This window comes from Burkholderia lata (assembly GCF_902499335.1).
Lineage (GTDB): Bacteria > Pseudomonadota > Gammaproteobacteria > Burkholderiales > Burkholderiaceae > Burkholderia > Burkholderia lata_B.
Genome location: NZ_CABVQK010000008.1, coordinates 230,687 through 288,357 on the forward strand (window position 1 = coordinate 230,687; position 57,671 = coordinate 288,357).

At 66.4% G+C, this 57,671-nt stretch carries 48 protein-coding genes (1 of these 48 cut by a window edge); 26 read left to right on the forward strand and 22 right to left on the reverse strand.

The annotated features are described in order from the left end of the window. Window positions 1–13 precede the first annotated feature (13 nt). The gene (locus BCO18175_RS21205; protein WP_174983738.1) at window positions 14–511 is read left to right on the forward strand and encodes a DUF2938 domain-containing protein; all 498 of its coding nucleotides are present in this window, start codon (window positions 14–16) and stop codon (window positions 509–511) included. 268 nt (window positions 512–779) lie between these two features. Here BCO18175_RS21205 and BCO18175_RS21210 read toward each other — a convergent pair whose 3' ends face one another. Further along, complete coding sequence (locus BCO18175_RS21210; protein WP_174983740.1) at window positions 780–1,220, reverse strand: MarR family winged helix-turn-helix transcriptional regulator; 441 nt, start codon at window positions 1,218–1,220, stop codon at window positions 780–782. 135 nt (window positions 1,221–1,355) lie between these two features. Here BCO18175_RS21210 and BCO18175_RS21215 point away from each other — a divergent pair, with 135 nt between their 5' ends. After that, window positions 1,356–2,885 carry a DHA2 family efflux MFS transporter permease subunit gene (locus tag BCO18175_RS21215; RefSeq protein ID WP_174983742.1) on the forward strand — a complete coding sequence of 510 codons (1,530 nt, stop codon included), beginning with the start codon at window positions 1,356–1,358 and terminating at the stop codon, window positions 2,883–2,885. A 37-nt stretch (window positions 2,886–2,922) separates the two neighbouring features. Here BCO18175_RS21215 and BCO18175_RS21220 read toward each other — a convergent pair whose 3' ends face one another. Next, window positions 2,923–4,437 (reverse strand): acetyl-CoA hydrolase/transferase family protein, encoded by a 1,515-nt coding sequence (locus BCO18175_RS21220; protein WP_174910690.1) that lies wholly within the window; start codon window positions 4,435–4,437, stop codon window positions 2,923–2,925. Between the two features lie 653 nt (window positions 4,438–5,090). On the opposite strand from BCO18175_RS21220, the gene BCO18175_RS21225 reads away from it, so the two are divergent. The 8 genes from BCO18175_RS21225 (at window position 5,091) to BCO18175_RS21260 (ending at window position 12,950) form a co-directional block, all read left to right on the forward strand. After that, a complete protein-coding gene (locus tag BCO18175_RS21225) occupies window positions 5,091–5,771 on the forward strand; it encodes a CDP-alcohol phosphatidyltransferase family protein (RefSeq protein WP_174910694.1) in 681 nt (226 codons plus the stop codon). Next, a complete protein-coding gene (locus BCO18175_RS21230) occupies window positions 5,768–6,574 on the forward strand; it encodes a HalD/BesD family halogenase (protein ID WP_174983744.1) in 807 nt (268 codons plus the stop codon). Before BCO18175_RS21225 ends, BCO18175_RS21230 begins: the two co-directional genes overlap by 4 nt. After that, on the forward strand, window positions 6,571–7,572 hold the full coding sequence (locus tag BCO18175_RS21235) for an HpnL family protein (RefSeq protein ID WP_174983746.1): 1,002 nt from the start codon (window positions 6,571–6,573) through the stop codon (window positions 7,570–7,572). The genes BCO18175_RS21230 and BCO18175_RS21235 overlap by 4 nt, the downstream gene beginning before the upstream one ends. A 36-nt stretch (window positions 7,573–7,608) precedes the next feature. Then, window positions 7,609–8,376 carry an NTP transferase domain-containing protein gene (locus tag BCO18175_RS21240; RefSeq protein WP_174910700.1) on the forward strand — a complete coding sequence of 256 codons (768 nt, stop codon included), beginning with the start codon at window positions 7,609–7,611 and terminating at the stop codon, window positions 8,374–8,376. After that, window positions 8,373–10,058, forward strand: coding sequence for a phosphoenolpyruvate mutase (aepX, locus tag BCO18175_RS21245; RefSeq protein WP_174983748.1), 1,686 nt, complete (start codon window positions 8,373–8,375; stop codon window positions 10,056–10,058). Before BCO18175_RS21240 ends, aepX begins: the two co-directional genes overlap by 4 nt. After that, entirely contained in the window at window positions 10,055–11,236 is a 1,182-nt protein-coding gene (aepY, locus tag BCO18175_RS21250) for a phosphonopyruvate decarboxylase (protein WP_174983750.1), read from the forward strand. The genes aepX and aepY overlap by 4 nt, the downstream gene beginning before the upstream one ends. Continuing rightward, on the forward strand, window positions 11,236–12,300 hold the full coding sequence (locus BCO18175_RS21255; RefSeq protein ID WP_174983752.1) for a 2-aminoethylphosphonate aminotransferase: 1,065 nt from the start codon (window positions 11,236–11,238) through the stop codon (window positions 12,298–12,300). Before aepY ends, BCO18175_RS21255 begins: the two co-directional genes overlap by 1 nt. Before the next feature lie 179 nt (window positions 12,301–12,479). Beyond that, window positions 12,480–12,950, forward strand: a complete 471-nt coding sequence (locus BCO18175_RS21260; RefSeq protein ID WP_174983754.1) for a hypothetical protein — start codon at window positions 12,480–12,482, stop codon at window positions 12,948–12,950. Window positions 12,951–13,214: 264 nt separating this feature from the next. Here the strand turns inward: BCO18175_RS21260 and BCO18175_RS21265 are convergent, their stop codons facing one another. After that, window positions 13,215–13,601 carry a hypothetical protein gene (locus BCO18175_RS21265; protein WP_174983756.1) on the reverse strand — a complete coding sequence of 129 codons (387 nt, stop codon included), beginning with the start codon at window positions 13,599–13,601 and terminating at the stop codon, window positions 13,215–13,217. A gap of 428 nt (window positions 13,602–14,029) precedes the next feature. On the opposite strand from BCO18175_RS21265, the gene BCO18175_RS21270 reads away from it, so the two are divergent. Further along, on the forward strand, window positions 14,030–14,848 hold the full coding sequence (locus BCO18175_RS21270) for a multidrug ABC transporter ATPase (protein ID WP_174984015.1): 819 nt from the start codon (window positions 14,030–14,032) through the stop codon (window positions 14,846–14,848). Between the two features lie 28 nt (window positions 14,849–14,876). Here BCO18175_RS21270 and BCO18175_RS21275 read toward each other — a convergent pair whose 3' ends face one another. Next, window positions 14,877–16,028: an acyltransferase family protein gene (locus tag BCO18175_RS21275; RefSeq protein ID WP_174983757.1), complete on the reverse strand. Its 1,152-nt coding sequence runs from the start codon at window positions 16,026–16,028 to the stop codon at window positions 14,877–14,879. A gap of 320 nt (window positions 16,029–16,348) precedes the next feature. On the opposite strand from BCO18175_RS21275, the gene pip reads away from it, so the two are divergent. Beyond that, window positions 16,349–17,281: a prolyl aminopeptidase gene (gene pip, locus BCO18175_RS21280; protein ID WP_174983759.1), complete on the forward strand. Its 933-nt coding sequence runs from the start codon at window positions 16,349–16,351 to the stop codon at window positions 17,279–17,281. Between the two features lie 67 nt (window positions 17,282–17,348). Here pip and BCO18175_RS21285 read toward each other — a convergent pair whose 3' ends face one another. The 8 genes from BCO18175_RS21285 to BCO18175_RS21320 form a co-directional block, all read right to left on the reverse strand. Then, the gene (locus BCO18175_RS21285; RefSeq protein WP_174983761.1) at window positions 17,349–17,621 is read right to left on the reverse strand and encodes a hypothetical protein; all 273 of its coding nucleotides are present in this window, start codon (window positions 17,619–17,621) and stop codon (window positions 17,349–17,351) included. A 223-nt stretch (window positions 17,622–17,844) separates the two neighbouring features. Continuing rightward, window positions 17,845–18,579 carry a hypothetical protein gene (locus BCO18175_RS21290; protein WP_254608141.1) on the reverse strand — a complete coding sequence of 245 codons (735 nt, stop codon included), beginning with the start codon at window positions 18,577–18,579 and terminating at the stop codon, window positions 17,845–17,847. A gap of 45 nt (window positions 18,580–18,624) precedes the next feature. Continuing rightward, the gene (locus BCO18175_RS21295) at window positions 18,625–19,680 is read right to left on the reverse strand and encodes a transglutaminase family protein (RefSeq protein WP_174983763.1); all 1,056 of its coding nucleotides are present in this window, start codon (window positions 19,678–19,680) and stop codon (window positions 18,625–18,627) included. Beyond that, window positions 19,674–22,280: a circularly permuted type 2 ATP-grasp protein gene (locus tag BCO18175_RS21300; RefSeq protein WP_174984019.1), complete on the reverse strand. Its 2,607-nt coding sequence runs from the start codon at window positions 22,278–22,280 to the stop codon at window positions 19,674–19,676. Before BCO18175_RS21300 ends, BCO18175_RS21295 begins: the two co-directional genes overlap by 7 nt. A 214-nt stretch (window positions 22,281–22,494) precedes the next feature. Further along, on the reverse strand, window positions 22,495–25,908 hold the full coding sequence (locus BCO18175_RS21305; RefSeq protein WP_174983765.1) for a DUF2126 domain-containing protein: 3,414 nt from the start codon (window positions 25,906–25,908) through the stop codon (window positions 22,495–22,497). A 96-nt stretch (window positions 25,909–26,004) separates the two neighbouring features. Next, window positions 26,005–26,982: a transglutaminase family protein gene (locus BCO18175_RS21310; RefSeq protein WP_174983767.1), complete on the reverse strand. Its 978-nt coding sequence runs from the start codon at window positions 26,980–26,982 to the stop codon at window positions 26,005–26,007. Between the two features lie 8 nt (window positions 26,983–26,990). Further along, window positions 26,991–27,932 (reverse strand): alpha-E domain-containing protein, encoded by a 942-nt coding sequence (locus BCO18175_RS21315; protein ID WP_174983769.1) that lies wholly within the window; start codon window positions 27,930–27,932, stop codon window positions 26,991–26,993. 64 nt (window positions 27,933–27,996) lie between these two features. Beyond that, window positions 27,997–29,412 (reverse strand): circularly permuted type 2 ATP-grasp protein, encoded by a 1,416-nt coding sequence (locus BCO18175_RS21320; RefSeq protein ID WP_164462829.1) that lies wholly within the window; start codon window positions 29,410–29,412, stop codon window positions 27,997–27,999. Window positions 29,413–30,012: 600 nt separating this feature from the next. On the opposite strand from BCO18175_RS21320, the gene BCO18175_RS21325 reads away from it, so the two are divergent. The 11 genes from BCO18175_RS21325 (at window position 30,013) to BCO18175_RS21375 (ending at window position 44,464) form a co-directional block, all read left to right on the forward strand. Then, complete coding sequence (locus tag BCO18175_RS21325; RefSeq protein ID WP_174983771.1) at window positions 30,013–31,014, forward strand: LysR substrate-binding domain-containing protein; 1,002 nt, start codon at window positions 30,013–30,015, stop codon at window positions 31,012–31,014. Between the two features lie 730 nt (window positions 31,015–31,744). Further along, complete coding sequence (locus BCO18175_RS21330) at window positions 31,745–32,155, forward strand: hypothetical protein (RefSeq protein WP_174983773.1); 411 nt, start codon at window positions 31,745–31,747, stop codon at window positions 32,153–32,155. A 62-nt stretch (window positions 32,156–32,217) separates the two neighbouring features. Continuing rightward, the gene (locus BCO18175_RS21335; RefSeq protein ID WP_174983775.1) at window positions 32,218–33,003 is read left to right on the forward strand and encodes a hypothetical protein; all 786 of its coding nucleotides are present in this window, start codon (window positions 32,218–32,220) and stop codon (window positions 33,001–33,003) included. 112 nt (window positions 33,004–33,115) lie between these two features. After that, window positions 33,116–35,806 carry a poly-beta-1,6 N-acetyl-D-glucosamine export porin PgaA gene (pgaA, locus tag BCO18175_RS21340; RefSeq protein ID WP_174983777.1) on the forward strand — a complete coding sequence of 897 codons (2,691 nt, stop codon included), beginning with the start codon at window positions 33,116–33,118 and terminating at the stop codon, window positions 35,804–35,806. A 14-nt stretch (window positions 35,807–35,820) separates the two neighbouring features. Next, window positions 35,821–37,914, forward strand: coding sequence for a poly-beta-1,6-N-acetyl-D-glucosamine N-deacetylase PgaB (gene pgaB, locus BCO18175_RS21345; RefSeq protein WP_174983778.1), 2,094 nt, complete (start codon window positions 35,821–35,823; stop codon window positions 37,912–37,914). Continuing rightward, window positions 37,911–39,182, forward strand: coding sequence for a poly-beta-1,6-N-acetyl-D-glucosamine synthase (pgaC, locus tag BCO18175_RS21350; RefSeq protein ID WP_174969330.1), 1,272 nt, complete (start codon window positions 37,911–37,913; stop codon window positions 39,180–39,182). The genes pgaB and pgaC overlap by 4 nt, the downstream gene beginning before the upstream one ends. Next, complete coding sequence (locus BCO18175_RS21355; protein WP_174983780.1) at window positions 39,160–39,648, forward strand: Biofilm PGA synthesis auxiliary protein PgaD; 489 nt, start codon at window positions 39,160–39,162, stop codon at window positions 39,646–39,648. Before pgaC ends, BCO18175_RS21355 begins: the two co-directional genes overlap by 23 nt. 117 nt (window positions 39,649–39,765) lie before the next feature. Continuing rightward, on the forward strand, window positions 39,766–41,595 hold the full coding sequence (gene glmS / locus BCO18175_RS21360; RefSeq protein ID WP_174983782.1) for a glutamine--fructose-6-phosphate transaminase (isomerizing): 1,830 nt from the start codon (window positions 39,766–39,768) through the stop codon (window positions 41,593–41,595). Window positions 41,596–41,603: 8 nt separating this feature from the next. Next, a complete protein-coding gene (locus tag BCO18175_RS21365; protein WP_174984021.1) occupies window positions 41,604–42,860 on the forward strand; it encodes a hypothetical protein in 1,257 nt (418 codons plus the stop codon). A gap of 254 nt (window positions 42,861–43,114) precedes the next feature. Next, window positions 43,115–43,951, forward strand: a complete 837-nt coding sequence (locus tag BCO18175_RS21370) for a cytochrome c (RefSeq protein WP_174983784.1) — start codon at window positions 43,115–43,117, stop codon at window positions 43,949–43,951. A gap of 33 nt (window positions 43,952–43,984) precedes the next feature. Next, entirely contained in the window at window positions 43,985–44,464 is a 480-nt protein-coding gene (locus BCO18175_RS21375; protein ID WP_174983786.1) for a GNAT family N-acetyltransferase, read from the forward strand. Between the two features lie 87 nt (window positions 44,465–44,551). Here BCO18175_RS21375 and BCO18175_RS21380 read toward each other — a convergent pair whose 3' ends face one another. From BCO18175_RS21380 to BCO18175_RS21390, 3 genes are read right to left on the reverse strand one after another with little or no spacing between them, the layout of a single operon-like run. Continuing rightward, on the reverse strand, window positions 44,552–45,817 hold the full coding sequence (locus BCO18175_RS21380; RefSeq protein WP_174983788.1) for a Zn-dependent hydrolase: 1,266 nt from the start codon (window positions 45,815–45,817) through the stop codon (window positions 44,552–44,554). Further along, complete coding sequence (locus BCO18175_RS21385) at window positions 45,810–46,334, reverse strand: L-2-amino-thiazoline-4-carboxylic acid hydrolase (protein WP_174969325.1); 525 nt, start codon at window positions 46,332–46,334, stop codon at window positions 45,810–45,812. The genes BCO18175_RS21380 and BCO18175_RS21385 overlap by 8 nt, the downstream gene beginning before the upstream one ends. A 34-nt stretch (window positions 46,335–46,368) precedes the next feature. Beyond that, a complete protein-coding gene (locus BCO18175_RS21390) occupies window positions 46,369–47,535 on the reverse strand; it encodes a branched-chain amino acid ABC transporter substrate-binding protein (RefSeq protein ID WP_174983790.1) in 1,167 nt (388 codons plus the stop codon). A 177-nt stretch (window positions 47,536–47,712) separates the two neighbouring features. Between BCO18175_RS21390 and BCO18175_RS21395 the strand changes: the two genes are divergently transcribed. The 3 genes from BCO18175_RS21395 (at window position 47,713) to ahpF (ending at window position 51,514) form a co-directional block, all read left to right on the forward strand. After that, window positions 47,713–48,609: a LysR substrate-binding domain-containing protein gene (locus tag BCO18175_RS21395; RefSeq protein ID WP_174983792.1), complete on the forward strand. Its 897-nt coding sequence runs from the start codon at window positions 47,713–47,715 to the stop codon at window positions 48,607–48,609. Between the two features lie 614 nt (window positions 48,610–49,223). After that, the gene (gene ahpC, locus BCO18175_RS21400) at window positions 49,224–49,787 is read left to right on the forward strand and encodes an alkyl hydroperoxide reductase subunit C (RefSeq protein WP_128842101.1); all 564 of its coding nucleotides are present in this window, start codon (window positions 49,224–49,226) and stop codon (window positions 49,785–49,787) included. 128 nt (window positions 49,788–49,915) lie between these two features. Beyond that, window positions 49,916–51,514 (forward strand): alkyl hydroperoxide reductase subunit F, encoded by a 1,599-nt coding sequence (gene ahpF, locus BCO18175_RS21405; protein WP_174983794.1) that lies wholly within the window; start codon window positions 49,916–49,918, stop codon window positions 51,512–51,514. 95 nt (window positions 51,515–51,609) lie between these two features. On the opposite strand, the gene BCO18175_RS21410 is transcribed toward ahpF, so the two are convergent. The 7 genes from BCO18175_RS21410 to glnH all read right to left on the reverse strand — a co-directional run. After that, on the reverse strand, window positions 51,610–52,371 hold the full coding sequence (locus BCO18175_RS21410) for an extensin (protein ID WP_174983796.1): 762 nt from the start codon (window positions 52,369–52,371) through the stop codon (window positions 51,610–51,612). Window positions 52,372–52,532: 161 nt separating this feature from the next. Then, the gene (locus BCO18175_RS21415; RefSeq protein ID WP_174956526.1) at window positions 52,533–53,087 is read right to left on the reverse strand and encodes a carboxymuconolactone decarboxylase family protein; all 555 of its coding nucleotides are present in this window, start codon (window positions 53,085–53,087) and stop codon (window positions 52,533–52,535) included. Window positions 53,088–53,119: 32 nt separating this feature from the next. Further along, the gene (locus BCO18175_RS21420; protein WP_174969318.1) at window positions 53,120–54,454 is read right to left on the reverse strand and encodes an aspartate aminotransferase family protein; all 1,335 of its coding nucleotides are present in this window, start codon (window positions 54,452–54,454) and stop codon (window positions 53,120–53,122) included. A 15-nt stretch (window positions 54,455–54,469) separates the two neighbouring features. After that, entirely contained in the window at window positions 54,470–55,519 is a 1,050-nt protein-coding gene (locus BCO18175_RS21425) for a C45 family autoproteolytic acyltransferase/hydolase (protein ID WP_174983797.1), read from the reverse strand. A 20-nt stretch (window positions 55,520–55,539) separates the two neighbouring features. Further along, entirely contained in the window at window positions 55,540–56,268 is a 729-nt protein-coding gene (gene glnQ / locus BCO18175_RS21430; protein WP_011355556.1) for a glutamine ABC transporter ATP-binding protein GlnQ, read from the reverse strand. Beyond that, window positions 56,265–56,921 carry a glutamine ABC transporter permease GlnP gene (glnP, locus tag BCO18175_RS21435; protein ID WP_011355557.1) on the reverse strand — a complete coding sequence of 219 codons (657 nt, stop codon included), beginning with the start codon at window positions 56,919–56,921 and terminating at the stop codon, window positions 56,265–56,267. Before glnP ends, glnQ begins: the two co-directional genes overlap by 4 nt. A gap of 66 nt (window positions 56,922–56,987) precedes the next feature. Next, on the reverse strand, window positions 56,988–57,671 hold the 3' portion of the coding sequence (glnH, locus tag BCO18175_RS21440) for a glutamine ABC transporter substrate-binding protein GlnH (RefSeq protein WP_174983799.1). Its footprint extends 69 nt past the window's final position; only the last 684 of its 753 coding nucleotides appear in the window; its start codon lies beyond the right edge, outside the window; it ends in the stop codon at window positions 56,988–56,990.

The following is a 57,671-nucleotide window of genomic DNA, read 5'->3' on the forward strand; positions in this document are numbered from 1 at the left end:
GCGGAGGGTCGCGATGAGCCTGCCCGACCTCCTCCTCAACCTGTTGCTGATCGGCACGGGCGCCACGCTCGTGATGGACCTGTGGACGCTGTTCCGGCGGCGTGCATTCGGCATTCCGTCGCTGGACTATGCGCTGGTCGGCCGCTGGATCGGTCACATGCTGCAAGGCCGGTTCCGGCACGTGTCGATCGGCGCCGCGGCGCCCGTGCCGGGCGAGCGAGCGCTCGGCTGGATCGCGCATTACGCGATCGGCATCACGTTCGCGACACTGCCGGTCGTGGTTGCAGGCCCGGAATGGATCATCACGCCGACGCTGCTCCCTGCAATCATCGCCGGCCTCGCCAGCGTGGCCGCGCCATTTTTGGTGATGCAACCCGCGTTCGGCTTCGGCATCGCGGCGTCGCGTACGCCGCACCCGCGCGTTGCGCGCCGGCGCAGCATCGTCGCGCATCTGTCGTACGGCATGGGGCTCTATCTGTCGGCGTTCGCGCTCGCAGCGCTGGCCCGTTGAGCACACGGCTTCGCCAAAAAAGCCGTAAGAGGTAGCGTCGGCTCAACCGAGCAGACGTCGACGCCCACGCAAGCGCATCGTCGACCGTCGTGACAGGCACATCGCCCTGCGCGAGCCGGACCAAGGCCGCGCCGGGCATCAACACCGGCGCATCGACGATGAAGATGCCCATTCCGGTATGCGGGCAAATGCGGCGTGCTTGCGCGCCACCTCCCAGTGTTTCCGCTGTTTTCAAACCGCTCATCCGCGCGCCCGATGGCGGCGCACATCACTCCCCGCCGCAGTCGATCAGGTTGTGCCGCATGCGCCCGAGCAGCCGCACCAGCGTATCGTGCTCGTCGGGCGTGAAGCCGCGCAGCCCGTCGTCGGAGACGGTGTCGCCCACTTCGAGCATCTGCGGAAAGATCTCGCGCGACTTGTCGGTCAGCCGGATCACGAACGCGCGGCGGTCGTCGTCGTTCGCGATGCGCTCGATCCAGCCATAGCTTTCCATCCGGTCGAGCAACCGCGTCAGCGAGATCGGCGTGATCTCGAGCCATTCGGCGAGCCGCGCCTGATTCATCTCGCCCTTCCACGTCAGGTACGCGAGCACGCGGCTTTGTGCCCGTGTCAGCCCGATGCGCTTCGCGCGCCGGTCGAACAGGCGTCCGTTCAGGCGGGCGACGTCGGCAATCAGATAGCCGATCCGGTTCTCGTAAGTCTTGTCCATCCGCGGATTATAGGGTCAAGCCTGGAACGGCCCGCGGCCCGTGGCCTGGCAATAAGCGGATATATAATAAGCGTGCTTACAATTACCGCCACGCAGGATCGCCGCCCACGGCGACCGCCCCACGGAGACACCCGCTTGAGCCCCGCCGCCGACGCCCCCGCCTCGCCCGCCCTGAACCGGCCGATGCTGACCCTGTCGATCATGCTTGCCACGCTGATCCAGACCCTCGACAGCACGATCGCGAACGTCGCGCTGCCACACATGCAGGGCACGCTGTCCGCGTCGCAGGACGAGATCACGTGGGTGCTGACCTCCTATATCGTCGCTGCGGCGATCGCGACGCCGCTCACCGGCTGGCTGTCCGACCGGCTCAGCGTGAAGCGGCTGCTGATCGTGTCGATCGCGGGCTTCACGGTCGCGTCGGCGCTGTGCGGGCTGTCCGAGACACTCGTGCAGATCGTCGGCGCGCGCCTGCTGCAGGGCGTGTTCGGCGCCGCGCTGGTGCCGCTGTCGCAGTCGATCCTGCTCGACATCAACCCGCGCGAGAAACAGGGCCAGGCGATGGCGATCTGGGGGATGGGCGTGATGGTCGGCCCGATCCTCGGCCCGACGCTCGGCGGCTGGCTCACCGACAGCTACAACTGGCGCTGGGTGTTCTTCATCAACGTGCCGATCGGCGCGTTCGCGCTCGCTGGCGTGATGACCTTCCTGCCCGCGCGCGCGCCGCGCCCGCATGTGAAATTCGACGCGTTCGGCTTCGCGACGCTGGCGCTCGCGATCGGCGCGTTCCAGGCGATGCTCGACCGCGGCGAACAGCTCGACTGGTTCGGCTCGTACGAGATCCGCATCGAGGCGATCGTCGCGGTGCTCAGCTTCGCGTTCTTCCTCGTGCATACGGCGACCGTCGGCAAGGCGTCGTTCTTCAAGTCGGAACTGCTGCGCGACCCGAACTTCGCGACGGGCACGCTGTTCATCTTCGTGGTCGGCGCGGTGCTGTACGCAACGCGCGCGCTGCTGCCGCCGATGCTGCAGAACCTGATGGGCTACCCGGTCGCGACGACGGGCCTCGTCACCGCGCCAAGCGGCGCCGGCACGATGATCGCGATGCTGTTCGTCGGAAGGCTGCTGAAATACGTGGATGCGCGGATGCTGCTGCTCGCGGGGCTGTCGATTTCCGCGCTCGCGCTATGGCAGATGATGCAGTACACGGTCGTGCTGTCCGAAGCGGACATCGTGTGGCCGGGCGTGGTGCAGGGCTTCGGGCTGGGGCTCGTGTTCGTGCCGTTGAGCGCGCTGTCGTTCTCGACGCTGCCGCCCGACCTGCGCGCGGACGGCACGGCCACCTACAGCCTGATGCGCAATATCGGCAGCAGTATCGGCATCTCGATCGTGCAGACGCTGATGACGCGCAACACGCAGGTCGCGCATGCCGACCTCGCGACCCACATCACGCCGTTCAACCCGGCCGTGCAGGCGATGGCCGGCAGTCGCCTCGACATCGCGCTGCTCGACCGCACGATCAACCAGCAGGCGTCGATGATCGCGTACCTGAACGACTTCAAGCTGATGTTCGTCGCGACGCTGCTGATGATTCCGCTGCTGCTGCTGATCCGGCCGCCGCAGAAAGCAGCGAGCGTGGAGATCGCGCACGCGGCGATGGATTAACGGGCGCACGCGCGGCGCACGCCCGCTTCGCCCCGCGTCAGGCCTTCATCGTGCCCGTGCGCACGTAGCGCTCGTGCCACGACAGCGCCTCGGCGAGCAGGTGCGGCGTGTGCTTGCCGAAGCTTTCGCGCGACGCACGCTCGAAGTAATCCTCGAGCATCGGCCGGTAGTCGGGATGCGCGCAGGTCGCGATGACCTTGCGTGCACGCTGCTTCGGCGACAGGCCGCGCAGGTCCGCGAGGCCCTGCTCGGTGACGACCACCGCGACGTCGTGCTCGGTATGGTCGACGTGGCTCGCCATCGGCACGATTCGCGAGATCGCGCCGCCCTTCGCGGTACTCGCCGACATGAAGCACGACAGGTAGCCGTTACGCGCGAAGTCGCCCGAACCGCCGATGCCGTTCTGGATCTTCGTGCCCATCACATGCGTCGAGTTCACGTTGCCGTAGATGTCGGCCTCGATCATCCCGTTCATCGCGATGCAGCCGAGACGGCGCACGAGCTCCGGATGGTTGCTGATCTCCTGCGGGCGCAGCACGATCTTCTCGCGGAACGTCGCGATTTCGTCGGCGAAGCGCTGCACGGCGGCCGGGCTCAGCGACAGCGCGGTGGCCGACGCGAAGTCCAGCGTGCCGTCCTGGAGCAGGTCGAGCATGCCGTCCTGGATCACTTCGGTGTACGCGGTCAGGTGCGAGAAGCCGGCCGAGCTGAGCTCCGCGAGCACCGCGTTCGTGATGTTGCCGACGCCCGACTGCAGCGGCAGCAGGTTTTCCGGCAGGCGGCCACGCTTCACTTCGTGACGCAGGAAGTCGATCAGTTGATGCGCGATCTGCTTGGACGTCTCGTCCGGCGCGGAGAACGCGTTGCTGCGATCCGGCGCGTCGGTTTCGACGATCGCGACGATCTTGTCGGCCGGGCAGCGCAGGTACGGCTCGCCGATCCGGTCGTCGCTCTTCGTCAGCGGAATCGGCTTGCGGTGCGGCGGCAGCGCGGTGCCGTAGTAGACGTCGTGCATTCCGTCGAGGCCGAGCGGCTGGCGCGAGTTGACCTCGAGGATCACGTGCTTCGCGCGTTCGAGCCAGGTCTTGTTGTTGCCGATCGACGCGGACGGAATCAGCAGCCCGTCCTCGCGGATGCCCGCGACTTCGACGATCGCGACATCGAGATCGCCGTACAGCCCGAACCATGCGTACTGTGCGACGTGGCTCAGGTGGACGTCCTGGTAGTCGACTTCGCCGCCGTTGATCTTGTCGCGCAACGTCGGGTCGGACTGGTACGGCAGGCGCATCGAGATGCCGTTGGTGCGGGCGAGCGCGCCGTCGAGTTCCGGCGCGGTCGACGCGCCCGTCAGCACGTTGATCCGGAAGTCCTCGCCGCGCGTGTGCGCCGCGTCGATGTGGGCGGCAAGCGCGGCCGGTACGGCCTTCGGATAGCCCGACCCCGTGAAGCCGCTCATGGCGACGGTCATGCCGGGGCGGATCAGCGCGGCGGCTTCGTCGGCGGTGCGGACGAGCGAACGCAGGGCGGGAGCGAGGATGCGTGATGAAGACATGGCTGGTTTCTGACGCTTTGGTCTGTCGTTGACGTCGCTGGGGGTGTCTCCTGAGCGACATGAAGCCCTTGGGGCCGCGAGGGGCGGCCGGCACCACAGGCACGGTCGGAGTATCGCAGAGGCGATCACCGCGAAATGTCCGCTAAATGCAAAAGATCCTTGCCGGATTTGCCGGGTATCGAACGGCCGTTCTGTGACAGACGCTCCGTTTAAATCGGATGCACACGAAAGGTGCATGAAAGCATCGGGCAGAAAGACCGGTCGACGATCGCCAACTCATGCGTGTCAATCGACGGATTTCCACCGCAATTTATCGCCAGCCAATCGGCAATGACCGACATCCGTCCGGCGCGGCCAATTGTCACCCGATGCGGCGTATCCCGGCCTGACGCACGTCAAGTTCGCACGCGCCGCGCGACGCTCACCGGGAAGCGCGAAAAGCACCGTCGCACCGGCCTGTGAGGCCCGTCCGTCCTTGACAGCCGCGTGGCGCGAACCACACTGGAATACGGATCCCGCAACCCTGTCTGACCGCCCTTTCGCGCCCGCGCTTTTTGGCTGGCCGATCGACGCAAGACGCGGTAACACTCCCTCATGTCAGGACATTGATCGAATAAAAAGCAACAAATTACAATTCCGTATATATTTCGCCGATGGACCAAAGAAAAACCGCCACACGTTCCGAACCGCCCCTGCCTCGCACCTGGGATGCGCGGCTCGCGCGCTCGCTTGTCCGACCGCTCGTCGACACGCCCGTCACCCCGAATCACCTCACCACAGTTCGTCTGCTGATCGGCCTCGCCGGCGCCTGGTGCCTCGCGCACGGCGGCTTCGGCTGGAGCAATGCAGGCGCGTTCCTGATCGTGCTGTCGAACTTCGTCGACCACACCGATGGCGAGCTCGCACGCATCAGCGGCAAGTCGAGCAAGATCGGTCATTTTTACGACCTCGCGGCAGACGCGCTCGTCACGGTCGCGCTGTTCGTCAGCATGGGGGTCGGTATCGTCGCCCAGGGCGGCCAGATGGCCGCGTCGCCGGTGCTGCTCGGCGCGGTGGCCGGCGCGGCCGTCGCGCTGATCTTCTTCCTGCGCATGCGGATCGAATCGTTCGCCGGCAAGGCCGGCACCAAGCAGGCATTCGCCGGCGGCTTCGAAACCGAAGACGTGCTCTACCTGCTGCCGCTCGTGACGCTGTTCGACGGCGTCGAGCCGTTCCTGCTCGCGGCGTCGATCGGCGCCCCGCTGTTCGCCGCCTGGGTCGTGATCGACTGGTGGCGCATCGTCCGGCGCGGCAACGTTGCTCAGAATCCCACCGAAATCCAGGCTTCCAAATGAATAGCACGCGCGACGACTCCGTGCTGAGCCCGGCACGCCCCGCGCCCGTGCGCGCGGCCGCGGCCGATCCCGATCGCACCGTGGCCGACTGCGTCGGCCCGCTCGACCTCGACCGCCTGCGCGGCGACTACACGCGCCAGGGCTCGTTCCTGTACCTCGACGCATTCCTGCCGGCCGACGCGCACGCGAAGCTGGCGGACGCCGCCCGTGCGATGCAGGCCGGCCTGAACCGCAATTACCTGCCCGGCCACAAGCAGGGCGGCAGCGTGAGCCGCCATACGATCGACGAGCAGGCGCCGTACATCGCCGAACTGTATCGCTCGAAGGCGCTCCTCTCCTTCCTCGAGAAAGTCACGGGCGACAAGCTGATGCTGTCGCCGGACGACGATCCGCACGCATACGCGCTGTATTACTACACGAAGCCCGGCGACCACATCGGCTGGCACTACGACACGTCGTACTACGACGGCCGCCGCTACACGCTGCTGATCGGCGTGATCGACGAATCGTCGTGCCGGCTCGACTACGAGCTGCACACGCGCAATCCGGACGTCGCCGACGAACCGGGCTCCGTCCAGATCGCCGACGGCGGCATCGTGCTGTTCGACGGCGACAAGCTGCGCCACCGCATCACGCCGCTCGGCCAGAACGAGATGCGCGTGTCGCTCACCTTCGAATACGTGACGAACCCCGGCATGCGGCCGTGGAAGCGCTTCATCTCGAACATGAAGGACGCGATCGCGTATTTCGGTTTCCGCCAGGTGTTCAAGCAACTGGCGACGCGACGCACGACCGGGTCATGACACGCGCCGGCCTCATCCTGCTGTCCCTCGGGACCGCACTCTTCGTCGCACTCCTTGCATGGCAGGGCGTTGGCGCGGTCGCGTCCACGTTCCTCGCGGCCGGCTGGGGGCTTGCGCTCGTCGCGGCGTTCCACGTCGTGCCGCTCGTGATCGACGCGATCGCGATCTCCGTGATGTTCCGCCCCGGCCAGCCGGGCGCCGAGCTCGGAAACGCGCTGCGCGCGCGCTGGGTCGGCGAATCGGTGAACAGCCTGCTGCCCGCCGGGCAGATCGGCGGCCCCGTGCTGATGGTGCGCCACCTCGCGCAGCGCGGCACGCGGATGGCCGACGCGGCGGCGGCCGTCACCGTCAGCACGACGATGCAGGCGCTCGCGCAGATGGCATTCGCGCTGATCGGCATCGCCGCATTCAGCCTGTACGCGACGCACGAATCGGTCGCGCACCTGCGCACGCCCGCGCTGATCGCCACCGGCGTGCTCGGCGCCCTCGCCGCGCTGTTCTACATGGCGCAGCGGCGCGGGCTGTTCGGCCGCGGCCTGCGCCTCGCGTCGAAGCTGCTCGGCCCGCGCGACTGGTCGTCGCTGGCCACCCGCGCCGACGCGATCGATGACGCGGTCGGCGCGCTGTACCGCGATCGTGCGAAGGTCGCGAAGACGTTCGCACTGAGTCTCGTCGGCTGGATCGTCGGTACCGCGGAAGTGTGGCTCGCGCTGCACTTCCTCGGGCACCCGGTGAGCTGGCTCGACGCGCTGCTGCTCGAGAGCGTCGGCCAGGCCATTCGTGGCGCGGCCTTCGCGATCCCGGGCTCGCTCGGCGCGCAGGAAGGCGGTTACCTGCTCCTCGCGCCGCTGGTCGGACTGCCGCCCGACGCGGCGCTCGCGCTGTCGCTTGCGAAACGCGCACGCGAACTCGCGCTCGGCCTGCCCGGCCTGCTCTATCTGCATTTCAGTGAAAGAAACTGGCAGCGGCGCCGTGCGCCGCAGCCGCTCGCCGACTGATCGTTCAGATCCGCCGGCTTTTTGGTTGGAGAACCCATGCGAGCCATCATTCTTGCGGCAGGCCTCGGCTTGCGCCTGCAACAACCGCCCGAGGCGCAGTTCCCGAAGTGCCTGCTGCGCTTCGACGACGTTTCGCTGCTCGAGCGCCATCTGCGCGTACTCGATGCCGCGGGCGTCGACGAGATCGTGCTCGGGCTGGGCTTCCAGTCCGAGAAGGTCGAGCAGGAATTGAAGCGCCTCGGCCGCCAGGCCGAGATCGTGATCAACGACCGCTACGACCTCGGCAGCGTGCTGACCGTGCATACCGTCGCCGATGCGATGACGCGCGGCGGCGACGTGCTGCTGATGGACGCCGACGTGCTGTATGACGAGAACATCCTGCACGCGCTGGTGGCCGATGCCGACAAGGCGGTCGATCGCCTGCTGATCGATCGCGACTTCGAGGCCGGCGACGAACCGGTCAAGCTGTGCCTGAAAAACGGCGTGCCGGTCGAGCTGCGCAAGCAGCTCGCGGTCGACCTCGAGTACGACACGATCGGCGAATCGGTCGGCTTCTTCCGCTTCACCGAAGGCACCGCGCGCCGTCTTGCGACGATCGTCGCGGGCTACGTCGACAGCGGCCGCGCGAACATGCCGCACGAGGAAGCCGTGCGCGACCTGCTGCTCGAAGGCGGTCATTCGTTCGACGTCGCCGACGTCACCGGCTCGCCGTGGATCGAGATCGACTTCCCGAACGACGTCAACCGCGCCACGCAAGAAATCCTCCCCCTGATTCAACGCACCACCGCAGGAGTCGCACGATGAACGCACGCGAACCCAACTTCACCGAATCGCGCAGCGCACGCCTGCGCCGCATGCTCGTCAGCAGCGACCTCGAATTCCTGATGGAAGCGCACAACGGCCTGTCCGCGCGGATCGTCCGCGAAGCCGGCTTCAAGGGCATCTGGGCATCTGGCCTCGCGATCTCCGCGCAGTTCGGCGTGCGCGACAACAACGAAGCGAGCTGGACCCAGGTCGTCGACGTGCTCGAATTCATGGCAGACGCGAGCGACCTGCCGATCCTGCTCGACGGCGACACCGGCTACGGCAACTTCAACAACGTCCGCCGCCTCGTGAAGAAGCTCGAGCAGCGCGGCATCGCCGGCGTCTGTATCGAGGACAAGCAGTTCCCGAAGACCAACAGCTTCATCGGCGGCGAGCGCCAGCCGCTCGCGGAAATCGACGAGTTCTGCGGCAAGATCAAGGCCGGCAAGGATTCGCAGACCGATCCCGACTTCTCGATCGTCGCGCGCGTCGAGGCGCTGATCGCGGGCTGGGGGATGGATGAGGCGCTGCGCCGCGCGAACGCGTATGCGGAAGCCGGCGCCGACGCGATCCTGATCCACAGCAAGCTGTCGCGCCCGGACGAGATCCTGCAGTTCGCGCGTGAATGGAGCGGCAAGGCGCCGCTCGTGATCGTGCCGACCAAGTACTACAGCACGCCGACCGACGTGTTCCGCCAGGCCGGCATCAGCACCGTGATCTGGGCGAACCACCTGATCCGCGCATCGGCATCCGCGATGCAGGCAACCGCGCGCGAGATCTACGAGAGCGAAACACTGATCAACGTCGAGGACCGCGTTGCATCGGTCAACGAGATCTTCCGCCTGCAGGACGCCGACGAATACTCGGCTGCCGAGCGCATCTACCTGTCGTCGTCGTCGCTCGCGTCGAACGCGGCGATCGTGCTCGCCGCGAGCCGCGGCAAGGGCCTCGAAGCCGTGACCGAAGACAAGCCGAAGGTCATGCTGCCGGTCGCCGGCAAGCCGCTGCTGCGCTGGCTCGTCGACGGCTTCAAGACGCACGGCGTGAACGACATCACCGTGGTCGGCGGTTATCGCGCCGACGCGATCGACACGTCGGGCATCAAGCTCGTCGTCAACGAGCGCCATGCGCAGACGGGCGAACTCGCATCGCTCGCGTGCGCGGCCGAACGCCTGACCGGCGACACCGTGATCTCGTACGGCGACCTGCTGTTCCGCAGCTACATCGTGCGTGACCTCGCGGAGAGCGAGGCCGAGTTCAGCGTGGTGGTCGATTCGTCGCTCACGGAGACCAACCAGAGCGTGCGCGATTTCGCGCTCTGCTCGGCTGAAGACGATCGCGGCCTGTTCGGCCAGAAGACGTATCTGCAGCGTGTATCGAGCGACGTCGCCGCAGGCACGCCGCACGGCCGCTGGATCGGCCTGCTGAACGTGCGCGGCGCCGGTGTCGACCGACTGAAGGCGACGCTCGCGACGCTGCAGGCGCGCGACGATTTCGACACGCTCGACATCCCGTCGCTGCTCAACGAGCTGATCGCCGCCGGCGAGAAGATCGAGGTGCAGTACGTGCACGGCCACTGGCGCGGCGTCAACGATCTCGAAGACTTCCGCCGCGCGGGCGACTTCGCGCACGGCCAGACGCCGCTGTCCGAACCGGGCGCCGGCAACGGGGGCGCGCAATGATCGAAGCGGCCCAGTTCGTCGAGGCCGCGCGCGAGCGCGGTTTCGACTGGTACGCGGGCGTGCCCTGCTCGTACCTGACGCCGTTCATCAATTACGTGCTGCAGGACCCGACGCTGAATTACGTGTCGGCCGCGAACGAAGGCGACGCGGTCGCGCTGATCGCAGGCGCGACGCTCGGCGGCAAGCGCGGCATTGCGATGATGCAGAACTCGGGGCTCGGCAACGCGGTGAGCCCGCTCACGTCGCTCACGTGGACGTTCCGCCTGCCGCAGTTGCTGATCGTCACGTGGCGCGGCCAGCCGGGCGTGGCCGACGAGCCGCAGCACGCGCTGATGGGCCCGATCACGCCCGCGATGCTCGACACGATGGAGATCCCGTGGGAGACGTTCCCGACCGACCCCGAACAGGTCGGCCCGGCACTCGACCGCGCGATCGCGCACATGGACGCGACGGGCCGCCCGTACGCGCTCGTGATGCAGAAAGGCAGCGTCGCGCCGTATGAACTGAAAGCGAACCCGGCCGCGAAGCCGCGCGCGCATGTCGCCGCGCAATCGTCGTCGCGCGCCGCATCGGCCGAAGCATGGCCGACCCGCCAGGACGCGCTGCAGCGCGTGATCGCGCACACGCCGGTCGATTCGACCGTCGTGCTCGCGTCGACCGGCTTCTGCGGTCGCGAACTCTACGCGATCGACGATCGCCCGAACCAGCTGTACATGGTCGGCTCGATGGGCTGCGTGACGCCGATGGCGCTCGGCCTCGCGCTCGCGCGCCCCGACCTGCGTGTCGTTGCGGTCGACGGCGACGGCGCCGCGCTGATGCGCATGGGCGTGTTCGCGACGCTCGGCACCTACGGCCCGGCGAACCTCACGCACGTGCTGCTCGACAACGGCGCGCACGAATCGACGGGCGGCCAGGCCACCGTGTCGCAACATGTTTCGTTCGCGGGTGTTGCCGCCGCGTGCGGGTATGCGTCGGCGGTCGAAGGCGACACGCTCGACGTGCTCGATGCGGCGCTTGCCGGGTCGCACGACGGTACGCAGTTCGTGCGGCTGGCGATCCGCACCGGCGTGCCCGACGGCCTGCCCCGCCCGACCGTTACGCCGGTCGAGGTCAAGACCCGTCTGATGCGGCACATCGGCGCCGCGCAGACCGAAGCCCACGTTGAAGGAGCCCTTTGATGCTGCTGCTGAACCCCGGCCCGGTCACGCTCACCGAACGCGTGCGCCGCAGCCTGCTGCAACCCGACCTGTGCCATCGCGAAAGCGAATTCTTCGATCTGCAGGATGAGGCGCGTGCGCGTCTCGTCGCCGCGTATGAGCTTGATCCGGCCGAGTGGACGGCGGTGCTGATGACGGGGTCGGGCACGGCCGCTGTCGAAAGCATGATCGCGGCGCTCGTGCCGAAGGACGGCAAGCTGCTCGTGATCGAGAACGGTGTGTATGGCGAGCGGATTACGCAAATCGCGACGCAGTATGGCATCGCGCATGATGTGCTCAAGCATGAGTGGATGCAGGCGCCTGATCTCGCGCAGATCGGCGCGCGGCTCGATGCGGGTGGGTACTCGCATGTTGCCGTGATTCATCATGAAACGACGACGGGTCGGCTGAATGATCTCCGTGCGATTGCCGAGGTGTGCCGTTCGCGCGGCGTGAAGATGCTCGTTGATGGTGTGAGCAGCTTTGGTGCTGAAGCGATCGATTTTGCCGGCGGTGATATCGATGCTGTTGCCGCGACCGCGAACAAGTGCCTGCATGGTGTGCCGGGCGCGGCGTTCGTGATCGTGCGCCGTAGCGCGCTCGTGAAAGCTGCGAGCCGGACTTATTACCTCGATCTCGGTCGTCTCGCGAAGCTGCAGGATCAGCGGAATACGCCGTTTACGCCGTCCGTGCATGCGTACTACGCACTTGTCGAGGCGCTGCGTGAGTTTGACGAAGCTGGCGGCTGGCGTGCACGGCATGCGCATTACAAGGCGCTGGCTGATCAGGCCCAAGCCGGGCTTGCTGCGCGCGGGATGCCGCTGGTGCTGCCGGAAGGTGAATCGTCGGTTGTGTTGCGTGCGTATCGGTTGCCGCAGGGTGTCACGTACGAAACGCTGCACGACGGGCTGAAGGCGCGTGGCTTCGTGATCTATGCGGGGCAAGGTGGCTTGTCGAAGGAACTGTTCCGGATTTCGACGATGGGCGCGATTCAAGCGGCTGATGTTGAGCGGTTGCTGGAGGGGTTTACGGCGCTGACGCGGTAAGCGCTGCCCTCACCTTCGTCTACGAAAGGCCCGCAAGGGCCTTTTTTATTGTTCGCTCATTGCTCGGAGACGCAGGGGGCACTGTCGGCGTTCGGCCACTATGAGCCGTTCGACCGCATGGCTGAAATCGCCGACAATTGGTGCCAGGAAAACTCTTATAGTGGAAATCCTGCGCCCCTATGTACTCCATCGCTCTCGGACTGCTCACGCTCGATTTCGACACCGCCCTGATCATGGTATCGAACAATGGCGACTATGACTGGATGAACGAGGAATGGCGCGATATACGGCAGGAAATTGTAATCCTTCAAGGTGAAACTTCGGCCAAAGTCATTGGGGTGACGGGCCGGTTTGCCGAGAAAGGCCCACATACGGTCGAGATCATTTCGCCGCACATCTTTATTGAAAGCGAAGTCGTTGAACACCTCTTGACGAAACCCGATACGGCTGGCCTTAGCGAGACCAACGTGTGGGGAGCTGTGCGCACCAAGCGCTTCTCATGGGGAAAACTGATCTCGCTGAACTGGAGGGAGTTGGGCTACGCACCGGGTGGTATGGAATATTGCATTCTCCCAACGGATGGTCCTGCGATCTCGATGGGTTTCCTTCGTCTGGATTGGAACGGCCTTCGCATTCGCCCTTCATCTTGAAGCACCGTGGGTAGGGTGACTATCGACTGGGCTATTGTGCTCTAGGTGTATGTCCGCTTCCGGTAATGTCGAGCGACCCTTGTGGGTCGCTTCCTGACATTCACATCACATCAGTTGTGAATGTCAGGTTCACCGCAAGCGTATGTGTGCTTCCGACCCTGAACCGGAGCTTGGTGCTTCGAAACCCCATCATCACGTAGTGGCATGACTCAAACCAAACAGCCTTTGGCGAACCAGGGGCGGCTCATGGTCACAAGCCATCTTTTACTTCTGTTTAATGAATTTCACATTTCCAAAAGAAAATACCTGACGATCCCCCGCATTGGTTGTATAAGAGCGGGAGCCACTCATTAGTAGCGCCCCTGCATTGTTGAGCGAACCAGCCCAGGAATCAACAAGAACAAACCTCGCGTCACTAGGCCTTTCAGCCACCATAAAACCTATACCCGCAAAATCATTGCTTGCATTCTTCAATGTGTAATACCATCTGGCAGCATCGCCGTTAACGATCTTATAGCTGACCTCGCCTTCCGGAGTGTTTTTTGCAGTAAAAATACCGGCAAACTGTCCATTTGACGGTGTGGACTCTGTAACTTTCAGCGTATGTTGACCGTCTTCGCTTACATAGGTACCAACAAGTTGAATGGTCACGATTGTTTTCCTCAGATTTGCAAGTGTCAGATTTTGGAAAATGACAGCATATTTTCAGGCGAACATCACGAGACAGCGCCAGAACAAACGCCGACAAATGAGAATGTCGACGATGCAAACCATATATGCATGAGAAATTATTTTCAAATAATTTCTACACTTCAAATGGCGCGGACAATAGTTTCTCCATCTCCACACCGTCACACGAAAGATCAAAAATTCCGAAAAGGTTATCTTCTGCTTTTGACAAACCGAAACACTTCACCCACTTGGCCGGCTTTAGTAAATTAATTTACTTTCCATTCACAAATTCAAATAAATACCCGCCCCCTGCGCACGCAGCTTCCGTCCCGTTACGTAGAATGGCTGTTGTGAGTCGTAAACGGCATTCAAGAGAATCCATGAAAATCCTTTTCTCCATCGTGACCATGAAAGTCACTCGCTTCGCCCCACTGCTGGCGCTCATCGCCGCCCCCGCCGTTCAGGCTGCCGACAACCAGGTTTGCGGCGACGATACCGTCACGGCCGTCGCCCGCTGGGCCGGCATTGCCAGCGCCCGCATTGCCACGCGCGACGCGAACCGACTCGTCATCGCGTCGGCGTGCAAGGTCATGCCGAATGCACCCGAAACGACGATCGCGGCCGTCGCATTCGATTCGCTGCCCAAGAGCAAGAACCCGGACGAAAGCAACAAGCTGCAGGTCATCGCGCTCGTCGAAGGTGGCAAGGTCGTGGCGGCCGAAAAGTCGGTGGTCGAAGAGGATGCGGCGACGGAGATCGGCGAGAACAGCTATCGCATCGATACGGCGCCGTACCGGCTGTCGCCCGATGTGCGGGCATTCGGCGTCGTATTCACGAGCAGCGCGCGCGGGGCGAGCTGTCCTGATGCCGACGCGAGCGAGGAACTGACGCTGTGGGTACGGGAAGGCAACCGCATCCGTCCGGTGTTCGGCACCAACCTCTACGGGTGGGTCAGCGTTGAAGGCGAAGCCTGCGGCCCGGGCGTCGGCGACGCGAGCAGCGAAGAGGCACGCATGACGATCGCCGTCGAGAAAGCGTCGAGCCACGGCTTCGCGGACTTGTCGATCACGGCACACATCACCAAGACGCAGCGTAAGGACGGAAATTACTCGGATACAGGCAAGCGCACCGCGCGCACGATCGTCCACTACGACGGAAAAACGTATGGGATCGATATGTTCCGAAACTTCTGGTATTCGCCTGCCGCAATGAAGCGCTTCAAGTAAGGCCGAGGCGGGGCACCACCCCACCCGTCTACTCTGCCACCTTCGCCCCGATCGCCTCACCCGACGTCGGTATCCGCCGCGCGTCGTCACGCACACGTCGCGCCTCGCGCGCCGTATAGCGATCCTTCAGCCGCAGGAACGGCTTCTCGACGAGAAAGTAGCTAGCCGTCGCGGCCATCAGCGCCCACACGATTCCAAGCGGAAACGCATGCGGAACCTGTAAATCCGGATTAGCAAACGGCTGCTGCCAAAGATAAAGACTGAACGAGATCGTGCCGACGAACACGACCGGCCGAGCACGCAACCATCGCGCACACCAGAACTCGTTACGGAAATTCAGCACGACGATCACGATCGCGATCAGCGCGGCTTCGACCGTCACGCCGTACGTCGCATTCCAGAACCCGCCGAGCCGGTGTTCGGCGAGCGGCATGCCGATCAGCACGACAACGATGATCGCCGTCACGATCTGCGCCTCGCCACGCCACGTCCGAATCCACGCTTCGAGCCGTTCGCGGTTGAGCGACGCATAGCATCCGATCAGGATCGAATCGACGCCCGTGTGCAGCATCATCCCGAGTTGCCCGCGCAGCGCGGGCGCAGCGAAATACGTAACAGCGCGCACCAGCGGCACGATCAGGATCAACGCAGCCAGCCAGCGCGTACCGCCGCGGCGCATCCCGTACACGAACAGCAGCGGCCAGAACCAGTAGAACTGTTCCTCGAGCGCGAGCGACCAGAAATGGCCGAGATACCACGCGCCGTCCGGATGCAGCGTGTTGTCGCCGGTCAGCCCGAACCACGCCGAGTAATTCCACAGGTGAAGCGCCGCATACAGCCACTGCCGGCGGTCGACGTCGAACCAGCCGGTGAAGGCCACGATCGCGACCGCCGCGAGATACACGTAACAGGCCGGCCAGATCCGCAACGCGCGGCGCACGTAGAACGACGTCAGCGCGATGCCGCCCGTGCGCGCGAACTCGGCGCGCAACACGTTGGTGATCAGGAAGCCGCTGAGGACGAAGAAGATCAGCACGCCGAGCCGGCCGTCGGCGATCAGCCGCAACGGCGCGTACCAGCCCGTATAGCCGCCGGGCAGCACGTGCTCCGCGTGTCCGACCACAACCATCGCGACCGCGACGGCGCGCAACCCGGTCAACTGCGTGACGCGATGGTTCATCGGCTGGTTTCCGTTGGCACGGTGGATGGGCAGCAGACCGGCGCCCCGCTTCGGCACACCGATATGCCGCCGGGATTTTGTATGAAAAATATCGGAATGAAATTGCTTCAAAAATCACCGGGCCGGCACCGGCGGTCGCGCACGCCGCAACGAGCCGACGTCCGGCGTGGCGAATGGGCATAATGACAAGCCTTGTCCGGCGGCGGCCGGTCCGATGCCAACACAACGATTTTTGCGGCGGCGCAATATCCGTAGTCCCCCGCCCGCACACCGGCCCGCGCCTCGTCCGCCTCCTGCCGACCCTTACCCGGAGCCTGCCTGTGTACCCACCGATCGAACCCTACGCCCACGGCCACCTCGACACCGGCGACGGCCATCGCATCTACTGGGAGCGCTGCGGCAACCCGGCCGGCAAGCCCGCCGTGTTCCTGCACGGCGGCCCCGGTGCCGGCTGCAGCCCCGACCATCGCCGCCTGTTCGATCCCGAGCGCTACGACATCCTGCTGTTCGACCAGCGCGGCTGCGGGCGCTCGACGCCGCATGCAAGCCTCGAGAACAACACGACCTGGCATCTGGTCGCCGACATCGAGCGCCTGCGCGAGATGGTCGGCGCGGAAAAGTGGCTCGTGTTTGGCGGCTCGTGGGGCAGCGCGCTGTCGATCGCGTACGCGGAAACGCACCCCGAGCGCGTGAGCGCACTGGTCGTGCGCGGCATCTTCACGATGCGTCGCGCGGAACTGCTGTGGTACTACCAGGAAGGCGCGTCGTGGCTGTTCCCCGACCTGTGGGAAGCCTTCGTCGCACCGATTCCGGAAGCCGAGCGCGGCGACCTGATGGCCGCCTACCATCGCCGGCTGACCGGCAACGACGAAGCCGCGAAGCTCGAGGCCGCGCGCGCATGGAGCATCTGGGAAGGCCGCACGATCACGCTGCTGCCCGACCCCAAACTCGCCGCGTACTTCGCGGACGGTCACTACGCACTCGCGTTCGCGCGGATCGAGAATCACTACTTCGTGAACAAGGGCTTCGTCGAGGAAGGCCAGCTGCTGCGCGACGCGCATCGCCTCGCCGGCATCCCGGGCGTGATCGTGCAGGGTCGCTATGACATCGCGACGCCTGCACGCACTGCGTGGGAGTTGTCCAAGGCATGGCCGGATGCGACGTTCGAGATCGTGCCCGGCGCCGGGCATGCGTACAACGAGCCGGGGATCCTGGAAGCGCTGATCGCGGCAACGGACCGGTTCGCCGCGTAGTCCGCACAAACGCAACACAACGCGGCGCGTGCTGCCGTGCCTGCCGGCACGCGCACGCGCCGCCCGATCAGAGCGCGGTTTCGACGATCGTCCTGCCGCTGATCGCCCGCTCGACGAGCTGTTCGTCACCGACCTTGCGGATCGCATCGTCGAGCAGCCCCTCCGGTTCTTCCGTCGCCACTTTCAGCAAGCCCGACAGCCCGCGCGCGTCGAGCACCACCAGCGTCTCCATCGAATCCGCGCGGCTCACAAGCACGCGGCGGAATGCCGGCCCCGCGCCGAAGCTCGCGCAGAGTGCAATCGTCTCGCTGCCAAGCGTGTAGTCGAAATTTTTGATCATGATCTGCCGCCGTTGCAGAGAAATGGCGCGGTGCCGTGACGTCGGTACGCTCGCGCGTGCCGCCGAAAGGACGGACGGGGTCCAAACCGTTCGCCGACAACACCATGCTAGGCGTACAGTATTAATGAAGACTTAAGGCGCCGACGGCGGCAGCGAAACCTCTCGCTTGTCCGCCGTCGACCTTTGATGCACGGTTAACCGATTACGCCGATGCGGCGTGAGCCTACCGCGGGCTGATCGAGAACAGCAGGCCGTCGGTATCGTTCGAGACCGCGGAGTAACGCAGCTTTCCGACGCTACGCTCGATCATTTTGGATTCCTTGCGACCTTCCATGGCGAGCTGGATCACGTTCACGACGGTTTTCGTATCGTCATGTTCCGCAGTAGCGGCCGGATTGACCGCTGCCGCGATCGTGACAAGGGTAGCGACGGACTTCAGCATCACCCCCGGCTCATCAACGCCGATGTGGATCACGAGTTCGCGAAGCGTTCCGTCGGACTTGTTGACGACACCGGCCAACGTGAGGTTGCGGCCGACCGACTGCTGAAAACCGTCATAAACGGTATCGTGAACGAGTTCGATTTCCGCGAGCGCGTCCTTGCCGCCCGCCGCGGAAACCCGGCGATTGTAGTTGCTGCGAAACTGCTGCGGTGTCAGGTCAAGCGACAGGCGCGGTGCGGCTGCGGTGCCCGGGCTCGACGCTGCGTCGACGGCGACATCATCTGCATGGTGGCCGGCGGCCTTGCCCGCGTCGTCCTGCCCCGGGTGGACTAGAGCGGCCACGATCACCGTCAATATCGCCGCCAATATGCCGCCGAAGAACAGTGACGCGCGCTTTGGCACTGCGCCCGTCTTGTTTCTGAAGAAGGACGGCCAGATCAAACCGATCATGGCCACGACAATGAACAGTAGGCTGACGCAACCCAACACCCCGGAAACAATACGCATTTTATTCATGCCCTTTTTTTGAATCGAGCATGATAACAAAACCCACACAACGCCTTACACGCTCCTTTCCGACTCCAGCGGCTCCACCGTCACACCGACCTTCAGCTCCTGATCCGCGCCACCGCCGCGAATCACGCCGCGCAGCGGCGTCACGTCCGCATAGTCGCGGCCGATCGACAGCATCACGTAGTCGTCGCCCGGCGCGCGATCGTTGGTCGGATCGAGCTGCAGCCAGCCGTTGTCCTCGGGCCACGCCGGGTCGTACACCTCGACCCACGCATGCGATGCATCGGCGCCGATCAGCCGCGGCTGCCCGGGCGGCGGCTGCGTGAGCAGGTAGCCGCTCACGTAACGCGCGGCCAGCCCGAGCGAGCGCAGTGCGCCGATCATCACGTGCGCGAAATCCTGGCACACGCCCTTGCGCAACCGCAACGCATCGAGCGCCGACGTCGTGATGTCGGTGCTGTTCGGCGTATACGCAAAATCGGCATGCACGCGCCGCATCAGATCCCACGCGGCCTGCACGAGCGGCCGTTGCGGCGTGAAGCTCGCGGCCGCATACGCGGCGAGTTCGGGATCGCACGCGACATGCGGCGACGTGAACACGAATTCGCTCGCCGCGTCGTAGGGCTGCCCCGCGCGGAACCGCAAGCGGTCGCGCACGGCTTCCCACGCAGTCGCCTGTTTCGCGTCGGGTTTCGCGATGGCGGGCGGCGGCTCGCCGCGCGCACCGCGCGACCACACGGGCGGCGTCACGCGTACCGTGCTGCGGCTGCGCACGAGCAGCGCGTCGTGCGGCTGGTTCAATGCAAACGACGCGCGCGCGTTGCCGAATGCATCGATCTCGGTACCGACCGATTCCGGCGCGGGATCGATGTCGAGCGCGAACGACAGCACCTGCTGGCGCGGCGTGACGAGCGGCTGCAGGCGTGCCTGGTGCTGCGCCGATTCGACGCGCGCCGCGTAACGGTATTCGGTGTCGTGCGTGACGCGCAGCAACCGGCCGGGCGCAACAGCGGCCGGTGCGGCCGGCGCCGATGCCGGTGCCGATGCGTTCCGCGCATTGCCGGAACCGGGTGGCGCTTTCGCCGCGCCTTTCGTCGTCACCATAACGTCCTGCCCGCCTCGCGCACGTGGCTGAAATAGCGCTCGCCGATCCGGTTCGACAATTCCCAGACCGCCTTCACCGTCGTGTCGAGCGCATCGAGCAGCTTGTCGTGCCGGCCGCCGTCGGCGGTCTCGCACAGCTCATGCAGCGACCACGTGGGGACGTCGGGAATCGTCTCGGCCAGCTCGGACAGCGCATAGCCTTCACTGCGCTCGACCTTCGTCAGTCGGCCGCGCAGCGCCTGCACGACCCAGCCGAGCGAGCGCGGGTTGTCGGTATCGAGCACGACGAGCGACAGCAGCGGCGCGACGTCGAAGCCGCGCTGGAACCGCGAACGGAACGTGATCGTACTGTCGAACAGTTCCAGCACGAGCTCGAAGCCATCCTGCCGGTGCACCGCGCCCTCGTCGAACGCAGCCTTCAGCACGCTGCACAGGAAATCCAGCCGGTCGATCTGCCGGCCGATCGACAACAGCCGCCAGCCGTCGTCGCGCGTCATGTTGTCGGTCTGCGCGCCCGTGATCGCGCCGAGCAGCAGGCCGAGGCGCTCCAGCAACTGCAGCGCCTCGTTGCCGATCTGCTCCTCGGCTTCCGGCAGGCCCGCGCTGTCCGCGAACAGCTGGGTCGCGTCGTCGATCAGCCGCCACTGATCGCTCGACAGCCGTTCGCGGATCGCGGCGGCCGCGCCGCGCATCCCGAACAGGCACGACGCGATGCCCGACGTGCGATCCGCGCCGCGCGTCAGCGACGTTGCGAGCGTGTGCTGGAACGCACGCGGCGCATCGACGGCGTTCGGTGCATCGGCCGCGATCAGGCCCGTGTCGCGGCACAGCGTGTCGAGCAGTTCCAGGTGCGCGGGGCTGTCGACATCGTCCTCGCCGCGCAGCCGTTCGAGCGCCGCACGCGCGAGGCGCATCAGGTTGGTCGCGCGCTCGGTGTAGCGACCGAGCCAGAACAGGTTCTCGGCCGCGCGGCTCGCGATCGCGCGCGGGCGTTCGACGAGGTCGTCGGGGCCGAGGTGCGTCTGCAGCAGCGTCGTCGAATCGACGATGCCTTCGGTCATCACCCATGTATCGACGGTGCTGCCGCCGCGCGGCATCGGCGCGTTGAACAGCGTGTCGCGCGTGCCGACCCGCGACAGCCCGCCCGGCAGGAGCCGCCAGCGCTGCGCGCCGTCGGCGAGCGCGAAGACGCGCAGCAGCACCGGCTTCGGCACGATGCGCGCGCCGCCATTGCTGTCGGGCGCGTCGTGGCGCGGCCAGGTCGGCGCCTGCGACAGCGGCAGGTCGGCCTGCACCGTGTAGTGTTCGGGCCGCGCGAGGATCCGCGCGCGCCACTCGGCCAGCTGCGCCTGCGTAAGCCGCGCGCCGATCACCGGCTCGAACGGGCCGCCGACCTGCACGTCGGGTGGATAGGATGCCTTCACGATGCTGCGCGCGAGATGCGGCATCGCGTCGTCGCACGCGGCCGCCTCACCGCACCACCATGAATGCACGGCCGGCAGCGTCAGCGTTTCGCCGAGCAGCCCTTCCGCGAGACGCGGCATGAAACCGAGCATCGCCGGCGATTCGAGGAAGCTCGAGCCCGGCGCGTTCGCGAGCAGCACGTTGCCCGCGCGCACGGCCTGCAGCAGCCCCGGCACGCCGAGCATCGAATCGGGCCGCAGTTCGAGCGGATCGAGCCACGCATCGTCGACGCGCCGCAGGATGCCGTGCACGGGTTCGAGCCCGGCCAGCGTCTTCAGGAAGACGCGGTTATCGCGCGCGGTCAGGTCGCCGCCTTCGACGAGCGTGAGGCCGAGGTAGCGCGCGAGATACGCGTGCTCGAAATACGTCGCGCTGTGCGGCCCCGGTGTGAGCAACACGATCCGCGAATTCTTGCGGGCCGGGCTGAGCGCCTGCATGCTCTGCAGCAGCGCGCGGTATGCGGATGCGAGCCGCTGCACGCGCAGCCCGCGAAACCCGCGCGGAAAGAGCCGCGACACGATCAGCCGGTTTTCGAGGAGGTAGCCGAGGCCGGCCGCGCCCTGCGTGTGCTGCGCGACGATCCGCCACTGCCCGTCCGGGCCGCGCGCGAGATCGAACGCGACGACGTGCAGCCAGGTATCGCCCGGCACGCGCGCGCCGCGCATCGCGCGCAGGTAGCCGGGATGCCCGGTGACGAGCGCGGGCGGCAGCAGCCCGCGCTCGAGAATCGTCTGCGGCCCGTACAGGTCGGCCAGCGTCGCGTTGAGCAGCCGCACGCGCTGCAGCACGCCGCGCTCGATCGCGACCCAGTCCTCGGGCGTGACGATCAGCGGCAGCAGGTCGAGCGACCACGGGCCGGCCGCGCCGTCGCCGGCGCGCTGCTCGTGCAGTTGATAGAACAGGCCGTTCTCGCGCATGCGCCGGTGCAGCGCGTCGGCGCGGCGATCGAGGTCGGCCACGCCGTCGCTGCCGATCGACGTGAAGAAGCTGCGCCACGCGGGTGCGAGCGCAGGCGCGTTCAGGCCCGCCGCGCTGCCGCGCAGTTCGTCGTAGCGGCCGGCGGCGGCCGGCGCCGAGAGCGCGGCGGCCAGTTCGGCGGCATCGGGCTGCGCGCCGGTATCAAAAAGCGTGGGCATCGCGTCGGGGGCGGCGAGATGATCGGTGTCAATGGGCGGCACGGTGTCGTTCCGTCGTCAGGGCGCGGCCGCGCACGCGCGCCGCCCACCGGGCGGCGGGCCGCGGCGCGCGGCCGCAATCTGCCCGCATCCTAGCATTCCGGCAGGGCCGCCAGCGACCGGAACCGCCGGGTATCGCGAACCGCGCATTGTCGTCCGTCCTGTCATCGTCCGGTCACGGCCGCCGCAGGTCGAGCGTGAACGGGAATTCGCGGCTCGGCGCGGCAGCCGCGACATCCATCCGCCCCGGCGTATGCCCCATCTCGACGAAGCGCGCGAGCCGGCGGCTCTCGGCTTCGTATGCATTGACCGGGAACGTCGCGTAGTTGCGTCCGCCCGGATGCGCGACGTGATAGCGGCAGCCGCCGAGCGAACGCTGCAGCCACGTATCGACGATGTCGAACGTAAGCGGCGCGTGCACGCCGAGGGTCGGATGCAGCGCCGACGGCGGCGACCACGCCTTGTAGCGCACGCCCGCGATGTATTCGCCGACAGTGCCGGTCGGCTGCAGCGGCAGCGCGCGGCCGTTGACCGTCACGACGTGCCGGTTGTCGTTCAGCCCCGTCACGCGTACCTCGAGCCGTTCGACCGACGAATCGACGTAGCGCACGTTGCCGCCGGGCGCGCCCTCCTCGCCCATCACGTGCCACGGTTCCAGCGCGCCGCGCAGCGACAGTTGCATCCCGTTCACCGCAATCTGCCCGAACAGCGGGAAGCGGAATTCGAAGTGCGGCGCGAACCACGCCGGATCGAACGCAAAGCCGGCATCGCGCAGTTCGGTCAGCACATCGCCGAAATCCATCTGAAGAAACTCGGGCAGCATGAAGCGGTCATGCAGCGCGGTGCCCCAGCGCGTAAGCGGCGTGGTGTATGGCGCGGCCCAGAAACGGGCGACCAGCGCGCGCAGCAGCAATTGCTGCACGATGCTCATCCGCGCATGCGGCGGCATTTCGAACGCGCGCAGTTCGAGCAGGCCGAGCCGGCCGGTCGACGAGTCGGGCGAATACAGCTTGTCGATGCAGAACTCGCTGCGGTGCGTGTTGCCGGTCACGTCGATCAGCAGGTTGCGCAGCACGCGGTCGACGAGCCACGGCGGCATGTCCTGCCCGAACAGCAGCTTGTTGCGCTGGATCTCCGCGAACGCGATGTCGAGTTCGTAGAGCTGATCGTTGCGCGCCTCGTCGACGCGTGGCGCCTGGCTCGTCGGCCCGATGAAGAGCCCGGAGAACAGGTACGACAGCGACGGATGGTTGTGCCAGTACGCGATCAGGCTCGCAAGCAGGTCCGGGCGGCGCAGGAACGGGCTGTCGGCCGGCGTCGCGCCGCCGAGCACGAAGTGGTTGCCGCCGCCCGTGCCGACGTGACGGCCGTCGACCATGAACTTCTCGCTGCACAGCCGCGACTGCCACGCGGCGTCGTACAGGAATTCGGTGTGATCGACCAGTTCGTCGAAGCTCCTGGCTGGATGGATGTTCACCTCGATCACGCCGGGGTCGGGCGTCACCTGCAGCAGCTTCAGCCGCGCGTCGCGCGGCGGCGGATAGCCTTCGAGCACGAGCTTCACGCCGAGCGAATGTGCGGTCAGCTCGATTGCACCGAGCAACTCCAGATAATCCTCGAGCGCGGCGAGCGGCGGCATGAACAGGTACAGGATGCCGTTGCGCACTTCAACGCACAGCGCGGTGCGCGTGATCCACGCGGCCGATTCGAAGCGCTCGGGCTGACGACTCGAGTCGCGCGTGGCAGGTCGGCCGTTCGCGGCCGTGCCGTCGTTGCGCCACTGCATCACGGTCTGCGCGGACGCCTCGCGATGCACGCCGGACAGGTAGCGCGGCGCATCGGCCGGGCCCGCATAGCGCGCACGAATGGCGGCCGCTGCCGGCAGCGCGTCGCGCGGCGCGAACGGATCGCGTTCGACCAGGTACGGATGGTCGGCGCGGCTGGCCCACGGCAGCGAATCGAGCGGCAGCCGATAGCCCATCGGCGAATCGCCGGGCACGAGGTACATCCGCTCGTCGCGGAAGAACCACGGGCCGGTTTCCCAGCGCGGACCGTCGAGGCCTGGCGCTTCATCGGCACGCTTGACCGGCAGCACGTAGCCGACCACGCTGTCGAGCTGCTGCTCGAACACCTTGCGCAGCCGCGCGCGTTCGAGTTCATCGTCGAGGCGAGAGTCGAACGGGTCCACGTTGACCGGCAGCCGGCGTTCGCGCCACAGGTAGTACCAGACATCCTCGTAGCCGGGCCGGATGAATTCGCCGGTCAGGTTCAGCCGCGCGGCGAGCGCGTCGATGAAACGCTTCGCGTCGTCGGTCGTATAGGCGGACGGTTCGCGCTCGTCGGCGAACAGCGACGGATCGTGCCACACCGGCTGGCCGTCCGCACGCCAGAAGATCGACAGCGCCCAGCGCGGCAGTTGCTCGCCCGGATACCACTTGCCCTGCCCGAAATGCAGGAAGCCGCCATCGCCGTATTCGGCGCGCAGCCGCTGCACGAGCTCGGTCGCGTAGCCGCGCTTGGTCGGGCCGAGCGCGTCGGTGTTCCACTCGGCGCCGTCGCGATCGTCGATCGACACGAAGGTCGGCTCACCGCCCTGCGTGAGCCGCACGTCGCCGGCCGCGAGCGCGCCGTCGACCTGCGTGCCCAGCGCCAGCACGCTGTCCCATTGCGATTCCGTATACGGCTTCGTCACGCGCGGCGATTCGTACACGCGCGTCACGCTCATCTCGTGCTCGAACGACACCTCGCACTCGTCGATCAGCCCCTCGACCGGCGCGGCGCTCGTCGGCTGCGGCGTGCAGGCCAGCGGAATGTGGCCTTCGCCGGCGAGCAGGCCCGATGTCGGGTCGAAGCCGATCCAGCCGGCGCCGGGCAGGTAGACCTCGCACCACGCATGCAGGTCGGTGAAGTCGACCGACGTGCCGCTCGGGCCGTCGAGCGACTTCACGTCGGGCGTGAGCTGGATCAGGTAGCCCGACACGAAACGCGCGGCAATGCCGAGGTGGCGGCACAGCTGCACGAGCAGCCATGCGCTGTCGCGGCACGAGCCCGACGCGAGTTCGAGCGTCTGCACGGGCGTCTGCACGCCCGGCTCCATCCGCACGAGATAGCCGATGTCGTGCTGCAGCTGCTGGTTCAGCGCAACGAGGAAGTTCACAGTGCCGGCCGGCGTGCGGTCGACGCCGTCGACATACGCGCGGAACAGCGGCGCCGCGCTCGTCTGCGGGTCGCACGCGAGATACGGCGCGAGTTCGGTCTTCAGCGCGTCGTCATAGCTGAACGGATATTGCTCCGCGCTGGCTTCGAGGAAGAAGTCGAACGGGTTGTACACCGACATCTCGGCGACGAGATCGATCGTGATCTCGAAGTGCTCGGTGCGCTCCGGGAACACGAGCCGCGCGAGATAGTTCGAGAACGGGTCCTGCTGCCAGTTGATGAAGTGCTGCGCGGGCTCGACCGTCATCGAATACGCGAGGATCGGCGTCCGGCAGTGCGGCGCGGGACGCAGGCGAACGACCTGCGGGCCGAGGTTGACGAGCCGGTCGTACCGATAGCGGGTGGTGTGATGCAGCGCGACGTGGATGGACATGGGAGCTCGGTTCGGGTTGGGCCGGCCGCGCGCCGCGTCGCGCTCGATGCGACGCGGCGGCCCGGCCTGGCGGATTCGGCGAAAGCGTGCGTCGGGTCAGACGAGTTCCGGCGTCTGCACGACGCTGATCTCGACGCCGACGGCCGTCGCGCCGAGCCCCGTCACCGGCTGCGCGTCGCGATAGTCGAGGCCGACCGCGATGCGCACGTAGCGCTCGTCCGGGCAGCGGTTCATGAACGGATCGAACCCGACCCAGCCGAGCCCTTCGACATAGGCTTCGGCCCATGCATGGCCGGCCGGCTGCTGCATCAGCCCGGCCGCTTGCGGCTGCGCGCCGAGCGCCGGCTGCGGCAGCCCCTGCGACTGCGCGGCATGCGACGCGCCGAGCACCTGCTGCATGCCCTCGCCGCTCTGCAGCGCAAGCGCCTCTTCCTCCTCGACGTCGCCCGCGTTCTGCTTTGCGTCGGCGATGCGCTGCATCGCGCTGTCCGCCAGCACGTAGCCCGAGATATAGCGCGCGGGAATCTTCAGCACGCGCGCGGCCGCGATGAACGCATGCGCATGGTCGCGGCTCGTGCCCTCGCCGCTTTGCAGCGCGGTCTCCGCATCGACCGGCGCGTCGGCGGCCAGGTTCGGCGCATACGCGATGCGATCGTGCACTTCCGTCATCAGCCAGTGCAGCGCGTCGAGGCTGTGCGGCTCGATCGGCAGCGCTTCGGTGAGCGCACGCACGGTGTCGCCCGCCTTCGTGAGCGCGGTTTCGCGCTCGAAGATCCACGGCGGCGCGTAGCCTTCAGGATTACCGATAATGCCCGAGCGGTCCTGCGTTTCGACGACGCCGGCCGCGATGACGACGATCTCGGCCTTCGCGCCGCGGTCGTGCCGCACGAGGTCGATCCGGTTGCCAAGCCCGTCGGAATAAGACAGCGTCGGCTCGACGCCGTCGATCGTGACCTGCCACGCGCGCACCGTCTGCCCGGGGCCCGACTGCGGGCGCAACCGCAGCCGTTGCAGCGCATGGGTGGCTTGATCGTCGAACTGATAACGCGAGATGTGTCGGATGGCGAGTCGCATGGCAAGTCTCAGTCGAAGTTGTAGGCCTGGGCGATTTCGAGCCCGAGGCTGTTGTTGCGGCCGATGAAGTCGGTCAGGAACTCGTGCAGGCCGCTCTTGAAGATCCGCTCGACCGAGGTATCGGACAGCATTTGCAGGATCTTCGTGGCCGTGTCGTGACACGGGTGTGTCACACCGTAATCCTTCGCGAGCAGGTTCAGGCTCGACACGACGCGCCCGTAGCAATAGCGCAGCGAACGCGGCATGCGGCCGTTCAGGATCAGGTAGTCGGCGATGTTCATCGGCTTGTACTGCACGTCGTACACCCAGCGGTACGAACGGTGCGCGGCCACGCAGCGCAGGATCGTCTCCCACTGGTAGTTGTCGAGGATCGTGCCGACGTGCGACACCGACGGCAGCAGCAGGTGGTATTTCACGTCGATGATCCGCGCGGTGTTGTCCGCGCGCTCGACGAACGCGCCGATCTGCGCGAAATCGAAGATCTCGTTGCGCAGCATCGTGCTGTAGAAGCTGCCGAGGATCAGCGCGGTTTCGCGCTTCACCTGGTCGAGCACGGCCGGCAGTTCGCTCTCCGGCACCGGCTGCGCGAGCGCGCGGCGCAGCGCGAGCCACGCGCCGTTCACGCTCTCCCACGCTTCGCGCGTGAGCGCCGTGCGCACCATCCGCGCATTCGAGCGCGCGGCCTCGATGCACGCCAGCACGCTCGACGGGTTGTCACGGTCGCGCAGCAGGTAGTCGGTCACGGTATCGGCCGCATACGCGTCGTATTTCTGCCGGTAGCCGTCGTCCGTGCCCGAGCTGACGAGCACCGACGACCATTCGGCCGGCGCGTCGGACGTGCGCGTGAGCGCCATCCGCAGCCCGGCATCGACGATGCGCGCGATGTTCTCCGCGCGCTCGATATAGCGGTACATCCAGTAGAGACCGCTTGCAGTACGTCCCAGAAGCATCTCGTGTCCACTCCGTCTTCGTTCGGTTGGCACCCCGGTCGCGGGGCGCGCGGTCGCGTCCGGCTCAGTCGGCCAGCACCCAGGTGTCCTTGGTGCCGCCGCCCTGGCTCGAGTTGACGACGAGCGATCCCTCCTTCAGCGCGACGCGCGTGAGCCCGCCCGGCGTGATGCGGATCCGGTCCGACACCAGCACGAACGGCCGCAGGTCGACGTGGCGCGGCGCGAGGCCGGCTTCGGTCAGGATCGGCGTCGTGGACAGCGCGAGCGTCGGCTGCGCGATGTAGTTCGCGGGGCGCGCGCGCAGTTTCGCGGAAAACGCCTCGAGCTCGGCCTTCGACGCGCACGGCCCGACCAGCATCCCGTAGCCGCCCGAGCCGTGCACTTCCTTCACGACCAGTTCGTCGAGATGCTCGAGCACGTACTTCAGGCTGTCGGCCTCGCCGCAGCGCCAGGTCGGCACGTTCTCCAGCAGCGCTTTGCGGCCCGTGTAGAACTCGACGATCTCCGGCATGTACGAGTAGATCGCCTTGTCGTCGGCGATGCCCGTGCCGGGCGCGTTCGCGATCGTGATGTTGCCCGCGCGATAGACGTCCATGATCCCCGCGACGCCGAGCACCGAATCGGGGCGGAACGTGAGCGGGTCGAGGAACGCATCGTCGACGCGGCGGTACAGCACGTCGATCGGACGGAATCCCTCGGTCGTGCGCATCGCGACGCGGCCGTCGACCACCTGCAGGTCGCTGCCCTCGACGAGATGCACGCCCATCTGGTCGGCGAGGAACGAATGTTCGTAGTACGCGGAATTGTGGATACCGGGCGTCAGCACGGCGATGGTCGGATTGTCGGCGTTGCCGCCCGGCGGGCACACGGCCGCGAGCGATTGGCGCAGCATCTGCGGATAGGTCTCGACCGGGCGCACCTTCACCTGCTGGAACAGCTCCGGGAAGAGCTGCATCATCGTCTCGCGGTTTTCCAGCATGTACGACACGCCGGACGGCGTGCGCGCGTTGTCCTCCAGCACGTAGAACTCGTTCTCGCCGGTGCGCACGATGTCGACGCCGATGATGTGCGTGTAAACGTTCCCGGGCGGCCGGAAGTCGATCATCTCCGGAACGAACGCTTCGTTGTGCGCGATCAGGTGCTTCGGCACGATGCCCGCGCGCACGATTTCCTGGCGGTGATAGATATCGTCGAGAAAGGCGTTGAGCGCCATCACGCGCTGCTCGATGCCGAGTGACAGCCGGCTCCATTCGGCACCCGAAATGATGCGCGGGACGATGTCGAACGGAATCAGCCGCTCGGCGGCCTCCGCGTCGCCGTAGACGGCGAACGTGATGCCCGTCTTGCGGAACACGCCTTCCGCGTCGTGGGCTTTCTGGGCGAGGCTCGCGGGATTCTGCGTGTCGAGCCACTGCTTCAGGCGCGCGTAGGGCGCCCTTACCATGTCGCCGGATTGCAGCATTTCATCGAATGGCTTCATCGATCTTTTCTCCATCGATCGTTTTCCCCGGCATTGCGCATGCCGGACCGGCGTAATGAATGCTTCGCAAGGAACGTGCCTTGTGCGATCCCCTCGATATCCCCCCGTTTTTACGCCGCGCCAGGCACGCCCGCGCGGCATTGCGCACCACAACGGTGCAACCCCTGACGCGACGTGCGACCGCGGTGCGCCGCGAACGCGCACGGCCGATGCTGCGCCGCGTCTTTTGAACATAGTTCCCCCGCGTGTCACGAATGTGCAATCTGCACTGCACAAAAAACGGCCTGCCCGGGCACCGGGCCACCGGAACGACGGGATGGGAAGGCGGGCCGGTACGCACACGGCGCAACCGGCCCTGGGGGAAGTACCGTCTGCGGCGGCACCGGCAGTTCGACGCGATGAACTGTCCGGTTAGCCGGGTCCGGCACCTCAACGCTATGCAGCCGTAATCCCGCCGACAACGCTCATGCATATTTCGACTGACACCGATCGAAAAAAAACATCGGGCCGACGCGTGCGAGGCGCGGTACGCTAGAAAATTAGTGCAGCAAACGGTGCCGCCGCCTTTCAGGCGCCCGACTATAAAAAGCGAAGATCGAAATGGAAGCAAAGTGGCTGGAAGATTTCCTGAGCCTTGCGGATACCAAGAGCTTTTCCCGGGCCGCGCGTAACCGGCACCTCACGCAGTCGGCATTCAGCAGACGAATAGCCGCACTCGAATCCTGGATGGACGCGAAGCTGGTGGACCGCAGCATCAATCCGATCACGCTGACGCCGGCCGGCCAGATGTTCCGCGGGCTCGCCGCGGACATCCTGCGCAGCATGTATGCGGCGCGCAATCTCGTGAACGGCTACGACCAGTTCGCGGCCAGCGACCAGGTCGTGCGCTTCGCGGTCGCCCATACACTCGTCTTCACCCTGTTTCCCGAATGGCTCAAGCAGCTCAACGGCGAGGTCGGCCACGTGACCGCGCGCGTCAACGCGGTGAACGTGCCGGAAGGCGTGCAGCAGCTCGTCGAAGGTGAATGCGACCTGCTGCTCGGCTATCACCATCCGCAGTTGCCGATCGTGCTCGATCCGAACCACTTTCCGTTCGTCAACCTCGGCGTCGAACGGATCCTGCCCGTGTCGACGCCCGACGCGCACGGCAAGCCCGTGTTCCAGCTGCCGGGCACGCCCGACGCACCGCTGCCGCTGCTCGCGTATTCGTCGGGGGCGTTTCTCGGCAACATCGTCGAGATGCTGCTGCTGAATGCCACCGAGCCGTACGTGCTGCACCGGTGCTTCGAGACGCACATGTCCGAGGCGTTGAAGGGCATGGTCGTGGCCGGGCACGGGATCGGCTGGCTGCCGGAAAGCTGCGTCGCGAAGGAGCTCGCGGAAGGCACGCTCGTGTGCGCGGGTTCCGGCGACTGGATCACCGAGCTCGAAATCCGCCTGTACCGGTCGGCCCGCAAGCGCGGGCTCGCGGCCGAGCAACTGTGGACGTACATCATGAACCGGCCGCGCGTGGCGGTCGACGGTGTTGCGGTCGGTGCGGCCGAACCCGCGGCCGCGCCGGCGATGCGCATCGCGCGGCGCAGCGCGAGCGGCAGCCGCTGATCTCCGCGTTCGTGTCGTGCCGGTTCACGACACGAGCGCGGTCGCGGCGCGATCGTCATGCCCGCCGATCGCATACCCCTCCTACAGCCGCGTTGCGCCGCCTCGTGGCGAACGCGACCGCCCTTTCAACGGCAATCAATCGACAATCCCCGTAAAGCCCGAAAATTACTGCACCAGACCCGCAATCGATATTCAACGACATCGCAAACGTTTGCACTTCGATGTCTAATTTTTACTCTCGTCGTTTCACAATCCGGATATTCCATCTGATTTTCCGGTCAGAAATACTCTGTTACACAACAAATTAAAAGTTTCGATTTATCCGCGGCAATCGCGAATATCAAAAACGTCGCACCCTCATTTCTAATCGTGCGACCTGTATCCCGGCCGTCATCGATTCGCACCGAACACAGCCGCAAAAATTCCTTTTATCAGTCGTTACTTTTCGGCACGAACGTCGATACCTCCGACATGATTCAAAGCGTGCTCGATCATCGCTACCGAAGAGCAATATTCATATCTGGCAATATCGACTTTCTTCAGCGGCAAGCAAGCCAGACAAATCCGTCGTTATCCTATTTAAATAGGACATTTCACCTCCGTGCCTTTCAGGCCACACGCGGTTGTTGGTTCAAAAACCGTCGTGTATCAATAGCGTGTCGCAAAAAGAACGCTGGCAAATCTGACTCGGAATTAATGGGTTTCCATTGACTCCGGACGGGAGGTAGCAATGTCTTCCTCGTTTCGACAGCATGCTTGCCCTTTCCTGTGCGTTGTCATCTCCGCGCTCTGCATGAATGCCATGGCGCAGGCACCCGCGCTGGGGCCGGGCACCGGCCGCTACGTGATTTCGTATATCTGCGGCGATGCCCGGATCGACGGTACCGCACCGCTCCCCCCCGACGGCCGTCCGTACAACCTGGGTGTGTCGTTCGCGTCGGCCCGGACCGGGCAACCGCTTTCCAACGTGCAGGTGCGCCTGCGCCGGCATGGCCGCGTGCTGGTCGAGTTCAACGCATCGGGGTCGCGCTGCCTGTTCAGCGTGCCGGATGCGAGCTACCGGGTTGAAGGCACCTACCAGGGGGCCATGCAGTTCGCGATCGTCGAAACGGGCGACCTCGCCACGCAATTGCGCTGGTGAACGCTGCCGCCCCCGCTCGGATCGCTTCATTCGCCACCGCGTATCGAATCGAGGAGCATTGAATGACTCCTGCAGAACGAACGGACCGCTCACCCGCCTCCCAGCCGAAACCCTCCTGGGGCCCGGGAAAGAACGCAGCACTCAGCTTCGTCGCGTTTGCCACGATCTTCGGCATCTTCGCGTATGCCGAACGGGACACGACGGTCGGCCACGCGAGCGTGACGCACGACGTCTCCGGCGTGATTCGGACCGCGGTCGGGAAGTACCGCAAGACGATCGTGACCATGGCCTCTCGCGCAACCGGCGCATCCGGAACATCCGTCGCGCGCGAGCCGGCTTCGACCAACGCGCAGGCCACGCTGCCCGCGCAGCCGCTGCGAGCTGCGTCGGCTTCGGTTGCCCGCGAAGTATCGACCGTGCCGCCCGGCACGCTCGCGGTCGAGCCGGAGGCCGCGCCGCGTGCCGTCGCGAAACACCGGCAGCCGCAGCATGCACCGCCCGTGATGCTCGCGGCCGGTACGCAGGCGATATCGGCCTACGATCGCGCCGCCACGCGGCACGGTGCCGCGCATCGTGCGCCGCGCACCGAAACGCTGGCCGGCACGAGCAGGCGCATGGACTTCGCACCTAAGCCCCGGCGCTATGGCACCGGCACCGTGCACATGCAGACGGCAAGCATCACGCACGCCGAACTGGAAAGCGCGCGTGCGCTGGCAAAGGCCCGCTCTTGCGCGGTGATCGACGAATGGAACTGTGTGGAGCACAACGCGAGCCGGGCGCTCGCGATCGACCCGACGAACAGCGAATCGCGTGCCTTGCTCGGTCAGGCGATCCGCAACCGGCTGTAAGCCGGGTCCGCGTCGCCGGGCACTCGTGGCCCGGCCGCGCGACGCGCAACGCGCAACGACGTGCGTCGTCAGGCGTGCAACCGATGGGATCGTTTCGAAAGGAGGACACCTCGTGGCCAACAATCGTCAACAACCCTGCACGACCGTCGCTCCGTCCAACCGGCGGATCCTCCTGCATGCGCCGCTGGTGGTGCTGCTCGTCGCGTCCGGCCCCTGCTTCTCCGCCGACGGCGACACGGAGGCGGGCCGCGTCAACGAAATCGCCGGGACCAACGGCACGCCGGACGCGGCGCCGCGCGACAGGCAGCCAACGGTCGTGTCGATCCAGATTGCCCAAGTTGAAGACGACCCGCCCTCTCATGCGCCGACGCCGATCGCGCAGGCGTCGGATGCGTCGATGCGGATCACGCAGGCGTCGAACCCGCAGCCGCCGGCCATGCCGACCACGGTCGTGGTGGAACCGGAGGCGCCGCAATCGAGCGACCCGGTGCCGGGCGCGCGAGCGCCGGATACGCCCGCACCGGTCGCGCACGCAACGGACGCACCGATGCTGCTTGCGCAGGCCGAGAACGCCCGGCCGCCCGATGCGCCGACGCTTCTCGCCTCGACGATGTCCGACACGTCGGCATCCCCTTCACCGGCACCGGTCGCACCGGCTTCGGATACCCCGCCGAAGATCGCACAGGCCGCGCCCACCGCGCCGTCGATTGCGCCGACGCAAACCGCGCAGGCATCCGGCACCCCGATGCCGGACTCGCCCTCGCCCGTTCCGCCGATGCCCGGCTCGCCACCGCCGTCGTCCCCGGCGCCGAACTCGCAGACGCCCGGCGCCCAGCTGCCCGACGAACCGACACGACGATCGCAAGGACCTGACGTCGAAACACCGAATCCCCAGGCGCCGAATCTCCGTACCGCCGACGTCGAGACCGTGCGCAACGATGTGTTCGGCCTCGCGGCGAGCGGCGGCGCAATCAAGGCGCTCGACGAAGCGAAGGCACGGCCCGATGCGTTCTCCGCCGTCGACATCGCGCAACTTGAAGAACTGTCGATTCGCCAGCAGGTGCGCGGCGGGCGCGACAAGTCGCGCGCGATGACGAGTGCCGACCGCTTCGACGGGATCGACAGCGCGCTGCGCGCGGCCGACGATCTCGACAAGCGGATGCCGCCCACACCCGAGTACACGCCGGTCAGGACGGCGCTCGCAGGCGACCGCACGGTCGCCTATGCGGCGCGCGGCGACATGAAGACGGCCGTCGCGACGTTCGAGACCATTCCGTCGAACGCGGAGATCTCGATCGACGCGCTGTCGGCCGTCGGCGACGCCTACCTGTACCTGAGCGAACCAGGCAAGGCCAACGCCGTGTACCAGCGCGCGCTGAAGCAGGCAACCGCATCGCCGACGGACCGCGCGACCCGCGGCTTCCAGTACGGTGCGCGCACGCGCCCGATCGAACTGCGCGAAGGGCTGTTCTGGTCGTACGTCGACCAGGCACGCGCGGCGGACGCGAAGCAGGCGCTCGACGACATGGGCGCGTCGCTGCCGCCGGCCAAACAGGTCAGCAGCTACGGCCCGGAGGAAAGCGACTATCTGCGCTACTACCGGCTGCGCGCGCAATACCTGATCTACACCGGCCACGTCGACGAAGGGATCGCCGCGCTCGAGGAACTCGAGAAGCAGGTGCCGTTCAACGCGGAGATCCGTGCCGCGCACGCCGACGCGGTGTCCGGCCAGGCGCATCCCCGTCAGGCGATCGCGATGTATCGCGCGTCGCTGACCGACCACCCGGACAGCGTCGAGATGCTCGCGGGCCTCGGCCGCGCGTCGCTCACGGCCGACGACTACGCGAGCGCGAAGACCGTCGACCAGACCCTCGACAACACGTTCCCGGACAGCGGTGCCGTGCGGGGCTTCAAGCGCGACTACAACGCGTACCGCAGCCCCGTGTTCACGACCGACCTGAGCTACGAGCACGGCAACAGCGCGCTGGCCGACAACAGCTTCACGTCGGACAGCTATGTGTATTCGCAACCGTTCGGCGACAACTGGCGCGTGTTCTCGCACACGTTCTTCGGCTATGCGCAGACCGACGCCGGCAACGTCAGCCGCACGCGTACGGGCGTCGGCGGCGACTACCGGCACGGGCCGCTCACGATCCAGGGCGAAGTCACGCGCTCGTTCGGCACGGACGGCCGAACCGGCGGCCGCGGGTCGATCGCGTATGCGCTGAACGACTACTGGACGGTCAGCGGCGCGCTCGACACCAACGACAACTCGCTGCCGTGGAAGGCGTATGCCGCGCACATCTGGGGCCGCTCCGCGAACGTCTCGGTCGTGTATCGCCAGAACGACCGTCGCGAGGTGAAGCTGAGCTACGGCGTGAGCCGCTACAGCGATTCGAACCTGCACCAGGAGATCGCGGCGACCGCCACGCAGCGCGTGTACACGAGCGCCAACCAGCTCGTCAACGTATCGCTGGATCTCGGCACCGACAGCAACACGCGCCAGGACGCGCCCTACTTCAACCCGGGCCGCGACTACGCGGCCGCGGCGACCGTCATGCACCAGCTGACGCTGTGGAAGAAGGGCGACATGGGGCTGCAGCAGCGCGTATCGGTGTCCGGCGGCGTGTACAACGAGCGCGGCTTCGGCACCAGCCCGCTGTGGAGTGCGCGCCTCGAACATGCGTGGACGTTCAAGCACGACATCACGCTGACCTATGGCGTCGAGGTCAGCAGCCACGCGTACGACGGCCAGCGCGAGCGCTCCGAAACCGGCTTCATGTCGGTCAACCTGCCGTTCTAGCAAGGAGATCGCGAATGCAAACCAGACGGACCTTCATGTGCGGATGCCTCTGCACGTTTGCCGCCTGTTCGTTGTTCCCGGGCGTGACGAACGCCAAGATGATCGACCTGCTGCCGCCGTCCGACCCGGCCGACGGCAAGACGTTTCGCGTGATCTGCATGCACGACGTGCGCGACAACCTGATGGCGTCGTTTTCCTCGGCGTCGGCGATGGTCGACCCGTTCGCGGTCGATACCGGCACGCTGACCGCGATCTTCTCGTGGCTGCAGACCAACAACTACCACACCATCACGGTCAGGCAGATCGAGGAGTCGCGACACGGCGGCAAGCCGCTGCCGCCGCGTGCGGTGCTCCTCACGTTCGACGACGGCTTTCGCAGCCACTACACGAAGGTGCTGCCGCTGCTCGAGCGGTTCAAGTATCCGGCCGTGATGGGCATCGTGACCGCGTGGATCGATACGCCGCCGGATACGCCGATCCGCATCAGCGACAAGGTCCAGGTGCCGCGCGACTACTTCATGTCGTGGGACGAGGTGAAAAAGGTCGGCCAGTCGCAGCTCGTCGAGCTCGGCTGCCACACGCACAACCTCCATCACGGCGCGGTCGCGAATCCGCAAGGCAACGAATTGCCGGCGACCACGTCGCACCTCTACCTTCAAGACGAGAAGCGCTATGAAACCGACGCCGAATTCGAGGCGCGCGTGCACAACGACCTGCAGACATGCGTGCGGCAGATCCGCGAACATACCGGCATCGTCGCACGCTCGATGGTGTGGCCATACGGTGCGGAAAACCAGCCCGTGCGCACGATATCGACGTCGCTCGGCATGGACATCCAGTTCAGCCTCGACGCCGGCCCGAATACGCCGGACGTGCCGCTGGACCGGCTGCGGCGGATCCTGATGATGTACGACGTCGACATCGGCGGGTTCGAGCGCTCGATGCGCGAGCCGGCGTCGAACCGCGGCGACGTCGACGTGCCCGAGCGCATCGTGCAGGTCGATCTCGACCAGGTCTACGATCCGGATCCCGCACGGCAGGAAGCGAATCTCGGCAAGCTGATCGAACGCATCTACCGGATGCAGCCGAAATCGGTCTACCTGCAGGCGTATGCGGATCCGAAAGGCACGGGCGTGGCCGAATCCGTGTATTTCCCGAACCGGCACCTGCCGATGCGCGCCGACCTGTTCTCGCGCGCCGCGTGGCAGCTCAATACGCGCTCCAACGTGCAGGTGTACGCATGGATGCCGGTGCTCGCGTTCCGGCCGCCGGCCGACAAGCAGCGCGGGCTCGACGCCGTGAGCGCCTACGGCGGCACACCGGCCCGCGAGAACGGCACGCGCACGTTCCGGCTGAGCCCGTTCGATCCGGCTGCGCGGCTGATGATCCAGCAGATCTACGAGGATCTGAGCAAGCACGCGTCGTTCAGCGGCATCCTGTTCAGCGACGATGCGGTGCTCGACGACTACGAGGATGCGGGCCCCCACGCGCTGCGCACCTATTCGCAGTGGGGGCTGCCGGCCGACGTCGGCAAGATCCGCGAGAACCCCGACCTGATGAAACGCTGGACCCGGCAGAAGTCGCGCTACCTGATCGACCTGACCCGCCAGCTCGAACAGGTCGTGCTGGCCCACCAGAACGTGGGCGACGTGCTGACCGCGCGCAACATCTTCGCGCTGCCGGTGCTCAAGCCCGAATCGGAAGCGTGGTACGCGCAGAACTACGACGATTTCCTTGCCACCTACGACTACGTCGCGCTGATGGCAATGCCGTACATGGAGCAGGCAAAGGATCCCGAAGGCTGGATGGACCAGCTCGTGCGGGCCGTCCGTGCGAAGCAGCGCGGGCTGCAGCGCACCGTGTTCGAACTGCAGTCGTACGACTGGCATGCGCACAAGGACGTGCCCGCCAGCACGCTGCTCGCGCAGATGCGGCGGCTGCGCAGCGAGGGCGCGGTGAATTTCGGCTACTACCCGGACAACTTCCTGAACGGCCTGCCGGAACTCGATGCGATGCGCGACGTGATGTCGCTGAAGTCGCGCCTCGACCCGACCTCGATCAACGCGCTGATGCAGATGCAGAAAACACAGGGGACGAAGACACCATGACCACCCACGGCATCATCCAGCGCCTGCAGGATTTCGTCTTCTACTACCCGTTCTTCATGTCGTACCTGTGGATGATCGGCGGCGTCGTGCACTACTTCCTGCTCGAGGAAGGCCGCGAGCTGTCCACCCGGACGATCGCGTCGAGCGGCATCCCGAAGATCTCGATCGTCGTGCCCTGCTTCAATGAAGCGGCCAACGCGCGCAGCGTGATCAGTCACCTGAACGGGATGCAGTATCCGAACTACGACATCATCGCGGTCAACGACGGCAGCACGGATCGTACCGGCGAGATCCTCAACGAGCTGGCCGTCGAGATCCCGCGGCTGCTCGTGATTCATCACGCACGCAACGAAGGCAAGGCGGTCGGGCTCACGACCGCGGCGGCCGTGTCGAATGCGGAATACCTGCTGTGCATCGACGGCGATGCGCTGCTCGCGCATGACGCGATCGGCTGGATGCTCGAGCATTTCCTGACCGATCCGGGCGTCGGCGCCGTGACCGGCAACCCGCGCATTCGCACGCGCACGTCGCTGCTCGGCCGCATGCAGGTCGGCGAATTCTCGTCGATCGTCGGGCTGATCAAGCGCACGCAGCAAGTGTACGGCCGTATCTTCACGGTATCCGGCGTGATCACGATGTTCCGCAAGACCGCGCTCGCCGACGTCGGCTACTGGAGCTCGGACATGCTGACCGAGGACATCGACATCAGCTGGAAGCTGCAGTGTCGCGACTGGCGCGTCGTGTACGAGCCGCACGCGCTGAGCTGGATCCTGATGCCCGAGACGCTGAAGGGCCTGTACCGGCAGCGGTTGCGCTGGTCGAAGGGCGGCATCCAGGTGCTGATGAAATACGCGGGCACGCTTGCGCGGCCGACGCAGATGATGATGTGGCCGCTGTTCGCCGAGTACCTGATCGGTATCGCGTGGGCCTACTCGATGTCGTTCATCCTGCTGCTCGCGCTCATCGATGTCGTGTACCCGCTGCCGCAAAGCTGGCACGTATCGGTCGTGCCGCACTGGCACGGCATGCTGCTGGTCGCCACCTGCATCCTGCAACTGATCGTCGGCAGCATGATCGACCGTCGTTACGACGAAAAACTCCTGATGTATTTCCTGGACACCGTCTGGTATCCCGTCGCCTTCTGGCTGATCAGCATGATCACCACCGTCGTCGCCCTGCCTGCCATCGTGCTGCGGGGCCGCGGCAAGCGGGCCGTATGGGTCAGCCCCGACCGAGGCATTCAACATGAAGAACGCGCCGATTATTGACCTCTCCCTGCGCGCACCGCGCGAAATGATCGCCGAGCGCGGTCGCATCGTCGGGTCCGTGCTGATCATCTGGTTCCGGCTCTTGCGGCCGGCACTCGTGGGCGCCGTGTGGGCATCGATCTGCATCTACACGTACCGCTACCTGCTGCCGTTCAACCCGGCCGAGATACCGATCGAACAGATGGTGTTCTACGCGACCAGCATCGCGATCATCGCCGGCACCATCGTCACGTGGCTGATCGCCGGGCGCGTCGTGCATCCGCTGGCGCACCGGTTGCGCGTGTCGAAGATGCTGCGCCGCTCGGCCAGCGCAAAGGTGCGCTCGGTACCGGCGAACGCGCTGGCCGGCGCCCACCGGCGCGGCGCGCGGCGCACCACGCGCATTCTCGTCGCGTCGCACGACGCGAACGGCTCGATTTCCGGCATCGAATGGGTAACCCACGCGGGGCCTCAGCCCCGCGAGTAGGTCAGCGCAGACGCGCCGCCGCGCACGGGACTGCATCGTGCCGCGCGGCGTCGCCGCTGACACCGTACTGCCGTGCCTGGCCGGCAGCGCGGCAACCTTTTGTGGACGAGGTGAATCATGTGCGGAATCGTCGGAGCAAGCGGCCTGAACAATCAGGTGCCGCAACTGGTCAATGCACTGAGCCGGCTCGAATATCGCGGCTACGATTCGTGCGGCATCGCCGTGCAGGATGAAGGCCGCCTGCGCAGCGAACGTACGCTGCGGCGCGTGACCGACTTGCAGGCCCGCGTGCTGACGTTGGGCCTCGAAGCGCAGACCTGCATCGCGCATACGCGCTGGGCGACCCACGGCGCGCCGTCGGAAATGAACGCGCATCCGATCATGTCCGGCGACACGATCGCGGTCGTGCACAACGGCATCATCGAAAACCACGACACGCTGCGCGTGGAGCTGCGGGAGCGCGGCTATACGTTTCGCGGCCAGACCGATACCGAGGTAATCGCGCACCTGATCCACAGCCTCTATCGCGACGACCTGTTCGACGCGGTCGTGCGCGCCGTCAAGCGGCTGCACGGCGCGTATGCGATCGCGGTACTGAGCGCGCGCGAGCCGCAGCGCCTTGTCGCCGCGCGCGCGGGCTCGCCGCTCGTGATCGGCATCGGCGCAGATCAGAACTACCTCGCGTCGGACTGCGCGGCGCTCGGCGACCTGACCGACCGCTTCGTCTACCTGGAAGACGGCGACGTCGCGCTGATCACGCCGGACCGCATCGCCGTGGTCGACTCGGGCGGGTACGACGCCCAGCGCCCGCTGTGCCAGGTGAAGGCGCGCGAAGGCGACGCCGCACTCGGCCCGTACCAGCACTTCATGCAGAAGGAAATCTTCGAGCAGCCGAAGGCGATCGACAGCACGCTCGACGGCATCGACACGATCTCGCCGGCGCTGTTCGACGCGACCGACGGCACGCGCGCGCTGCTGTCGAGAGTCAGGAGCGTGCTGCTGCTCGGCTGCGGCACCAGCTACTACGCGGGCCTGACCGCGAAATACTGGCTGGAGGCCATCGCGGGCGTGCCCGCCCAGGTCGAGATCGCCAGCGAATTCCGCTACCGCGATACGGTGGCCGATCCGCGCACGCTCGTCGTCGGCATTTCGCAATCGGGCGAGACGGCCGACACGATCGGCGCGATCGAACGGGCACGCGACATGGGCCAGGAACTGTCGATGGCGATCTGCAACGTGGCGACCAGCACGATCGCGCGCAACGCGCCGCTGCGGTTCCTGACACGGGCCGGCATCGAGCTCGGCGTCGCGTCGACCAAGGCGTTCACGACGCAGCTCGTCGCGCTGTTCGTGCTGACGCTGACGCTCGCGCAGCTGCGCGGCCGGCTCGACGCGAAGCAGGTCGCGCTGCACCTGAAGCAGCTGCACGCGCTGCCCGAGCGCATCGGCCACGCGCTCGCGCTCGCGCTCGAAACGCAGATCATGGGCTGGGCCGCGAAGTTCGCGCACACCGAGAACGCGCTGTTCCTCGGGCGCGGCATTCACTTCCCGATCGCGATGGAAGGCGCGCTGAAGCTCAAGGAGGTGTCGTACATCCACGCGGAAGGCTATGCGGCCGGCGAACTGAAGCACGGCCCGCTTGCACTCGTCACGAGCGCGATGCCGGTCGTCACGATCGCGCCGGACGACCGCCTGTTCCAGAAGCTGAAATCCAACATGGCCGAAGTGCGCGCGCGTGGCGGGCGGCTCTACGTGCTGGCCGGCGATCAGCTCGGGATCGACGCCGACCGCGACACGCACCTGATCCGCGTGCGCGAATCGGGCGACCTGCTGTCGCCGATCGTCAACGTGATCCCGCTGCAGCTGCTCGCGTATCACGTCGGCTGCGCGCGCGGCGCCGACGTCGACAAGCCGCGCAATCTCGCGAAATCGGTGACCGTCGAATGACGGGGCGAATGCGCCCGGCGCGGGCGGTCGCGCGGTGCGTCGCGGCCGCGCTGTGCGGCGCATGCGGCATCGTCGCGGTGCCGCCACCGGCCTTCGCCGCCACGCCGTCCGTGCATACGGTGACCGTGCAGGACACCCCGCCGCCCCACCCGGCCACCGATCCGCGCAGCTTCATGCACGGCATCGGCGTGGCCGACGCCGGCAACGGCAAGCGCTGGGTGTTCTTCAGCAGCTCGGGCATCGTGCCGCGCGGCGCGATGCGCAACGGCAACTGGCCGCATGACGTGTACGTCGGCGAATGGCTGCCCGGCAAGCCGCACCTGCTGCGCGTCTATCCGTTCATCAGCCGCCCCGAGGCGCAGGAGCCCGTGTCGATCGCGCAGAACGCGCGCGGCGACATCTTCGTCACGTTCGAGGACGGCTGGAACGCGCCGCAGGAGGTCAGCCAGCGCTACGGCGTGTACCGTCGCGACCTGAAGCCGATCAAGCCCTACCCGAACGACGTCGAATCGGGCGGCCACTCGGGGCATGTCGCCACGGCGGCCGACCGCTTCGTCGTGTTCTATTCCACCGACTGGATCGACGGCGGCGGCGTCGACAACCTCGGTACCGGCAACGGCGTCTACGTGAAAACCTACGACGCGGCCGGGCGCGTGCTGAACCATGTCGCGGTCGCGCCGCACCGCCGCGAGTGGTGGCCCGTCGTCGCGGGCTCGCCGCACAACGCGCTGCTCGTATGGCAGAAATTCATCGAAGGCAGCACGGACGCGACGCTCGAATACGCGATGTTCGACCCGGTCACCGCGAAGCTGGACAAGCTGGGGGCGCTGAACGACGCGATCCAGTACTACGTGTACTCGTCGGCTTATGTGCCGGAGATCGACCGCTTCATCGTCGTCACGACGACGGCGGACGATCGCGGCGTCGCGATGCTGATCGCGCCGGACGGCCGCCGCACGGCGACGCTCGACTGCCTGCCGGCGTCGGTGCGCGAATCCGGCATCGGGGTGTCGGGCACGCATGCGTACGTGCCGATCCGCGACGGGCGGCTGCTGACGCTCGCGCTCGGGCCGGCGGACATTTCAGTGAGCGGCGTGCAGCGTGCGCCGATTCCGTGGGGCTCGACCGGTATTGCCGGGTTCCCGACGCGCGGCAACGCCATGCATTTCGTGTCGCTGACGCCATCGGGCACGCGCGAAGCCGATTTCGAACCGGAGCATGAAACGCCGTTGGCAACGAGCGAAGTGCGTTGTTCGAGTCATTGACGGCGGCCCTGTAGCGCGATCGCCGTGAACGCAGTGGGCCCGTATACGCTCGTCCCGTCGGGCCCGCGCCGTGCCCCAACCTTCCTGAACCCTGTCGCCAGGCACGCAGCGGCCAATCCGGCCGATCATCGCCGCCCCCTTCCCGCGCCGCAGTCGCCAGCGCGGCGCGTACCGGATAGACTGTCGCCCGATCCCTTCCATCGGCCGCGGCCTGCTCCTCCTGTCGCCGCCGGAACGCCCCTCCCGGAGAAAGAATGCTGAAGCGCCAGTGGTTTTCGCTTTTGCTGCTGACGGTTTGCCTGATCGGACAACGCGCGTCGGCCCAGTCCGCGCTTGAGCTCGAGACGGACGGCACGGCCCGCGCCCTCACCCGGCAAACGCTGCTCGCGCGCCCCGATGCCACCGACATCCACGTGCCGCGCGACATCGCGTACGGCCGGCCGATGACGTTCCGCGCAGTGCCGTTCGCCGCGCTGCTCGGCGACACGCCGCTACCGGCAGACGGTGTGCTCGAAACCCGCGCGGCCGACGGCTTCGCCGCGCAACTGCCGATGGATCTCGTGCGCCGCCGCACGCCGGCCGGCGCCATCCCGTGGCTCGCGATCGAGGATCCGGCGCATCCGTGGCCGAACCTGCCCGGCAAGAAAGTCAGCGCCGGGCCGTTCTATCTGGTCTGGCTCGGGCCGGATGCGTCGTCGGTGCGCGGCGAGCAGTGGCCGTACCAGATCGTGCGCGTCACGATCGAATCGTCACCGCTCGCACGCTGGCCGTCACTGGCCGTCGATGCCGCGCTGCCCGCGGACGCCCCGGCTCGCGCGGGCCAGCGCCTGTTCGTCACGCAATGCCTCGCGTGCCACCGCATCGACGGTGCGGGCAGCAGCCATGCCGGCCCCGACCTGAACGCGCCGATGAATCCGGTCGACTACTTCCAGCCCGCCGCGCTGCGCCGCTATATCCGCAACCCGGCATCGGTGCGCGACTGGCCGGGCCGCAGCATGCCGGCGTTTCCGCCCGATCAGCTGAGCGACCGCGAACTCGACCAGATCGTCGCGTATCTCGCTTATATGGCGCGGCGCAAAGCCGGCCGGTAACGCGCGGCTGAATCGAATATTCAAGGAACGTTGATGACGTCAGGCGACACGCTGTTCACCATCGAATCGATCGACGCCGCGCAGACGCACCCACTCCGGGCGATGATCCTGCTGAATGGCGATCTGGACGCGAGCGCGCTGGCCGGCGACCAAGCGCCGACGACCCTGCACGTCGGCGTACGCGCCGCGTCGGGCATCGTCGCCGTTGCATCGCTCTGCGAGGAGGTGCGCGAAGACGATCCTGCGCGACCGGCATGGCGGCTTCGCGGAATGGCCGTCCACCCTGCCGTGCGTGGCATGGGCTTCGGGCGTGTGCTGGTGCAGGTCTGCGTGCGGCACGCAGAAGAACATGGCGCCGCGCTCGTGTGGTGCACGGCACGCGAAACCGCGTACCGGTTTTATGAAAAGCTCGGCTTCGCAGCCGATGACGCGACGATAACGATGCCCGGGCGCACCGATATGGCATTCTATGTGATGCGGCGATATATCGATCGACGTTCGCCGGCGGCCTGACGCGACCTGCGCGTTCGCGTCGCGAGGCGGAACCCGGCGCGGCCCGGCGAACTCCTTCCCGCCGGACCGCCGCCGTCACACTCAGGCTCAGCGTTCCCGCGCGCTTTGCAGCACCGCGCGCAACAGCACGTCGGCGCCCGCCGCCGCCCACTCGGGCGTAATCGCTTCGGCCTCGTTGTGGCTCAGCCCGTCGACGCACGGCACGAAGATCATCCCCGTCGGCGCGACGCGCGCGACATAGCACGCGTCATGGCCCGCACCGGACACGATATCCATGTGCGACAGCCCGAGCGCCTGTGCCGCATCACGCACCGTGTCGATGCAGCGCGGCGCGAACGGGATCGGCGCATACGTGAAAATCTGCTCGATCTGCGCGCCGAGGCCCGTTTCGTCGGCCACGCGTGCAAGCTCCGCACGCAGCGCCGCGTCCAGTTCGTCGAGCACCGCGTCGTCGGGATGACGGAATTCAACCGTGAAGAAGCAACCACCGGGCACGGTATTACGCGAGTTCGGCCGCGCCTCGATCATCCCGACCGTTGCACGCGCGTACGGCGCGTAACGGCGGCCGAGCACTTCGACGAACGAGATCATCCGCGCAGCGCCAACCAGCGCATCGCGGCGGAATTCCATCGGCGTCGTGCCCGCGTGCGCGTCGACACCGGTGAGCGTCACCTCGTACCAGCGCTGCCCCTGCCCGGCCGTCACGACGCCGATCGTCGTGCCGGCCCGTTCGAGAATCGCGCCCTGTTCGATATGCAGCTCGTACGCCGCATGCACCGGATAGCCGCCGACGGGCTCGTTACCCGCGTAGCCGATCCGCGCCAGTTCCTCGCCGATCGTCCTGCCCGTGCCGTCGGCGCGCGACAGCCCGTATTCGAGCGTATAGACGCCCGAGAACACGCCGGCCGACACCATCGCCGGCGCGAAGCGCGAGCCTTCCTCGTTGGTCCAGATCACGACGTCGATCGGGCGCTCGGTCTCGATGCCCGCGTCGTTCAGCGCGCGCACGACCTCGAGCCCGCCGAGCACACCGTAGATGCCGTCGTAGCGGCCGCCCGTCGGCTGCGAATCGGCGTGCGAGCCCGTCATGACCGGTGCGGCGTCGGGATTGCGCCCCGTGCGGCGCGCGAACACGTTGCCCATCTGGTCCACGCGCACCGTGCAGCCGGCGTCTTGCGCCCATTGCACGAACAGGTCGCGCGACTCGCGATCGAGATCGGTCAGCGCGAGGCGGCACACGCCGCCCTTCGGCGTCGCGCCGATCTGCGCCATCCGGTCGAGCGACGCCCACAGGCGGTCGCCATCGACGCGCGGCGCGCTCAGGCTTTCAGCAAGCGTGTTGTCGTCACGCATCGCCGTTCTCCGGCGCGGCTTGCCGTGCGTAGCGGAAATCGCAGCGCTTGCCGCCCTGCATGATCGTGCTCGTGCGCGTGAGCGCGATGTCCGGCGCATAGCCCTGGATGAAATAGCTGTCGCGCGCGCAGCTCAGCAGGTGCCCGATCTCGCCGAGCCCCATCGCGTGATACATCTCCGCGTAGCTGCAGCGATGCACGTCGTAGTCGTAGTGCGTGTCGTCCGCGCGCTGTACCTCGACGTCGAGCGCATCGTCCTTCTCCCACAGCACCTGCAGCGCGATGAACGACTTCACGCTCGTGCCGCCAGGCTCCTGCGCGGCAAACGTGCGGCCGGCGTCGACCGCCGCGCCGCGCACGGCTTCCGCGATCACGGCCTGCGCGCGCTCGGCGCCGAACTCGCGCTTCATGATCTCGTAGATCGGCTTGATGATTTCCGCTTCGATGCGGCGCCGCGCGAGGATCCCGAGGCGCGTGTCCTCGGGTGCGGCGGCGGATGTCTGGGTCGCTTCGGTCATGGGGATCGTCTTGGTTTTTTTAATGCTGTGTCGTTTACTTGGTCGCGGTACGCGAGCCGCCGAGCACGTCGACGACGGTCCACTTGCCGCCGCGCACCTGGTAGATCGTGAAGGCCGGGTCCTTCAGGTTGCCTTCGGCGTCGAACGCGACCCGCCCCGTCACGCCGGGCCGGTCGATCGCACGCACCGCCGCGACCAGCTTCGCCGGCTGCGTCGTGCCGGCCTTCTGCGCGGCCGCGATCAGCGTGGCGGCCGCGTCGTACGCGAACGGCGCATGCAGTTCGATCGGCGCGCGAAAGCGTGCCCGGTATTGCGTGTCGAACGCCTTGCCGCCCGGCATCCGATCGAGCGGCAAGCCCGGTTCAAGCGCCGTCACGCCGTCGCCGTCCTTGCCCGCGAGCGACAGGAAGGTCTGGCTCACGAAGCCGCCCGCGCCGAGCAGCGGTGCGTTCACGCCGAGCTGGCGCATCCGGCGCGAGATCGGCGCGGCCTGTGCATCGAGGCCGCCGAAGAACACGAGATCCGCGCGCTTGCCCTTGATCGCGGTCAGCACGCCGCTGAAGTCGGTCGTCTTGTCGTTCACGTACTGGCGATCGACGATCGTGCCGCCGTTCGCCTGCACGCCCTTGATGAACTGGTCGGCCAGCCCCGAGCCGAACGACGTGCGATCGTCGATCACCGCGATGCGCTTCGCCTTCAGCGTCTTCACCGCATACGCGCCGGTGAAATTGCCGCCCGCATCGTCGTGCCCCATGATGCGGAAGGCCGTCGCATAGCCCTGCTGCGTGTACTGATGGCCGGTGGATGCCGGCGCGATCTGCGGGATGCCTGCATCGCGGTAGACGCGCGACGCCGGCACGCTGCAGCCCGTATTCCAGTGGCCGACGACGCCGATCACGTGCTGGTCGACGAGCTGCTGCGCGACCGCGACGGCCGTGCGCGGATCGGACTGGTCATCGGCCGCGACGAGCTTGTAGACGACCGGCTTGCCGCCGATGGTCGGATGCTTCGCGTTCGCGTCGTCGATCGCGAGTTGCGCGCCGTTCTGCAGGTCCTTGCCGATCCGCGCGGACGGGCCGGTGAGCGGCGCGGCGAGACCGATCAGGATTGTCTGCGGCGCCGATTGCGCGAACGCGGGAACGGAGGCGACCAGGGCGGCTGCGGAGAATGCGAGGCTGGCGGGAAGGAATGCGATTTTCATGTGCGGGGATCGGCGAATCGGATCAAAACATGAAAAATATTAAATATTCAGCACCCAAACCCCAAATACCCAATTGTTGGATGCTTATGCCGTTCCCGACACATTAACCTACAGCACTGTAAATACAGGATATTTTCATGTTGTCGCTTACCCTGACTTTTCGATAAAATTCGATACATGAAAAATATCGAACAATTACCACACGATCCGCCGCTGCGCGCAGTGCGTGCGTTCGAAGCGTTCGCGCGTCTCGGGTCGGTCACCGCGGCCGCGGGCGAGCTCGACATCACGCCGTCGGCGGTCAGCCATCAGCTGCAGCTGCTCGAAGCGTTCATCCAGACGCCGCTGACGGTGCGCGAGGGCCGGCTGCTCGCGCTCACCGACGAAGGCCGCGACTACTACCGCTCGATCAGCGCCGCGTTCTCGGTGCTGCGCAGCGCGACGCGCTTCGTGCGCGACCGCTCGTCGCTGCGGCAGATCACCGTCAGCCTGATTCCGCTCCTCGGCATCGGCTGGTTCATTCCACGGCTGCACGCGTTCCTGGCGGACAACACGGACGTCGACGTGACGGTCCTGTATGCGCATCACCGCAACTACCGCAGCGATGCGTCGGACCTGTCGATCCGCTTCGGCACCGGCGACTGGCCCGGCTACCGCTGCGAGCGGCTGCTGCCGGGCGCGATGGTGCCGATGTGCAGCCCGTCGTTCCTGAAGCGTCACGGGCCGTTTCGCACGCCGACGGATCTCTCTCGTGCGCCGCTCGTACACGACGAGGATCGCAGCACGTGGGTCAACTGGCTGCAGGGCGCGGGCGTGAAGCATGTGTCGCATGCGGTGGGGCCGATGTTCGAGGACGGCCAGCTCACGCTGAGCGCCGCGCGCGCGGATCTCGGCGCGGCATTGCTGCGCGCGCCGCTGGTCGAGCGCGAGCTGGCGAATGGCGAGCTTGTGAAGCTGTTCGATCACGCGCTCGACGACGGGCGCGATTACTACCTGTGCACGCGCGAGGACGCGGACATGCCGGACGGGGCCAGGCGGCTGGCAGCGTGGTTGAGGAAGATGGCGGGGATTTGAGCTGAGCGGGACGCCGTCGCTCCGACAGCCGGTCGAATCGGGAAGCCGCATTCGCATCGGACGTGCCGCGTACTTGCACTTGGCCGACCGGATCGCCACGATGGCCGTGTCCCGTCACGGAGGTTGCAATGAACAAAATTCCGGTCGATCTATCAGATGACCAGCATGCGGCGTTGACCCGCATCGCCGCGCACTAGAACAGTTCCTCCGCCGAGATCATCCGGGACGCGATCGACGCCTACATCGCGCCGCGGAACCGGACACTTGCTGACAATGTGTTCGGCCTCCGGAAAGGGCGCAACGCCGTCGACCAGGAAGACTTGCGCTCGGAGTGGTGAACGCGCGCCCCGAACAACCTTCGGCGCCGCCTCGAGTCGCTCCACCCGCTGCTTTTGACTTTCGATGCAATTCGTCTCGCCGCATCTCCGCCCGGCTACCGCTCGTCCATACACCCACGCGTCAATTACCTTCCCCCCGCACGCCGCACCCAATCAAGGGCCGGAAGCAGATAGAAATTCCCGATGCCCCGGATTGAAACAAGCAATTTCACAAACTCAGGGTGAACCCGGATACTGGGAACACTTCATCAACACCACTGCAAAGGAACTCGCAAGATGCCGATCATCAACACCCAAATCAAGCCGTTCAAGGCAACCGCTTACCACAATGGCGATTTCGTGCCCGTCTCGGAAGAGAACTTCAAGGGCAAGTGGTCCGTCGTCGTGTTCTACCCGGCCGACTTCACGTTCGTCTGCCCGACCGAGCTGGGCGACCTCGCCGACCGTTACGCGGAATTCCAGAAGCTGGGTGTCGAAATCTACGGCGTGTCGACCGACACGCACTTCACGCACAAGGCATGGCACGACACGTCGGACACGATCGGCAAGATCAAGTACCCGATGATCGGCGACCCGACGCTCACGCTGTCGCGCAACTTCGACGTGCTGATCGAGGAAGAAGGGATGGCCCTGCGCGGCACGTTCGTGATCAACCCGGAAGGCGAGATCAAGCTGTGCGAAATCCACGACAACGGCATCGGCCGTGACGCAAGCGAACTGCTGCGCAAGGTGCAGGCTGCTCAGTACATCGCGGCGCACCCGGGTGAAGTGTGCCCGGCCAAGTGGACGCCGGGTGCGGAAACGCTGACCCCGTCGCTCGACCTGATCGGCAAGATCTGACGATCGCGCCGCGCGCCTCGCACGAGGCGCGCGAGACACCCGATGACGGGCCGCCGCGGCATGCGGCCCGCGCCCTCCTCCGGCACGACGTGCCCGACCAGAATCATTAATACGGAATCCGAAACGCCATGCTCGACGCCAATCTCAAGAACCAACTGAAAGCGTACCTCGAAAAGATCACGCGCCCGATCGAACTCGTCGCCTCGCTCGACGACAGCGCGAAATCGCAGGAACTGCTGGCGCTGCTGAACGAGATTGCGTCGCTGACGGATCGCGTGACCGTGACCGAACGCCGCGACGACGCCGAGCGCAAGCCGTCGTTCTCGATTGGCGAACCCGGCAAGCCGGCCGGCATCCGCTTCGCCGGCATCCCGATGGGCCATGAATTCACGTCGCTCGTGCTCGCGCTGCTGCAGACGGGCGGCCACCCGATCAAGCTCGATGACGACGTGATCGAACAGATCCGCGCGCTCGACGGCGACTACGCGTTCGAAACGTATTTCTCGCTGTCGTGCCAGAACTGCCCGGAAGTCGTGCAGGCGTTGAACGTGATGTCGCTGATCAACCCGCGCATCCGGCACGTCGCGATCGACGGCGCACTGTTCCAGAGCGAAGTCGAGTCGCGCCAGATCATGGCCGTGCCGACGATGTTCCTGAACGGCGCGTCGTTCGGCCAGGGCCGCAGCAGCGTGAAGGAAATCCTCGCGAAAATCGATACGGGTGCCAGCGCACGTGCCGCGAAGTCGCTCGAGAACAAGCCGGTGTACGACACGCTGATCGTCGGCGGCGGCCCGGCAGGCGCGGCGGCGGCGATCTACTCGGCGCGCAAGGGCATTGCGACGGGCGTCGTCGCCGAGCGTTTCGGCGGCCAGGTGCTCGACACGATGGCGATCGAGAACTTCGTATCGGTGCAGGAAACCGAAGGGCCGAAGTTCGCGACCGCGCTCGAACAGCACGTGAAGCAGTACGACGTCGACATCATGGACGTGCAGCGCGCCGATGCGCTGATTCCGGGCGATGTGCACCAGATCCGCCTCGCAAACGGCGCGGTGCTGAAGGCGAAGACGATCGTCCTCGCGACCGGCGCGCGCTGGCGTGAAATCAACGTGCCGGGCGAGCGCGAATACCGCAACCGCGGTGTCGCGTACTGCCCGCACTGCGACGGCCCGCTGTTCAAGGGCAAGCGCGTCGCGGTGGTCGGCGGCGGCAACTCGGGCGTTGAGGCCGCAATCGACCTCGCCGGCATCGTGAAGGCCGTCACGCTGATCGAATACGGCGCGCAACTGCGCGCGGACGAAGTGCTGCAGCGCAAGCTGCGCAGCCTGCCGAACGTGACGATCGTCACGCAGGCGCAAACGACCGAGCTGACCGGCGACGGCAGCAAGCTGAACGGGCTCGTCTACAAGGATCTGCGCTCGGGCGACACGCAACGCATCGATCTGGAAGGCGTATTCGTGCAGATCGGCCTCGTGCCGAACACCGAATGGCTGAAAGGCACGGTCGAACTGTCGAAGCACGGCGAGATCGTCGTCGATGCGCGCGGTGCGACGTCGATACCGGGCGTGTTCGCGGCCGGCGACGTGACGACGGTGCCGTTCAAGCAGATCGTGATCGCCGTGGGTGAAGGCGCGAAGGCATCGCTCGGCGCATTCGACCACCTGATCCGGCAGGACGTTGCACCGGTTGTTTCCGCACAACCGCAGGCCGAGGAAGCAGTCGCCGCGTAACACGCGTCAGCCCATCGGCACAACAATTTGTCTCTCTTGGCCCCGCATGCTTTGGTCGGCGTGCGGGGCCCTTTTTATTCCGGAAGCGATCGCGGTTACTTGGTCGTGCTCGGGCCGCCGTTCGCGGGCGCCGCTGACGGCGGCGACTTCAAACTGCTCGACTCCCGGACCAGTTGCTCGGTCATCGCGGCAGCAACCGGATTCGCACCCGCTGACGAGTTGCCCTGCCGGTACGAACCGCTGCTCGACGACATCGACGGCGCAGGCAACGACGGGTCGAGCTTCGCCGATTCCCTGACGAGCGCCGCCGTCTCCGGCGTCTCGGATTTCGTTGCCGCAGGCGCCGCGGCCGCGTGGCGCTCGAGGCCGTCGCGCTTGCGCGGCGCGCGTTGCGTGACTTGCGCCGGCGCGGCAGGCTGGGTCGGTTTCGCGGCAGGCGCTGCGGCCGGCGGGGTCGAATCCTGTGCATCGACGGTCACGACGTTGACCTTCGGCGGCGGTGCGCTCGGCTGCGCTTTCTCGCTGACGACGGGAACGGCGGGGACGGATGCGGGTGCGGCGCTGACACGCGCGGGTGCAGGTGTGGGTACTGCCGGGGTGGGTGCGGATGGAGGCGGCGGAACGGCTGCCTGCTTCGATGCCGTATCGGCGTGGGCCGTCGGGGCTGGCGGCGCGATGGCGCCCTGCACAGCGTGATCGTTGTTCGCGGGCGCCGCGACAACAGGCGCGGCCGAATCGCCGATGCCGGCATCTTCGATCGCGCGGTGGTCCGCGCGCAGGAGCATCACGTAGGCAGTGCCGGCCGCGGCTACCAGGAGCCCACCGGCGATCATCAAGGTCTTGCGGGTACTCGTCATGCTTGTTCACCGATCATGTCGACGTGAACAAGCCATCATACGCGGCCATCGGCCGTCGATCCCGCATGAATACATTTGGTTGCATTGTGCCGGGAACAGGTCGGCAACACGTTCATCAGACGTATCGCCTCCTCTGCTCCGGCACGATCACCGTGTGGGCATCACTCCGGAAACGGCAATTCCGTCTGCCCTTCCGCGCGCATGCCGAACGTGTTCAGCGTCATCGCGACGAGCGCGTAGTAGCCGAGCAATGCAACGAGATTCACGACGGTTTCGTGGCCGAAGCGCGCTTCGGCCTGCGCGAACGTTGCGTCGCTCACGCGCCGCGTGTCGTACAGCTCGCTCGCGAACGCATGGATCAGCGCATCGTCGTCCGACTCGAATGCGGGCGCGACGCCGCGCCGGATCGCGTCGGCCGTTGCGGCCGGCACACCCGCATCGAGTGCGATCGGATGGTGAATGTGCCACTCGGCCTGCGAGCGCCAGCGCGCGGCGGTCACGAGAATCGCGAGTTCCGACAGGCGCAGCGGCAGGCCCGTGCGATAGCGGCAGAACGCGCCGAGCTTCTGCGCGTGCTGAGCGAGCTCGGGGCTCGCGATCCAGCCGAGAAACGGCCCGTTCAGGTTGCCGCGCGGGCCGCTGAGAATGTCGGCCAGCACGGCCTTCTGCTCATCGGTGGCCGATGCGGGATCGAACGGAGGCAATCTGTTGGTCATGGCGATGTCCGAATAGGATTCGATGAATGCAATCACGCGCCGGCCGACGCGAGCGCCGCGCCGATCGCGCCCGACAGCCGCTCGACGATCGTATCGATCTGCTGCGCGGTGCAGATGAAAGGCGGCGCGACCAGGATGTGATCGCCGTGAACGCCGTCGATCGTCCCGCCCATCGGATACACCATCAGGCCGCGCTGCATCGCTTCGCGCTTGACCGCCGCATGCAGCTTCAGCGCGGGATCGAACGTCGCCTTGCTGTCGCGATCGCGCACGAGTTCGACGCCAACGAACAATCCGCGGCCGCGCACGTCGCCGATATGCGGATGCGCGCCATAGTGCTCGCGCAGCGACGCGCGCAGTTGCTCGCCACGTGCCTTCACGTTGTCGAGCAGCTTCTCCTCGGCGATCACGCGCTGCACTTCGAGCGCGGCCGCGCATGCGGTTGCGTGTCCCAAATACGTATGGCCGTGCTGGAAGAAACCCGAGCCGTCAACGATCGTCCGGTAGATGCGGTCGCTGACGAGCGTCGCGCCGATCGGCTGGTAGCCCGCGCCGAGCCCTTTCGCGATCGTCAGCAGGTCGGGCGCGACGCCGTCTTCATCGCACGCATACAGGTAGCCCGTGCGGCCCATCCCCGACATGATCTCGTCGAGGATCAGCAGCACGCCGTACTTGTCGCACACCGCGCGAATCTTCTTCAGGTACGTGCGCACCGGCGGCACCGCGCCGGCCGTTGCGCCCACCACCGTCTCCGCGACGAACGCCGCGACGGTGTCCGCGCCGAGTTCGACGATCTTCTGCTCGAGTTCGTCCGCGAGGCGCTGCGCATACGCTTCGTCGGTTTCACCCGCCTGCTGGTCGCGGTACGCGAAGCACGGGCTCACGTGGTGCGCCTCGATCAGCAGCGGCAGGAACGGCTCGCGCCGCCACGCATTGCCGCCGATCGCGAGCGCGCCGAGCGTGTTGCCGTGATAACTCTGGCGCCTCGCGATGAAATGGCGGCGCTGCGGCTCGCCCTTCTCGACGAAATACTGCCGCGCGAGCTTCAGCGCGGCCTCGACCGCCTCGGAGCCGCCCGACACGAAATACACGTGTTCGAGGCCGGCCGGCGCAGCGTCGACGAGCCGGTCTGCCAGTTCCTCGGCGACGTCGGTCGTGAAGAACGACGTATGCGCGTACGCCAGTTGCTGCGCCTGCCGCTTGATCGCGTCGATCACGCGCTGGTTACTGTGGCCGAGACACGAAACGGCCGCGCCGCCGCACGCGTCGATATAGCGTTTGCCGGTCGAGTCGATGATCTCGATGCCGTCGCCAGCGACGGCGACGGGCAAGGTGGCGCGCGGAGCGCGATGGAAAACGGTCGTCATGCGTTGCCTCATGGATCAGGATGCGTCGTGCGCGCGTCCGGACGGCACGATGCGCGTCGCGAAACGCGGCGTGCCTTGTTGGTGAATGGTGAAATCGATCGATGCCGCACCGATCGCGAACACGGCCGTGGCCAGCGTGTTCTCGTCGTCGGGGTCGGCCGGATCGTCGCGGTAGATCGGCAGCCCTTCCGGCGCACGATCGCCGAGCACGCGCCGCAGCGCGGCTTCGTCGATCGCGTCGATCCCGGGCGTCAGCGCGTCGACGCGGCGCTGGCGGTCGGCCGACGATTGCGTGACGATCTGCGCTTCCGCGTCGCAGCCGGGATGCACGAGATGGTTCGCATGCCCCGTGAGCCGCGCGACGTCGCTCACCGAACAGCGCGCGACACTCGCCTCGATGCTCAGCAGCCGCGCATCGCCGGTCGCGCCCAGCGTGTGATGGAAGCCGCTGGCGCGCGCGTGACCGCGCAGCACGTCGGCCGCCGCGTCGAGCGACGTCGCGTCGAGCACGGCGCGCGCGAGGATCATGCGCGGCACGCCCGCTGCCGGCGTGCGGATCCGCAGGTTGTTGATCGCCTGCGCGATGCCCGCGCGGTTCGCGGCGAAGGTATGGCCCGGCAGCGAACCGGGGTAGTAGAAGCTGATGAAGCCCGGCTTGCCGGCCGGCTGCACGTCGACGAGCAGGCAGCGCTCACGCAGGAACGGATCGCCGTCCTCGTTGTGCGCGATCCAGCGCGTGCCGTCGGCGTCGCGCGCGGCAAGCGTCGTGCAGCCGTCCGGTGCGTTGTGGATCAGCTCGCCGCGGCAGTTCCACAGAAAGATGTCCTCGGCCGGCCAGCCGACACCGGCCGCGATCCCGTCCAGCTCCGCGACGAGATCGGGATACGCGGCCAGCGCGGCCTGCCGCAGCGCAGCGACGAACGGATGGCCGCGCCAGCGGCGCACGGCCTGCCACGCGCTGCTCTGCTGCATGTATTCATCGAACACGGGGCGGGCGAGCTCGCCGAGGCGCACGCCGATGTCGAACGGCGCGCCGGCGATGACGGGAGAAAGGGAAAGCGGCATGTCGGATGGTTCGGTTTCGTTCAGGACACGTGTTTCAGGAATTCCTTCAGGCGCGGGGTCGGCGGCCGGTCGATCAGGTCGACCGGATGGCCGTCCTCGGCAATCCCGCCCTGATCCATGAACAGCAGGCGCGTGCCGACCCGTTTCGCAAAGCCGATCTCGTGCGTGACGACGATCATCGTCATCCCTTCGGTAGCGAGATCCTGCATCACTTTCAGCACTTCGTGGCGCAATTCCGGATCGAGCGCCGAGGTCGGCTCGTCGAACAGCATCAGCCGCGGCCGGATCGCGAGCGCGCGCGCAATCGCGACGCGCTGCTGCTGGCCGCCCGACAGCTCCGACGGAAAATGATTCGCGCGCGATTCGAGGCCGACCTTGTCGAGCAGCGCCATCGCCTGGTCGCGTGCGTCGGCACGCGATGCGCCGCGCACCTGGATGGGCCCGAACATCACGTTCTCGAGCGCGGTCATCTGCGGAAACAGGTTGAACTGCTGGAACACCATGCCGGCTTCGAGCCGGATGTTGCGAATCGTCGTCGCATTGCCGCGCACGCTCTGGCCGTCGACGAGCAGCTCGCCGCCGGTGATTTTCTCGAGCGCGTTGATACAGCGCAACATCGTCGACTTGCCCGAACCGGACGGGCCGATCACGACGACCACCTCGCCCGCGTCGATCTTCAGGTCGATATGCTTCAGCACCGGCACGTGGCCGAAGCTCTTCGACACGTTCTGGAACTCGATCATGCTCATAGGATCCTCATGCGCTTTTCGACGAGCCGCAGCGTCAACGTCATGGCGCCGGTCAGCAACAGGTAGATGACAGCCACGGCAGTCCAGATCTCGACCGCCTGGAAATTGCCCGCGATGATTTCCTGCCCCTTGCGCGTCAGTTCGCCGACGCCGATCACGATGAACAGCGACGTGTCCTTCAGGCTCACGATGCACTGGTTGCCGAGCGGCGGAATCAGGCGCCGGAACGCGAGCGGCCCGACCACCTTCAGCAGCACGCGCGGCATCGACAAGCCCATCGCGAGCCCCGCTTCCGTCAGCCCCTTCGGGATCGACAGCAGTGCGCCGCGCACCACTTCCGCGAGATACGCGCCGGAATTCACCGTGATCGCGATGATCGCGGCCGTCAGGCCGTCGATACGGATATGCGCGAGCAGCGGCAGCGCGAAATACAGGAACATCACCTGCACGACGATCGGCGTGCCGCGAATCAATTCAATATAAACCTGCGCAAGCACGTTCATCGCCTTCGGTCCGTATGCGCGGAACATGCCCGCGATCATCCCGACGATGAAGCCGCCCACCAGCCCGAAAAATGCGATGAACACCGTCAACCGGACCCCGTCCATCAGGTCCGGCAACGCCGCCCAGATCGCCGACCAATCGAAATTCACTTGTCGCTCCCCGTTCGATTCAAGACCGGCGCGGCCACCCGGCCGCGCGCTGTTGCGGCGTCACGCTCACATCTTCGGCGGTTCGGCACCGAACCACTTCTTGTAGATCTGCGCGTAGCGGCCATCGGCCCGGATCTTCACGAGCGATGCGTTGACCTTCGGCACGAGCGGGCTGCCCTTCGGGAAACCGATCCCGTACTTGTCGCCGCTGACCGGCTGGCCCGCGACCTTCACCTTGCCCTTGCCCTCGTTGTTCACGAAGAACAGCACGTTCGGCGTGTCGTGCATCGCCGCGTCGACCCGGCCGGCTTCGAGCGCGAGGTAGGCCTGGTCGATATTCGGGAACTGGCGGATTTCCTTCGGCTTCAGGTGCGCCTTGATCCAGTCGATCGTCGCGGTGCCCGTTTTCGCGGCGATCACCTTGCCGTTCAGGTCGTCGATCGACTTGATCGTCGTGTTGTCGGTCTGCACCATCGCCGCAAGGCCGCTGTCGTAGTACGGCGCGGAGAAGTCGATCGCTTTCTTGCGCTCCTCCTTGATCGTCATCCCGGACAGCGCGACGTCGATGTTCTGCGTCTGCAGCGCCGGGATCAGGCCCGCAAAATCCATCGGCTGGATCGAATATTTCCAGCCCTGGTCCTTCGCGATCTCCGCCCACAGGTCGAGATCGAAGCCGACGTACTTGTCGCCCTGCTTGAACTCGAACGGCATGAACGACGTGTCGGTCCCGACGACGAGCGTCTTGGTATC

Excerpts from the sequence above, each read along its gene's own strand:
- ahpC (WP_128842101.1), top strand. The coding sequence starts at position 49,224 with ATGCCGATCATCAACACCCAAATCAAGCCGTTCAAGGCAACCGCTTAC.
- BCO18175_RS21225 (WP_174910694.1), top strand. The coding sequence starts at position 5,091 with ATGGACCAAAGAAAAACCGCCACACGTTCCGAACCGCCCCTGCCTCGC.
- BCO18175_RS21385 (WP_174969325.1), bottom strand. The coding sequence starts at position 46,334 with ATGACCGAAGCGACCCAGACATCCGCCGCCGCACCCGAGGACACGCGC.
- BCO18175_RS21370 (WP_174983784.1), top strand. The coding sequence starts at position 43,115 with ATGCTGAAGCGCCAGTGGTTTTCGCTTTTGCTGCTGACGGTTTGCCTG.
- glmS (WP_174983782.1), top strand. The coding sequence starts at position 39,766 with ATGTGCGGAATCGTCGGAGCAAGCGGCCTGAACAATCAGGTGCCGCAA.
- BCO18175_RS21305 (WP_174983765.1), bottom strand. The coding sequence starts at position 25,908 with ATGTCCATCCACGTCGCGCTGCATCACACCACCCGCTATCGGTACGAC.
- BCO18175_RS21410 (WP_174983796.1), bottom strand. The coding sequence starts at position 52,371 with ATGACGAGTACCCGCAAGACCTTGATGATCGCCGGTGGGCTCCTGGTA.
- BCO18175_RS21300 (WP_174984019.1), bottom strand. The coding sequence starts at position 22,280 with ATGCCCACGCTTTTTGATACCGGCGCGCAGCCCGATGCCGCCGAACTG.
- BCO18175_RS21295 (WP_174983763.1), bottom strand. The coding sequence starts at position 19,680 with ATGGTGACGACGAAAGGCGCGGCGAAAGCGCCACCCGGTTCCGGCAAT.
- BCO18175_RS21270 (WP_174984015.1), top strand. The coding sequence starts at position 14,030 with ATGAAAGTCACTCGCTTCGCCCCACTGCTGGCGCTCATCGCCGCCCCC.
- BCO18175_RS21375 (WP_174983786.1), top strand. The coding sequence starts at position 43,985 with ATGACGTCAGGCGACACGCTGTTCACCATCGAATCGATCGACGCCGCG.
- BCO18175_RS21285 (WP_174983761.1), bottom strand. The coding sequence starts at position 17,621 with ATGATCAAAAATTTCGACTACACGCTTGGCAGCGAGACGATTGCACTC.
- BCO18175_RS21240 (WP_174910700.1), top strand. The coding sequence starts at position 7,609 with ATGCGAGCCATCATTCTTGCGGCAGGCCTCGGCTTGCGCCTGCAACAA.
- BCO18175_RS21355 (WP_174983780.1), top strand. The coding sequence starts at position 39,160 with ATGAAGAACGCGCCGATTATTGACCTCTCCCTGCGCGCACCGCGCGAA.
- BCO18175_RS21390 (WP_174983790.1), bottom strand. The coding sequence starts at position 47,535 with ATGAAAATCGCATTCCTTCCCGCCAGCCTCGCATTCTCCGCAGCCGCC.
- ahpF (WP_174983794.1), top strand. The coding sequence starts at position 49,916 with ATGCTCGACGCCAATCTCAAGAACCAACTGAAAGCGTACCTCGAAAAG.
- BCO18175_RS21255 (WP_174983752.1), top strand. The coding sequence starts at position 11,236 with ATGCTGCTGCTGAACCCCGGCCCGGTCACGCTCACCGAACGCGTGCGC.
- BCO18175_RS21320 (WP_164462829.1), bottom strand. The coding sequence starts at position 29,412 with ATGAAGCCATTCGATGAAATGCTGCAATCCGGCGACATGGTAAGGGCG.
- BCO18175_RS21395 (WP_174983792.1), top strand. The coding sequence starts at position 47,713 with ATGAAAAATATCGAACAATTACCACACGATCCGCCGCTGCGCGCAGTG.
- BCO18175_RS21330 (WP_174983773.1), top strand. The coding sequence starts at position 31,745 with ATGTCTTCCTCGTTTCGACAGCATGCTTGCCCTTTCCTGTGCGTTGTC.
- BCO18175_RS21365 (WP_174984021.1), top strand. The coding sequence starts at position 41,604 with ATGCGCCCGGCGCGGGCGGTCGCGCGGTGCGTCGCGGCCGCGCTGTGC.
- BCO18175_RS21275 (WP_174983757.1), bottom strand. The coding sequence starts at position 16,028 with ATGAACCATCGCGTCACGCAGTTGACCGGGTTGCGCGCCGTCGCGGTC.
- BCO18175_RS21335 (WP_174983775.1), top strand. The coding sequence starts at position 32,218 with ATGACTCCTGCAGAACGAACGGACCGCTCACCCGCCTCCCAGCCGAAA.
- BCO18175_RS21310 (WP_174983767.1), bottom strand. The coding sequence starts at position 26,982 with ATGCGACTCGCCATCCGACACATCTCGCGTTATCAGTTCGACGATCAA.
- BCO18175_RS21235 (WP_174983746.1), top strand. The coding sequence starts at position 6,571 with ATGACACGCGCCGGCCTCATCCTGCTGTCCCTCGGGACCGCACTCTTC.
- BCO18175_RS21420 (WP_174969318.1), bottom strand. The coding sequence starts at position 54,454 with ATGACGACCGTTTTCCATCGCGCTCCGCGCGCCACCTTGCCCGTCGCC.
- BCO18175_RS21210 (WP_174983740.1), bottom strand. The coding sequence starts at position 1,220 with ATGGACAAGACTTACGAGAACCGGATCGGCTATCTGATTGCCGACGTC.
- aepX (WP_174983748.1), top strand. The coding sequence starts at position 8,373 with ATGAACGCACGCGAACCCAACTTCACCGAATCGCGCAGCGCACGCCTG.
- BCO18175_RS21315 (WP_174983769.1), bottom strand. The coding sequence starts at position 27,932 with ATGCTTCTGGGACGTACTGCAAGCGGTCTCTACTGGATGTACCGCTAT.
- BCO18175_RS21230 (WP_174983744.1), top strand. The coding sequence starts at position 5,768 with ATGAATAGCACGCGCGACGACTCCGTGCTGAGCCCGGCACGCCCCGCG.
- pgaC (WP_174969330.1), top strand. The coding sequence starts at position 37,911 with ATGACCACCCACGGCATCATCCAGCGCCTGCAGGATTTCGTCTTCTAC.
- BCO18175_RS21220 (WP_174910690.1), bottom strand. The coding sequence starts at position 4,437 with ATGTCTTCATCACGCATCCTCGCTCCCGCCCTGCGTTCGCTCGTCCGC.
- glnQ (WP_011355556.1), bottom strand. The coding sequence starts at position 56,268 with ATGAGCATGATCGAGTTCCAGAACGTGTCGAAGAGCTTCGGCCACGTG.
- BCO18175_RS21415 (WP_174956526.1), bottom strand. The coding sequence starts at position 53,087 with ATGACCAACAGATTGCCTCCGTTCGATCCCGCATCGGCCACCGATGAG.
- aepY (WP_174983750.1), top strand. The coding sequence starts at position 10,055 with ATGATCGAAGCGGCCCAGTTCGTCGAGGCCGCGCGCGAGCGCGGTTTC.
- pgaB (WP_174983778.1), top strand. The coding sequence starts at position 35,821 with ATGCAAACCAGACGGACCTTCATGTGCGGATGCCTCTGCACGTTTGCC.
- BCO18175_RS21290 (WP_254608141.1), bottom strand. The coding sequence starts at position 18,579 with ATGAATAAAATGCGTATTGTTTCCGGGGTGTTGGGTTGCGTCAGCCTA.
- BCO18175_RS21380 (WP_174983788.1), bottom strand. The coding sequence starts at position 45,817 with ATGCGTGACGACAACACGCTTGCTGAAAGCCTGAGCGCGCCGCGCGTC.
- BCO18175_RS21325 (WP_174983771.1), top strand. The coding sequence starts at position 30,013 with ATGGAAGCAAAGTGGCTGGAAGATTTCCTGAGCCTTGCGGATACCAAG.
- BCO18175_RS21260 (WP_174983754.1), top strand. The coding sequence starts at position 12,480 with ATGTACTCCATCGCTCTCGGACTGCTCACGCTCGATTTCGACACCGCC.
- BCO18175_RS21205 (WP_174983738.1), top strand. The coding sequence starts at position 14 with ATGAGCCTGCCCGACCTCCTCCTCAACCTGTTGCTGATCGGCACGGGC.
- BCO18175_RS21425 (WP_174983797.1), bottom strand. The coding sequence starts at position 55,519 with ATGCCGCTTTCCCTTTCTCCCGTCATCGCCGGCGCGCCGTTCGACATC.